The organism is Clostridium oryzae (assembly GCF_002029235.1).
GTDB lineage: Bacteria > Bacillota > Clostridia > Clostridiales > Clostridiaceae > Clostridium_AE > Clostridium_AE oryzae.
This window is the reverse complement of record NZ_MZGV01000016.1, coordinates 1-57,671: the sequence shown is the minus strand read 5'-3', so window position 1 is coordinate 57,671 and position 57,671 is coordinate 1. Positions and strand designations below refer to the sequence as shown.

The following is a 57,671-nucleotide window of genomic DNA, read 5'->3' as shown; positions in this document are numbered from 1 at the left end:
AAATACATGCTCTTTTCTTTCAGAATCCTTTCCACTTCCTGTATAGTATCCTCTATATTTACAAAAATAACTATATTTGCGGAAGGATACATTCCTTGAAGATAACAATATTCACAGTTATAAATACAGTTCATCACAGAGGATGTATAATAGAAATTATCATTTCCAAAGTCGTCGCACATAGGAGAACCTTCATATATATAGTTGTCCTTTTTAGCCGCAAGTATAAGCTTGGGCGCATTCTTCTGAAGAGCAAAATTCTGATGACTTCTGCAAAACATATCTTTATAATGATTTATCTCAATTATACTGCTGCTGTTAAACATCGATATTATTCGCTTAGCTGTTTTATGGTTAATAACTTCTCTCTCTACATAAATATGTGAAAAACTAGAGTTCCATAAGCCTTTTTCTAATCTCTCCAAAATACCTTTTCCCTTCCTTCCTGGATGAACACTTAAGTTGTAAATAACTATCCAGCTCATTATTAATTTCTAACTTTCTTATTTTATAGTTTAGTGCTAGCTTGTATAATTCTATTTTCATAGTCTCAGAAAGATTAAGGTTGTGTTCAATCAACTTTATCTTTTCTAGCTCTTCTTTTGAAAGAAGCTCTTGCTCATTTTTATTCAGACTTTTTCTGCTATCTATCCAGTTCTGTATCTTGTCCAAGCTTTCATCGATAACCTTCTCTATATATTCTGCAGAAACACTTGAAGGCTCCATATTATCCGATACTATCTTTATTATATGTATGTTATGCTGATACAAAAAAATAGAAGCTGCTCCGTAAATATAAGCCCCTTCCATGTCAATAATATCGCCTTGCACGTTTCCTGCTCCATTCTTTTCCACAACCTTTGGAAAAGTTTCTAACACAGCTTCTCTAAATGGAGAATTAAAAATCAAATCTGGATAATATTCAAATTTAGTGCTGCTATCTATTATCTTTGAACAAAGCAGTATTTCGTTTTTATGATATTTATTCTTCACAGAACCGCATATTCCTATATTTATGAGTATGTCTTCCAGACTACAACCGTAATAGGCAAATATAAAGGCAGTTGCTGCTGCTGCCTTTACAGGACCTACTCCGCTTACAATAAGTACTAAACTATCATTCTTAAATACCTGAAAATGTCTGATTTCAGTTACCTTTTTCAAAGTAAATCTTTTAATTATTGGTGCTGCTTCACAATACATAGCTGTAATAACATAAACCATATAGGACACTCCTTTCAAGCCTATACTTCTTCTATTATTGGAAGTCATCATATTCTGGAGATTCTTCAGTGACTATCTTATCCAAACACCATATGTATCCGTTATTTTCATCATACTTTAAATAAACCTTAGCCGCAGCCTTTTCCTCTATTGGTTCACTATCATTGTTTATGGTTATCTTGCCGGTTACATATTGTTCATTCAAACTTCCACTCACATATCCTACTTTTTCTATTTTAAATGTATTAGCTTCATCTTCTGATATTTCATGTGTATCATTCCACCACAAGAATTTTCTTTTACCATCTAGTTCTGCATCTATAATTAATTGTCTAAGTTTGCTTTCGTTTATTTTATTGACACTAACAGAAGATATAACTGCCTTCTGATCATCATCTATTCTATCTATACTGTCAAAAGAAAGCTGATACGCATAGCCTCCAGTAAAAGTTACAGATAATTCTCCAACCTTGACATTTCTCTCGACATCTACTTTCAGTTGCCTTGCTTCATTGTCATAGGTTTTATCTTTTACTTTAATATTTTCATCAAACCCTGCTGGAACATAAAAAGGTTCTTTATTAAATACAGTATTATACACATAATTACCTTCCAGTGATGTTTCTTTTATATCATTTATTATAGTAGTATACGAAAAATTATTAGATAGAGTGGATTTAAACTCTGAAGGCTGATCTACAGAAACTATTTTCCACTTAAAATTGCTAAATGCTGCTTTTACATCAAGCTGTCCCTCTGAATTTTGAATCCCGTTATCCAGTACTACCTTTACTTTTAACTTTTCCTTCTTATCCTTTTGATTAAGCTCACTTCTTACAATCTGAATAGTCTTCAAGTATTTATTTTCTAAGCTGATGTCTCCATCATCTATATTTACCGTCTGCTGACGCATTTGCCCAATTACCTCATTTTCTTTCATACCTGAAGCAGGCAATACAGAATAGGTTTTAAATTTTATTTTTTTATATAAAGACCATTTATGAGCTCCCTTATATACATAATGCAGTGTTGCTCTTCCCTCTACATCCAATTGTTCATTGCTTAATTTCAATATTAAGAGCACATTTTTTGCCATTTTACCCTTTTCTTTTTTACTGCTTATTATTTTCATATCCTTTATGTAGTTTTCCTTAATTAGAAAGGGATGATGTTTAGCTAAGACTATAGTTTTTCCTTTTAAATCTCCTTTTAGTTTATCACTATCCACTGCTCCATAAAAATAATATCTGTAAGCCCAAACTGATAGAATAACTATAGCCAATGCAGTTATAATTGTAGCTCCAATTTTAGGATTCATAATTATAGATTTTATGGTGTTTAGCTTTTTGCTAGCTTTTTGCTTTTTCTTCCTATTAATAATATCACTATCCGTGACAGGCGGCATATTTAATGTATTTCCCAAATTAACTTTTTTCTCAATGTTTATTTCACAACCGCAAAATGGACAAAATTTTAATTCTGCATAATAGTCGAAATTTTTTTGGCAAGTATGACATTTCATGAAAAAACCCCTATCTTTATAATGTGTTCTTCAGTGAATACCATCTATAGGTTTCTAACTTAACTTTTAATTTATACATGCATCATATTCTTCTTAAGCTAAAGTTTGATACACATATAAACTATGTATACATTATATTATTTAAGCATCAGTTTCTCCAGCCTTTTTAAGTCAAAAAATTAAGACTTGAACTTCATCCGTCCAGGCCTTAATTTAATTATTGATTTTAATTAGAATTTTTAATATATTTTCTTTCTGATCTTTATCGCTTTTAGGCAGCTTCATGCTTGCAGTAAGCTAAAACTGTAAGTGTCATAAATAGTGGAATAGCTATAGCGGCTGCTCCAATTATTACATATGGCGACCATATAAAATGTGAACCAAATTTGAGAAATGTTAAGTTCTGCAGCTCATAGTCAAAACCATTACCAACTCCAACTCCCCCAGCCGGTAATATCAAGCGTATCCAATTCATTATATTGTTATCAACAGATTTAGAAATTAAAGAAGGCAAAAAGCAAAAAATTATGCTTATCACTAAAGAAACAGTTGTACTTTTACAATATGAGGATATAAATAGTGTAAAACTCACAACTGCAAATAGCGATAACATTCCAGCTGCAACTGTAAGCATTTGAGCCTCACCCACACTGAGAGACGGCAGCGATACAGCCGAGCTTACCATTTGGAGCGACGTCTCCAAGCTGTCCCAGCCAAATATGCTGTCTTCAATGACTATATAAGTAGAAATACAGATCGAAAAGGAAATACTTGAAATCAAAATAGCAGAAATAATCTTTGTTATAGCAAACCTTACTCTTCCATGCTTAGTACACCTCAATATGTTATCTGAACCAGTTTGATATTCTGAAGAAAATATAGGTGCAGTTATTATAGTACAGATAATTATCAGTATAAAAATTAAAAACAGAAGATAATCTGCTGCATCACTGCTTCCATAACCATATATAAATTCAAACGGCATATTAACCTTCTTATACATATTAAATGCCTGTTGCTTGATATTTTTATTCTTATCTGATGTCTGTTTTTTCAAATGTTCTGTACACTTTTTATAGAAATTTTTTGCTGCATAATCAGCAGAAATTTTGTCTATATATGAACCTCTTTTATAGAAATGTTCCGCTGCATAATGAGCAGAAATTTTATCTGTATATGAACCTCTTCCTGTTTTCATTTCTGACCCATATACTTCATTTATACGATCCAATATATTTATAAACAAGAATACCTTCTCTTCATACACCTTTTGTGGAAAATCACCTCTATAAATACTTCCATATTTCTTAGTTACCTTTTGATATTCATTAACTGCAGTATGTATTTTGCTCTCAGTAAGCTTTCCTTGCAGAACCAGCCTCTTTTTTTCTTGTATTGCTTTTATGCCTGAAACTGTAATTGCTTTATGGTTACTATCCATATAACTATAATGAACATATGAAATTGGAAGATATGCAATAATACCCGATATTATGAATGCTGTTATCAATAATTTCAAAGTCACTGGAGTTCTTAACACTCGCCTCAATTCCAGATAAAGAATTCGCATATCAAACTTCCTCCTTTGCAAAGTCCTTCTGTGGAAAGAGCCATAAATACAAGTCTTCAAGATTAGGCTTAACTTGCATAGAATTTGATATTTCTTCCGTATTTGACAAATACCGTATAGAAACTTTTCCATCTGTCTCATTTCTCATATTAACAATATTTACACGTGCTTCACAATACAGAAGCTGATCTGCTTTTACTAGAGCTTCCCATACCTTGCCCTCAATAGTCTTTAAAAGTTCTTCAGTGCTTCCTGTAGAGATAATCTGTCCAACTTTCATAACAGCATTACATGTTGCAATATACTCTATATCTGAAACAATATGTGTAGAAATTAATACTATTCTGTCACGTGCAGCTTCTGAAATAAGATTACGGAATTTTATACGTTCACCTGGATCAAGACTAATAGTAGGTTCGTCTAAGATTAAAACTTCAGGGTCGTTCAGAAGGGCCTGTGCAATACCCACACGTCTCTGTATACCTCCAGACAGTTTACAAATTTTCTTTTTCCGTACTTCCGTAAGAGAAAATTTTTGAAGCAACTCATCAAGCTTAGTTTTTGTATCATGTTTAGTAAGCCCTTTTAGCGCAGCAACATATTTTAAATAATCTATAACTGTAAATTCAGGATAAAATCCAAAATTCTGAGGCATATAACCTAAAACATCTCGATATGCTTCTCTAATCTGTCCAATTTCTATACCATCATATCTAACTTTTCCGGAAGTAGGTTTCACAATACCTGCAAGCATCTGTATAAGTGTTGTCTTTCCTGCACCATTGGCACCAAGCAGTCCCCACACTCCAGCTGTAATATTTAAATTAATCTCATTTACAACAATTTTATCTTCATATTGTTTAGTCAAATTACATATTTCAAGTTTCATGGTTATACCACTTCCAATCTGATTGCTGTAGTCCTATTTATCAATCTCCATATTTGTATAACAAGTGTTATTGCAAAAACAAATACAAATATGCTCAAAGCTATTAAAGCAGTCTCAGAATAAGCATTAGGCATTAATGTAAAGACCTTGATTTGCAACAATAATAAGAATACGCAGAAAACCTCACTGTTAAAAACACTATGCTGTTTCTGCCTGCTTAGAATAAAAATACAGCCACAGCTCGACATTAATAAAGGCAGCAACAAATACAATATTGTAAATGGGACTGATATGCTCATTCTATTCACAACAATAAAAGCAACCGCAAACAAGAATACAAAATCTCCAACAGCTATAATAATCAACTTGCTGCAAATTAATCTAGAAATTGACATACGTGTTGCTAATTCTACTTCATACATTCTATGCTGCTGTGATCTTTCTAGAAATGGTATAACAGCCATTGTAATTATAACTGCATACAAGCATAGAAATTCTGGAATATGACGGGTTACAATATATTCAAAATCATCTCCGAACACTACATTAATCAGCCAGCACATAAAAAACAACACTATCCCCTGACACAACCATATCTTTCTTCCTACAAATTGAATCTGGCGAAGCAGAAACTCCAAATAACCAATTCGTTCTTTTCGTTTGTAGCTTTTATATTTATAGCTCACCATGCTTATAGTCTCTTTAATATGCTTATCCGAGCATATCGGAGATACATTAAGAGCTTTTTTCAAATCCGAACACAATTTTTTATTCACGCTTTTTACCTCCCGCATTAATACTTTTTTTAATCTGCTTAAGTGCCGCCCTGAGCCTTGACTGTGCTGTTCTAAGTGGTATGTTTTCAACCTCCGCAATTTCCCTTATAGATAAATCCTGAGCAAATCTCAATAATATAATTTCCCTTTGCTCCTTGGGCAGTTTTTGTACCAGCCTTATCATATCAACATCAAATTCCGTCTGCTCAAACCCTGCTTCTATGTACAAAAGATCCTCCGGCAATGCTTCTGCTTCTTTTTTTCTCCATAGATCAACACATACATTCGAAGCCACTTTATAGATGTAGGCTTTAAATTTTCCGTGATGAATGTATGTATCAAAGTATCGTATTATTTTTAGGAACGTTTCCTGAGTTGCGTCTTCTGCCGCCTGCCGGCTTGAAGTATGCCATAAACAGTAACGAAATATATCTGAATAATAAATAGTAACTAACTCATCTAGGCATGTCCCATCACCATTTTTATTTTTTCGTAGTAACTCATCTTCCTGTGTCATTTGCTCTCCTCCCAATAGGTCCCCTATACTATATAACGTTCTATAAGTAATAAATGATTTAAGCATGCAAAACTTATATATAATATCGAAAAAACAGGTATCCTCATAGATACCTGTTTTTGTAAATTTAATCTATTATTCATTTATATCAATTATATTCGTAAATATATCCTTATTAGCATTAATTTTATCTTTATTACCAATTACAAAAAACACATTTTGTTTAATGATTCCCTGTATTATGGAAGACATATCCCGTATATCTTTATCTTTTGTAGCCATAACCTGCTTTATTTCTCGTTCATAATCAGCTGCTGTCTTTCCTTCTACCGCATCCTCCTGATTCTGTATAGCCTGTTCCATTGGAGAATCTTCATATAACAATTCTTTGATTGCGCTTATCTTATACCTAAGCAGCACATGTTTATCTGCTTTAAAATTTTTTAAATATAAAGGTAATGCTTTAAATATAGAAAATATGCTGTCGATATCAGATACATCCCCTGCTTGTAAATAAATATTCCCATCACTTTCTGCCTTCATTCTGCCGCCGTAACCGCCTGTCTGGCGTATTTTATTGGTTAAATATTCGTTAGCTATAGCTCCCATAACATATACTTTACCATTGTATTCGTATCCTAGCTTTCTTATATTATATTCTAAAAATATACTATCTATATTTTGAGAATCATCAATAAAAGCCTCATTTTTTACATTATCTTCACAATTATAATCAATTGGTGTATATTTGTAATATTTTATACTCTTAAGAAAGTCCGGAAGCTTTAGTTTCAAACTCGAATAGCCTTCTTTGGTTCCTGCAAATCCGATAATAAGATTATTCCTATTAAAGATTCTATCATAAACATCCTGAAGATTTTTCTCAGTTTCTCCCCATTTTGAATCGAAATCCATATGGAGCTTATTAGCGAAATTATAGTAACCTAATCCTGACAAATCATCATTATATCTGTCTGTTTCAGATAAATATGAAAGGCCGTGGTTTGTTGGTGCATATTGCTTTGCTATATCGCAAGAAGCCTTAAGCTGGTCCTTTACCATTTTTTTATCGCTAAATTTTGCCTTTGTCATCATCCCTTTTAATGATTCTAATGCTTTTTCTAATTTATCATAGCTTCCTGAAAATCTAGCAACTATTTTAGGAGAAATCTTTTCAGCATCATCAAACTTTTCGAAAGCATACGGTTCAAATCCAACATTACTACTATCCTTATTTAAAATAGCACACATTAAATTAATATATGGAATTTTATCTTTCTCTATCATCGATGTATCAAAATACATGCTTAGGGATGAAGCTTTACCTGCATTTACAGGCGTAAACATCATCTTTACTCCATCACTATCCTCGCTGATATTTATATCAGGCTTTTTAGCTTTTATATCTGAAACACTAAGTACAGGCAGTGTTGAAAGAGCTTTTTCAGAACCAGCCTCGCTTTGCCACTTCTTCATATTCTTTTCATCATTAATTATTCTGCTTATTCGCTTTTTTGATAATGCATTAATATTAATAGTGCCTCTATCGTTAGGATCCTCTCCTGCCTTCGCCTTTAGTGTAACAAATGAACTAAATTTATTGTTTAAAATATACTCTTTAATCATATTTTCAATATATTTCTCTTTTAATTCCTTTTTTAATATCTTTATATATCTATCATCAAGATATGAAGTTATATTTCCATTATTAAGCCATGAGTTTATTACATCTGTATTTAAATCCATTCCACGCGAAGTCTTATACTCTCCCTCTTGCTGATTGCTGTAAGAATTCAGCAATGACTTTATATAACTTTTACTTAGACCACTTTTTACTATACTGTTCAAGGTAGTATTAATTACATTCCTAAAAGCAGCCTTTTTCTCGTAGGGTAATTTCCCACTTGCAATAGTAAAGACCTTCTGCATAGCACCACCGCCAGTAAGACCAATAGTAATCTTGCCAAGTCCCTTGTTCTTAGCCGCATTATTCAATTTAGAATATATAGCGTCATATAATAATCCATCAAAAGTCTTCTCTACATCATAATTCTTACGCATATCAATCACATAATTCATCGCAAAATATGTATTATTACTAGTAGATTTTTCTTTTCCTGCATAATAGTAATAAGTCTTTTCTTTTTGGCGCTTAAAAGGCTCTTCAATGGCTGCTTTTGCATTTACCTTCTCCTTTGTATATTTGCTTAAATAATTATTATTCAAATATTTAAGTACCTTATCAATATCTAATTTCCCATATAAATATATAATGCTGTTAGAAGGTTTATAATACTTATTATAAGCCTTTACTAAATCACTGTATTTTGCATCGGGTATGCTTTCTGTAGTCCCTCCAGCATCCCATTTATATGTCGTACGCTCAAACACTGATTCCACAGATTTTTCACAAAGCTTTTCGAAACTGCTGCCCATCTTTCCACGCACCTCGTTATAAACTATACCATTATAATTTGCCTTGTTTTTTTCTTTATTAAGTTCATAATGACCAGCTTCCTGAAGAAATATATTTCTATTTTTAAGTACTCTAGGATGAAATACCGAATCCATCATAACATCTAAGCAATTCATAAAATCCTTGTCGTTGCGGCTTGAAAAATGATAATCAGTATAATCATTCTGCGTATATGCATTAATGTCACTGCACAAGGATTGATTTGCCATATTCAAAATAAGATTGTTGACTGGATACTTTTTTGATCCATCCAAGACCGAATGTTCAAGGATATGGTTTATCCCTGTATTGTCTGACGGTAAAGTTCGAAAGCTTACGGAAAAAGTTTTATTAGAATCATCATTTTTTAAATACACTAGCTTTGCTCCACTTTTCACATGCTCATACTGCATAACAGTTGATTTTATAGCACTCACATAGTTTTTCTTAACAAGTTTAAACCCATTTCCTGTAGTATTTCTAGAAGCTTTGGCATGTACAGGCACTATATTAACACCCTGCAACACTAAAGCAGTTGTCAATACAAAAATCATTTTTCGTTTTAAAAATTTCATATGAACCTCCTTGTTATTGTAAAATAGCATAAAATTTTTACTTATTTCTTATTGGGAGAGGATTTATCTACTATCCTACTAGAGGGACCCATATTAAATAACGTTTATAATTCTAAAAATGATTAAAAGTAAAAAAGATTACATCCTACGTAGGCTAATTCCGTTCATTAAGCAATTACACCACATCTTTTAGGCAAATTTCCTAATGGCTCATAACTCGGCTTCGCCTCAAACAATTCGCCATCTTAACGAAAATTTACCTAAAAGACATGGGTAATTGCTAAATTCGCTCCAAATGCCGACTTCGGATGTAATCTTTTTTATGCCATATCTCTTAATCTTTATATAATATTTTTATTTTATTACTTCTGTTGCCTTAACATCTTAATTCACTAACTTCAAAATATATTACCGTTTCTTTTTAACTTCTTCGCAAACACGCTGTACCGTTTTTTCATTTAGTGACCACATTTTTTCCTATTTAGTGGTGTATCTTAATATTAATTAAAAGTTATCCACAATAAGCAAAAAAAATTGTTGTGAAACTAATATTTATTAATCTCACAACAATCTCTTCGACGTAAGCTGGCAATAGGAATCGAACCTACAACCTGCTGATTACAAGTCAGCTGCTCTACCGTTGAGCCATGCCAGCATGGCGACTCAGAAGGGGATCGAACCCTCGACCTCCGGCGTGACAGGCCGGCACTCTAACCAGCTGAGCTACTGAGCCGCATTATAAATTTTGAAACATGGTGGGCACAACAGGGCTCGAACCTGTGACCCTCTGCTTGTAAGGCAGATGCTCTCCCAGCTGAGCTATGCGCCCATATTTCAATGACTCCTAGGGGAATCGAACCCCTGTTACCACCGTGAAAGGGTGGTGTCTTAGACCGCTTGACCAAGGAGCCTTATTAAGTTTTAAAATGGCGACTCAGAAGGGGATCGAACCCTCGACCTCTGGCGTGACAGGCCAGCACTCTAACCAGCTGAGCTACTGAGCCGCGTTAAATTTTGAAACATGGTGGGCACAACAGGGCTCGAACCTGTGACCCTCTGCTTGTAAGGCAGATGCTCTCCCAGCTGAGCTATGCGCCCATATTCCAAATGACTCCTAGGGGAATCGAACCCCTGTTACCACCGTGAAAGGGTGGTGTCTTAGACCGCTTGACCAAGGAGCCTCACTTTAAGTGTACCGTTTCTAAAAACTATCCGGCAAACTCGACATTTAATATAATACAAGAAAAAACTATGAGTGTCAACACATTTTTTATTATTTTTCAAAATAGGTTGTAATAATAATTTGGTGTATGGCAATTTAACCACTATTCGGTATTTTTTTTGTCATTGATTAACTGACACTGATATTTTGCAATGACTGTTTCGCTATGCTAAAATAAATTAATACAATTTGAGGAATTAGTAATGAAGATAAAAATTTTGCACATCAGAATTTCATCTGTAATCCTCATTACTCATTCATAATTCATAACTATATAAGTTGTGAAAGTTCTAATACATTCTGACTTCTAAAAAATCCTAGGGTCGAACCGATTCAGCAGTGATATTTTAGAAGCCATAATGTAAGAACTTTATTGCAACTTATATAACTAAAAAACGAGGAATGATATAGTATGAAACATGATATTATCGTTGTTGGTGCCGGAGCTTCTGGAGTAATAGCAGCACTTACAGCAAAAGATTATGGTGCTGATGTAGCTTTGATAGAAAGCAATGATCGAATTGGTAAGAAGCTTCTCACTACAGGAAATGGACGCTGTAATATCTCTAACACCTTAATAGAAGATTTTCTCAGTAGTAAATCACAAGTTTCTTGTCCTTACCACAGCTCCAGTGAAAATTTTTATTTGCCTTGTCTAAATAATTTTACTGTGCAAGACACAAAAGATTTTTTTTACAGTCTTGGTCTTCCTTTCACTACTATGGACAATGGTAAAATGTATCCTCTTTCGCTTCAAGCTTCATCTGTACTTGATATACTTAGATTCGCTATTGAAGATAGAAAAATTCCAATATACAACAACACTAAGGTAGTAAACATAGACCATAAAGGCAGTTTATTTAAAATAACAACTAGTTCTGAAGGCAGGCAAGATTACTATTCGTGTAATAAAATAGTATTATGTACAGGCGGCAAATCTGCTTCAAATACTGGATCTGATGGTTCTGGTTATACCCTTGCCAAAAGCTTGGGGCATTCTATTGTAACTCCTTTACCAGCCCTAGTTCAGTTGAAGTTAGATTATAAAGGATTGAAAGCAATGTCAGGTGTAAAATTTGAAGGGGCCGTTAAAATTCTGGTTGAAAATAAAAGTTTAATGGAAGAAAAAGGAGAAATACTTTTTACAGACTATGGTATATCGGGACCTCCTATTCTGCAGCTTAGCAGAATAGCATCCGTAAATTTAAATAAGAAGAAAAAAGTTACGCTAGAAGTAAATATACTTCCGGAATATTCAGAAGAAACTCTAATTAACCTTATAGAAACGCATAAAGCATTGTTTCCATATAGAAGTATTTCTGAATCTTTTATTGGTATAGTGAATAAAAAGCTTATAATTCCTATTTTAAAGGAAGCTGGAGTAACGGATCTACACAAAACTATAGATAGCATTACCTGGGAAGAACAAGATAATATAATTGGATTGCTAAAAGGCTGGGAATTTCATGTGTCAGATACCAATGGATTTAGAAACGCTCAGGTTACCTGCGGCGGTGTAAATACTAATGAGATCAATGCAGATACCCTTGAATCAAAATTATGTCCTAATTTGTATTTGGCTGGTGAGGTATTAGATGTAGACGGAGACTGCGGAGGTTTCAATCTTCAGTGGGCTTGGAGCTCAGGGTACGCTGCCGGAAAATATGCTGCAACTAAATATAAGACGAACTAAGAAAGTGAATTAAAAGGAGATAATATTTAGTAGTTAGTGCATGCTTTAAATAGCTAAGAGGTAAGAGAAAAGAGTAAAGAGTAGAGAGAAAAGTGAAGGAAGAAATTCTGCTGTGCAGAATTTCTGAGAATTTAAATTTGATTATCGGCTATAACTTTTTAAAACTAAGACTTACCTAGTATTACAAAAGGACTATTAAAATAATTAGGATCATCTATACAATCAAAATTCAGCCCTGCTGAATTTTAACCTTCTCTTTACTCTTTTCTCTTTACTCTTAACTCTCATAACTATTTAATGCACTTTCTCTTAAATATTTCGTCTAGAGCATTTAGTTCGTCTTATATTTATAATATGTAACGTTAACTAAATCTACATCATATAGTAATATGTAATCTTTTATTAAGGAGCATTTTATGTATAATTATACACCTTCTTATTGTTCAAATTGTCCTTATATGCAGCTCTTGCGAAATGTCCCTGACAACGCAGTAACTGCAGATTCACGTGATATGAATTTTTCTAACGATGAGATAAAGGGTAACTTAAGAATACCTGTACTTAAAGGCAGCACTAATCCAAGGGTATTATCCTATATTAATTCTAACCTAGAAAATGATATATTGGAATTTAAACGTCAAATGGAAAATGCAGCTTCTGAAAATGCTGCGACTAAAAAAACCCAGAATAAACCGGTAATTCCATTTCAAATATCGAACACCTATTCAATCTCTTACAATAAGAATAATCTAATAAGCTTATCTCTTATATATACTGAAATAATTGACGGCATTTCATATTATATAAGAGCAAGCTATAATTATGGACTAGACTCTGGAAGATCCCTCCAACTGCAAGATTTATTTAAACCTGGCACTGACTATAAAAAAGCCATAAACACAGAGATATTAAACAGCCTTGATAAAAACACTTCATTTAAAGGTATTTCAGATAATCAGTCCTTTTATTTAGATGGAAATAACTTAGTTATATTTTTGGGTTTTAACGAAATAGGTTTTTCCCCTTCTGATATACCAGTGATAAGAATACCCTTTAGTAAATTATCAACTATGCTTAAACCAGAATTGCTACGAAATATTTAATCTTAAGTATATCATCTATTCAGGCATTCATATTCCATTGCTCTTATTTCCTTTAGTGGTGTGAGCATGCTGATAATGGCTACAAAAGCAGGCATTATTATGGCTGTACCTATGTCGTTTATATTAAAAAGCGCTACTGATTGACCATTAGGGTTCCATAAAGAGATATTCAGAAGGCTAACTACCAGCATTGTAAATAGAATGCCTGATATATACGCTGTCATACAATTCATAACATTTTCTTTTAGGAGTTTTCTGCAAAGAAAGCCTTTCCTATATCCAATCGCAGTCAAAATTGAAAACTCGTTTTTCCTATTTATAAAACTTATATAATTAAGGTTAGCCATCGAAACACACAAAACCACTATTATTACAAGGATAATAATAAATTCTAACGATCTTAAACCCATAGCTATTTGATCTATCTGTTTTTTCATAGATTTATAGTCGATTATATTAACACTTTTCCCAGCCAAGTCTTTTAACTGTTTGCTTATCCTTTTACTGTTTTTTATATTTACTTTAATGATTATACTATTTTTTAATGCTTCACTTCTTTTTATATCGCTTCTTCCTGAAGTAAATGCCGTTATCACTGGTCCATCAATAATTCCTGTCACCTTGTACGTTCCATCTAAATTTGTACCATTTTGGCTATTAGGCTTAACGCTGTCCCCTACGTTCACTTTATATTGTTTCGCAAGCTTTAGCGAAAGCAGTATTTCATTTTTCTTTCCATTAGGTACTTTCCCTCTAATCAACTTCAAATCGAATATCTTTAGTACCTTTTTCATATCCTGCGGAAATATGCGGTACACATCTATACTCATCTCACCCATTACAGAATTATATTGTATTTGCCCATTCTGATTTTGTATTGGCACTATATCACGGTTAATTTTATTTCGAATATAATCAGATATACTATTCTTACTATTAGAAGATACAAATGTACCTCTTTCAAGCATATCTACAGAAGCTTGTTTCATAGCAGAGCCAGCCCCAGATATAATTATAGAAAAAAGATAAATAATAAAGACACCTAACGAGATACATATGAATGAAGGTAGCAATTTTCTTTTATTGTTTGCAAAGTAACTTAATATAGACAGTGGCTTCATAATATTAAGCCCCCTTATTTTCAATGGAAGTAATAGCTCCATCTCTCATATTGATTATGCTGTCTGCATTCGTAAGTATAGAAGGATCATGTGTTACTACCATTATCATTCTTTCGCTTTTATATTCTTCTAGAAAATTCATCACCTCTATGGCACTATTATGATCCAAGGCTGCAGTAGGCTCATCTGCAAATATGACCTGTGGATCGCTTATCAGTGCTCTTGCTATAGCAACCTTTTGTCTCTGTCCACCTGAAAGCTGATGGGGCTTTTTCCCAGATAAATGTCCTAAATGGAACTTTTCCAGGAGCTTTATTGCTTTTTCTTTAGCAGCTTTGCTGTCATCATTTATAGGCGTCAATACATTATCAAGAACAGTCATGTAATCTATAAGAAAATGTCTTTGAAATATAAAACCGAATTCCTTTTTTCTTATATCGCATTTCTTTGATCCCGAAATAGCTCCATAGTCAATATTGTTATACTGTATCTTTCCTGAAGTAGGTATTTTAAATCCTGCCATAGCATATAACAATGAACTTTTGCCGCTTCCCGAAGGTCCCATTATTCCTATAAGCTTGTTTCCAGATAATGAAAGATTTATATTCTTAAGAGCATAGGTCTGAACTTCTTTTCCTATATCATAAATCAAATTTACATTCTCTAATTTTAATGTCATAATTTTTCCTCCTAGTTATTCTCAATTATACTTATTGGATCAAGTTTACTTATTATCACATTTATTGGCACTATCGTAAATAATATAGTAAACAAAGGAATATATAAGGACATACTAAATGCCTTTAGACTGAAGACTACTCCATAGGCACCTTTGCTTTCAAACAAGCTGCTGCTGCAAAGCTTACTTAAGATCAGTCCCAAAAGCAAACCTAAAACAAAGCCGATAAAATTTAGTAAAATAACTTCTACAGCAGATCTCGATAATATTTGATTTTTGTTGTATCCAATGGCATTCAGAGTTCCAATTTCTTCCTTTCTATTAAAAAATTGTACATATTTCGTACTTCCAACTGTTATTACCATAAGAATAATAGCTAAAAGACTTATTACATCCACAAGTTTTATAGCACTAATACTTTGTCTAAACTCCTTATTAACCGATGTAAAAGTGTCTATCTTTAACTCCTTTTTATTCATAGCATCTAATTCATTATTTAGCTGCTTCAATCTATTTGTTCTTGGAAACACTATATATTTCTTATTTACAGGTCCTTGTTTATCATTGTATCCGGGCATAGTTACATTATTTGCACTTACAAATGATATCATATCTCTCCCTTTTAGAATTCCAACCACCTTATATTCACCTTTTAAATCATCAAATTTATTTACTTTACTCCCAACTTTATCACCTATTTTTATGCCTCTGTTCATAGCAACCATATTGTTTATAGCTACTTCACTTGCACCATCCTCCGGGAGTCTCCCTTCTCTTATTTTTAGTTTGTCCATCTTCATGAAATAATTCATATCAGCATGTTTTATAGCTTCAGCCTTAGCCGAAGTAAAACTTCCTGGTATGCTATACCTTAGTCCATAACTTCTTAAAGGAATAAGTTTATCCACATCAGGATTGTTTCTAAGTTTTTGAAGAATATTGTCAGATATATTCTGTTTAGTTCCGTATGAACTTATTTTTGAATAATTATGCGAGCTTGATACATTCAATATATATAAAGATTTGTTCAGCGAACCCACAAATGCATATAGCATATATATGAATGAAACAGCTACAAATACTGAAATAACTGATGTGATAAACCTCTTTTTATTATTTTTATAATAATTCATTGAAGATAAAGGTTTCATACATTCACTCCTTTGATTGATCTGTATACTAACTCAACATTTCTACAGTCAGTTTATTATAAGATATTTTTATTTCACCTTTCATTTAGATTATATATATAAATACCCGTAATAAAATAGTTACTCCGGTCATATTAAGTTATGACCGGAGTAACTACTTATCCATGAGTTTCTTTATAGCTATAGCCGCGGCTGTCCTATCCGACGTTCCAAGCTTAGCATATATATTGCTTATATAATTTTTAACGGTTCCTTCTGATATATATAAATATGAAGATATCTGTCTGTTGTTAAAACCTTCAGCCAGCATTTTTGCTATATCTATCTCCCTATCAGTAAAATCTGTAAATTTCTTTTTTTCTTCCGATGCTGCTGTACCAGTTGAAATTTGACTTGCCAGCTTTTGTGCTATATTCACCGGCAGCATCAGGTTACCTTTAGAGACAGCATTTATGGTTTTTATCAGTTCGTCTCCTTCTATGTCCTTTAATATATATCCCGCTGCACCATAATTAAGAGCCTGAACAATGTATTCAATATCATCAAAAGTTGTAAGTATCAAGACCTTAATTTCAGCGTTTAATTTCTTTAATTTCTTTGTGCATTCCACTCCATCCATCTTCGGCATTCTTATATCCATTAACACAACATCCGGTACTCGCATTTTGCAAATAGAAAGAACCTCTTCACCATTAGCAGCAAGTCCTATTACATCTATATTGTCTTCCAACTCCAGTATAGTTTTTAATCCATCACGCATAAGCGTCTGATCGTCCGCTATTAAAACTTTTATCTTTTCCATACTTCACCTCATAATTCTATATATAACGCAAATCCTTCCTCTGGTGCAGTATCTATTCTAATTTTACCTCCCAGCTCCTCAACACGTTCCTTCATGGATTTTAGTCCAAAACCAGGAACCATTGCTGTAGCTCCATTTCCGTTATCCTCAAGAGAAAAAAGTACATGTCCCTCGCTTTTTGAAGTTAACTTGAATATAAAGGCTGTACTTTTTCCATGTCTTATACCATTTGTTAAACCTTCCGTAAGTGCTGATAGTAACATTTCCTGCTGCTTTTTTGATATCTTAGTCTCATCAATCTGATATTTAATACTGACTTCTGAATGCTTCTCAGTATCTTCAATAATTGCAATAACAGATTGTCCAAAATCCATTATATCTTCACCCTTTTCAAGAACTCGTACAGAACTTCTTATACTGTCAAGTCCTTTTCTAACCTGCTGCTGTGCAAGATTTAGTTTATTCTCAGAAAGTGCAACATCCTTCCTTAGCAGTCTTTTAGCTGCTTCAAGTTCTACCAGCACAGTAGTAAGAGTATGTCCAACCGTATCGTGGATCTCTCTGGCTATTCTATTTCTTTCTTTAAGTGCCGTTATTCCTTCAACCTTCTGATACGCCTCTTTGAGTTCAGCATACAAATTATCTTTTTCCAACTTTTCTACAGTAATCCTTCTAAGATTTTCCTGTATTGTTTCCGTCTGCTTCATCATGTATTTTAATAATGAAAAAATTATATATACCACAGCATAAACTGTAATAGTAATCAGTGCTGCTGGAATTACCTTAGTCATATTAAAATGAACAGTAAGCACAATAGAAAAACATGATATAATATATAAAAGACAAAAAGTTCCTGCACTAAATGCCCTGCTTCTATTAATAGCTGCATCACTCAAAATTAATAGATATAATGTTTGAGAAACCATAGTATTATCAAATCTATTTAGGATGAAAATAGATATTATTTCTAAAATATATCCAATAAATATAATGGTATAATATTTAAATTTATAACTATCATCTATTCGTGATGCAAAAAAGGTTCTCACCGAATATGAGAATATAATAGTGAAATTCAGAGCTACTATCGCTATACCATTGATATCACTATATATATATACTATCAGCATATTCATAACAAGTATGCAATAACTGATTACTATCATTATTACTTCAACAGTATTAATCATAAAAAATCCTCTATTATAATGCATTAGTTTCATTTAAGGTTAAAGTTCATTTTTCCAGTATATCTCAAGTCTTGTAAGCTCTTTGCCAGAAAATCCCTCAATAGAATGTATACTCATTAGTTCATCATTTGTTTCTTTTACTAAAACTTTTGATTTAATCTCTTCACCATATGTAGTTTCTTTCATATAATTTATCTTAATTCTACTAACAACGTTATTCTCAACTATGTCCACAGGAAGTGCCTCTATAGCCCAAGATACATACTTTACATTATTAACATGCCTGTTTGTATCTATGTCTTCATATCTTACATGAAACATCTTCTCGTTCTCAACCTTATCAATTGCATCTATATTATTTATTTCAATAGTATCCTTACAATCTTCATCTATGCCATAGGCTGTATACATCTCTTTTCCAACTCTAAGCGGTCTCTTTTTATCTAAGCTTAGTAAAAACCATATCGAATCAGCGTCTGCTATAAGTTCTCCTTCAGCATTACATACCTCAAACTTTCTATAGGCATAAAACTTTCTAAGACCATACGGTACAGTCTTTATTATTATTTTTTCACCGTAAACTGGATATTTATACAGTTTTATATCCCATTTGTATATTACCCATGCCATATTGTTCTCAATTAAATAGTCTATTCCTACTCCTAGTTTGTCACTTTGATATGTCGCTGTATCCTGTAAAAAGTTTATAAGACTAGTTATGTTCATTCTTTTATTATAGTCAACTTCATAGTAATGTATCTCATATTCCTTTAATTGACTTTTCTTCTCCATAAACTCGTTAAAATCCTCTAGAAGGATCTCAACTCCCCCCCTTTTCATGTTAAATTTTTTGTGTTATATATAATTGCATAAAAGACTCTAAGGGATTCCTTAGAGTCTTCTAGTATTTATAATTTATTAATGTACGTACTATTTATTTGTTCAAAGCTTCTATTAAGTCATCAACATCCAAGCCATGAACCATAGCTGCTTGCTCTATAGTCTCTGACAATGAAGCTGGACAGCCAATACATCCCATTCCAAAATCCATAAGAATATCGATTTTATCTGGAAAATTCTTTACAACATCACCTATAGTAGTATCCTTAGTGATCATGCTGTCAATCACCCTCTCTTATTTTATATTATAAGCTAACTATAATTTATAGTAAGCTATAAAAATATTATAACTGAGAATAATTATATTTACAATACAAACTTTGTATATTGCGAACCAAGATAAGAGAAAAGCGAAAAGTGAAGGAAGAAATTCTGCTATGCAGAATTTCTGAGAATTTAAATCTGATTATCGGCAATAACTTTTTAAAAACTAAGACTATACCTAGTATTACAAAAGGATTATCAAAATAATTAGGATCATCTATACAATTAAAATTCAGCTCGGCTGAATTTTAACCTTCTCTTTACTCTTTTCTCTTTACTCTCATACCTATTTAATGCACTTTCTCTAAACTATTCTGTCTAGAGCATTTAGTTCGTCTTATATTTATATTCTGCCCTTAATAACGGAATTTATATATCTGACACCACTATAGTTTGATCTCTTCTAGGTCCAACAGAAATCAAGGATATTTTTACTCCAGTAAATTTTTCAATCTTATCTAAATATTTTTTTGCATTGTCAGGAAGTTCCTCATAACTTCTAGCATCTGCTACTTTACTATCCCAACCATCAAACTCTTCGTATATAGGTTCACATTTAGCAAGATCTTCAAGACTCGCTGGAAAATAATCTATTACTTTATCTTCAAACTTATATCCAACACAGATTTTTATTTTGTCTAGCCCTGCAAGAGTGTCTATTTTAGTAACTGCAAAGCTGGTTAAACCATTTATTCTAGCAGAAGTCTTAAGAATTACAAGATCCAGCCATCCGCATCTTCTTGCTCTTCCAGTATTAACTCCAAACTCATGCCCGTTATCCCTTATCCAATCACCTGTTTCATCCTCAAGTTCAGTAGGGAAAGGTCCTTTTCCAACTCTTGTCGTATATGCCTTAGCTATTCCAACGGCCTTCTGTACCATTGTAGGCCCTATACCAGCACCTGTGCATACACCGCCAGCAACTGTATTCGATGAAGTAACATATGGATATGTTCCATAGTCAACATCCAAAAGCATACCCTGCGCACCTTCAAATAACACATCTTTATCAGCTTTTATAGCATCATATACTCTGACAGATATATCTGCTACAAAAGGTTTTAATTTTTTTGCAATCTCCATATATTCATTATATATAGCACCGAAATCAAGGGCTTCTCCGCCAAGAACCTTCGTAATATATTCATTTTTAGCTTTAACATTATATTCAAGCTTTTCCCTAAAAGTTTCTTTGTGCATAAGATCACACACTCTTATGCCAGCTCTCTCTGCTTTGTCCGTATAACAAGGCCCTATTCCTCTTCCCGTGGTTCCAATGTCATTTTTGCCTCTAGACTTTTCTTTTAGTTTATCTAAAACCTTATGATATGGCATTATTAATTGAGCTCTGTCACTTACAACAAGATTATTTGGCGTAACCTTTGCTCCCAATCCTTCAAGGTAACTAATTTCTTCAAAAAGCGCTTTGGGATCCACCACTACTCCATTGCCAATAACATTTAATTTATCCTCATATAATATTCCTGATGGGATTAAACGAAGTTTATATTCGTTTTTGCCAACTACAACAGTGTGTCCTGCATTATTACCACCCTGATATCTTACAACTACGTCTGCATTTTCAGCAAGGAAATCTGTCATTTTTCCTTTTCCTTCATCGCCCCACTGAGCACCTAAAACTATAAAAGAAGACATATAATTTACCTCCATATTAATGTTTCTATTCTTAATATACTGCAAATGTGATATTCGTAATTGATATGAACATCCATCTATACCTGAATATAAAAATATTTTAACCCAGGCTCAGGGCAATATACTCCCCTAACATATAGTATCAAAGCCATAACCTATAGTCAACAAAAAACCGAACATTTTTTCAATATCATTGTATATAATTCGCACTTGTATGTTCTATAAAGCATTAAATTCAATTTAATTTGTATATTAAATAAGTTTTAATGATTAACAACCATCTAATTTGCATAAAATACTAGATAAATTCTAACTATATTTACGACAATATATATTGTGCATCAAGAGGTAATATGAACTTTATACTCATATTGTATTAACTAGGCTTCAGTCCCTAATATATACATTTACATCTTTTTTACGTTCAAATATTATGTTATGATATAAGTATTGCACATTATTGTGCTATTTTCAGAATAAATACTGCTTACGGGAGGTGAAAGGTTTTGAAACCTCTAACAAATATAAATACTCCAAATATGTTAACTCTATTTAGACTTTTTTTAATACCGATCTTTATATTGGTGTTTTTTTCATCAGTGCCAGATAGTCTTTTTATATCTATCTGTATATTTTTGCTAGCTGGATTTACAGATATTTTAGATGGGTATATAGCTAGAAGATTTAATCTAGTTACAAAATGGGGTATGGTTTTAGATCCACTAGCGGATAAGCTTATGCTGTTAACGGTACTAACCTGCCTTTCAATAAAAGGCTATGTGCCATTCTTCATCTCTATTATAGTTATTTTAAAAGAACTTTTTATGATTATATCAGGTATGTTTTTATATAAAAAAGATACAGTGATACCTTCCAATATATTCGGAAAGTTATCAACTGTAATCTTCTATTTATCTATTTTCTGTATATATTTTTATAGAGATTTAGGAGAAATTCTACTGGGTGTAGCTGTAATAAGCGCCTTTATAGCTCTCATTAATTATCTAGTCATATATAACAGAGGCAAAGCTTAGTATTGGTTTATTATTTCCTCTACTGTCAATTTGCTTTGCTCTCCCTTCTTCATATCTTTAAATGTAAGTTTACCGGTTTCAACTTCATCACTGCCTATAAGGATGACATAAGGAATACCTAACTTATTAGCATAATTTAATTTTTTATTCAGTTTACCCTTTTCAAAATATACTTCACACTCAATACCTGCAGTCCTTAGTGTCTTGGAAACTTCAATAGAATAGCTAGTATCATCATCCATAGGTATCACAAGTATTTTAGCTGGAGTAGAATTTCCGTCTGTCTTTATCAAATTAGCTTCTCTAAGCTGATAGAAAAGTCTTGTTAGTCCAATAGATATTCCAACTCCCGGAAGCTTCTGATTTGTATAATATCCTGCTAGGTTATCGTATCTTCCTCCGGAGCATACACTTCCTATAGATGGATAGTCTTTTAAGATTGTTTCATATACAGTTCCTGTATAGTAATCAAGTCCTCTGGCTATTTTTAAATCTATAGCAAAGTTTTCCTCTGGAACACCAAAGTATTTTATGTGATTTGTTACAGCCTCAAGTTCTGCTATTCCTTCCGTGAATGCTTCATTTTCTATCTTCAGCGCTTTTAGTCCTTCAATGATGCTGTCATTATTTCCTTCTAGTGCAATAAAGCTCATTATTTTTTCAACTATGTCTGCTGAAACCCCAAGTGCTGTAATTTCTTCTTTGACCGCATCAGCACCTATTTTATCTATCTTATCAATGATTCTTAAGATTTCTGATACATCTTCTATATCTAAAGACTTAAAGAAGCCATTAAGCACCTTACGGTTATTTATTCTAATCACGAAGTCTCCGAAATTAAGTTCTTTAAATATGGAATAAATAACAGAAGGTATTTCAGCGTCATACATTATACTTAGCTTTTCATTTCCAATTATATCAATATCACATTGGTAGAATTCCCTAAATCTCCCTTTTTGGTTTCTTTCTCCTCTATATACCTTTCCTATCTGATATCGTCTGAATGGGAAAGCTATGTCATTACTGTGCTGCGATACATATCTAGCAAGCGGAACTGTAAGGTCAAATCTTAGTGATATATCGGTATCTCCCTTGCTAAATCTGTAGATTTGTTTTTCAGTCTCTCCGCCGCCTTTAGCTAAAAGCACTTCTGATTTTTCCATAACAGGAGTATCCAGCGGTATAAATCCAAACTTTTCATAGTTTTTCCTTATGGTATCCTTTACTTTATTAAATAGCATTTGATCTTCTGGAAGTAATTCCATAAATCCTGGTAAAATTGATGGTTTTATCATTTTATCTCCTCCTAATAATATATAAATTTCCGTTTTTCAGAAAATGTGATTTAGACTTCTTAAAAGTTATTAAGCCCTCAAAACACATTATTTTTAAAATAAAAAACTCTCATCCTCTGGTAATCCAAAGGACGAGAGTTATAACTCACGTGTTCCCACCTCAATTCGTCAGTACCTCACAATACTAACCTCTTCAAGTACAATATAATACTCTAGCACTATAACGGGTGCAAATAACCGGGAACATTCTACTCTCATAGCATTTGTTAACAAACCTATCCACTTGCTATATATTGATTTCGATGTCTTGCTCAAAGATGTGTTCAATGTACTGTTTTACCTCTTTCCACCAAACAGAGACTCTCTAAAAAAACTTCACACATTTACTATTTCTTATCTTCGCATTAAGTTATCTTATTATTTTCTATATTTTATTCTATAATATTTTTTTTGTCAAGCATAAAAATAGTTATTAAATCTTAATTCTCAGTTCTCACACTCTCTGTATTTCTCTTTAAGAAAAATGACAGCACAACGGCTACAATAAGAATTCCTACTGCAACAGTAAGTGATAATCTTACTCCATATGCCAATGCATTGGCTTGATTTGCAGCTCCATGACCATTGGCTATGTTATTCAAATAATTCTTCTGACCTGCTGACATAATTGCTACGAATAATGATGTACCAAACGCTCCGCCGATTTGCTGAAGCGTGTTTGTAATTGCAGTACCATGCGGGTATAACTTCGGAGTCAATTGGTTAAGACTGTTAGTCTGTGTAGGTGTATTTATCATTCCAACAGCTATCAAAGAAATACAATGTAAAATTATAATTAAAGCTATTGAAATTTTAACGGAAATAGCCCTAGAAAAAATTATAAAAACGGCAGTTGATATTAAAAAGCCTGGAAATATCAATACTTTTGGACCATGCTTATCATAGAGACTACCAGCAAGCGGAGCTATAATTCCATTTATAATTCCACCAGGCAGCATAATAAGTCCAGCTGTAAATGCACTTAATCCCATGGCGCCCTCCATAAACATTGGGAGCATTAGCATGATTGCAAAATTCACCATATGCATAATTATTATAAGTACAGTACCAATTGAAAACATAGGATATCTAAAAGCATTCATATCTAATAGAGGCTCCTTAAGCCTTAATTGACGAACAACAAATCCAGCTAATGAAATACCACTGATTATAAACGGTATTACCATCAAATAAACTGCAGAATTTCCGATATTACTAGCACCATAAATTATACATCCAAAACCCACTGTTGACAGGATAATTGATACCACATCAACTTTAGGCTTAGAAATATCTGTTACATTTGCAACAAACATACTTCCTAATATTAAGGCTATTATAGTAAATGGTAAGATGCTAAAAAACAGCCATCTCCAACTCAGATTCTGTATGATCAAGCCCGAAAGAACAGGACCTATAGCTGGAGCAAAAAACATAACAAGATTAAAAATTCCGAGAGCTCTTCCTCTTTTTTCTTCCGGATTAATGATAATGAGTGTGTTTACTATATTAGGAATTAATATTCCCGTTCCGACCGCTTGAATCAAACGTCCTGCCAAAAGAATAGGAAATGCTGGTGCTAAACCTGAAATTATTGTTCCTAAAATAAATATTATCATTGATGCTATATATAATTGTCTCGTCTTATAGGATTGAATCAAGAAAGCCGAAATAGGAATTGATATTCCCATAATAAGCATATATCCTGTGCTCAGCCATTGAGCAGTAATAGCAGTAATACCAAATTGAGACATAATACTTTTTAAAGCCATATTAAGTACTGTCTCATTAAGCATACAAAAAAAACCAGAAATCGTAAGAACCGCCGTGATGGCTCCCACATTGTAATTATTATTTTTTCTGTCTCTTAACACCAAGTTGTCTTCAAATTCTACCATATGTAATATCCCTCCAATTAAAATAGTAAATATATAATACTTATTTCCAGTAACTGTCCCTTTGTTGATATTTCACGGGAGATTCTAGCCTTTTTGTTTATTTAATAAATCTACTAAGTTTAAATCTATTCGATGAAGAACCTTCAGATAAGTTGTAATCTCTTGTTCAGAGATGCCCTCAACAATTTCTTTAAAGCGATTTTCGATATACGGAATTACTTCATCCTTTAGAGCTCTCCCTCTAGCCGTAATGTACAGCGAAGATGCTCTTCTATCACCAGCATTCTGTCTGCGCTCTATCAGTTCCTTCTTTTCTAATATGTCTAGTATTCTAAGAATAGAAGCCGGATCTTTTTCGGTCTTAACAGACAGCATCTTTTGTGTTATCTCCTCTTCTTCAGCTAACTTAGACAATACAACCCACTGCTCTAATGTAATATCATACCACTCAAGACTATGGTTAAGGAACCTAAGCATTCGCCGGTTCATGTGACTGGTTTGCAGTCCAATAGATTCATCAAATGACTCTATCACAAATATCATCCTTTCTGCTTATGTAAATTAATATATTAGTTTATTAGTTTTTCATATCAACTATTGATATTTATATAATTGATATATCAATTATAATGTAAATATTCGTAATCGTCAAATATTTACAAAAATTAGGCTTCGGAACCTTAAATTAAACAATTGTTCATTTAAGGTTTCCAAAGCCCAATTTAATATAAATATTAGATTTTAGAACGTTCTCAAACTTTTAAGCGGAAATACTCTTAATATTACATGACCTTCTATGTCCTTAATCTTTACGGGTCCAATAATTCTACTGTCCAAGCTGTTTCCCCTGTTGTCTCCCATAACAAATACATATCCCTTGGGAACTGTATATTTCTGATTGTTTGCAAGGAAATCACCTTCACCTGTGACAGTATCTTTCGAAAGGTATCCTTCATTAAGTTTCTTATCATTTACATATACTTTATTATTCTTAATTTCTACCGTTTCGCCGCTGCCAGCAATAACTCTTTTTATATAAATTTCGTTATTTTCATCATGTGAATTAAAAATAACAATTTCTCCTGTTTTGTACTTATCTAATATGCAGCTAAGCTTTTCCACAAGTACTACATCTCTGTTGTGAAGTGTTGGTCTCATTGAACTTCCTATAACATCAGCTCTTTCAATAACAAAAGTTTTAAGCAACACAGCTGAAATAATGCATATTAATACAAGAATAGAATATTCTCTTATTATTTTGAGAAAACTTCGCTTGTCATTATCATTTATTATGCTTTTCTTGTCACCTTGATGTTCCAAATCATCTTCCACCTACTTTTAAAGCTATTTATATTACAAACTATAAGTTGTATTTTAAGAAACTAGCTATTTAAAAATTTAATCTTCTAAGATAAATTTAATCAAAAATCTGTTTTCTGTCGGCTCCTATCCTGTCAAATAACTTTTCATAAGTAATTTATATTGAGAAAAGATACACTTTAGTATACAGCTAATTAATAAACTTATACATTAGGAACATTAATGCCATAGAATATCTCCGTCATTTCCTTATCTAATTTGTGAACTATTTGTTGCTTCTCACTATCAGATAAATCTTTTTCTTGTATTTCAAATAGATAATTTGAAAGATCTATGTCCTGCAGTTTCATTTTTGTATGAAAAATATTAGATTGATATATATTCATGTCTATCATATTATATCTATCTCTTGTATCCTTATTGATAAAGTTCTGTATCGAATTTATTTCATGATCAATGAAGTGTTTCTGTCCATTAACATCCCTTGTAAATCCTCTTACTCTATAATCTATTGTTATTATATCCGAGTCAAAGCTATCTATAAGATAGTTCAATGCTTTAAGAGGTGATATTCTCCCGCAGGTAGATACATCAATATCCACTCTGAAGGTGCTTATGTCATTCTGCGGATGACTCTCTGGATAAGTATGCACTGTAACGTGACTTTTATCCAAATGTGCAACAACAGTATTTCCTAAAGGAGTCAAAATTCCAGCATTGCAGGAAGGATCCAGCATATATAAAGGTACCGCATCTTCTGATATGAGTAAAGTCACACTAGCCCCTTGAGGCTCATAATCCTGCTTAGCAATATTCAAAACATGTGCTCCTATGATTTTAGTTACAGAAGTGAGTATATTGGTCAGTCTTTCAGAGTTGTATTGTTCATCTATATACTCAATATATTTCTTTCTATCCTCATCTGTTTTTGTATAACAAATGTCATAGATATTAAAACTCAGAGATTTAGTCAAATTATTGAAACCATATAGTTTTAGCTTTTCTCCCTTAACTTTTTCTGCAACGTTATCTTCCAATTTGGCATTCCTCATTTCAAATATATTCTTAGAAGATTATACATCATATTTGCAAATTTTCAATACAATAACCAGCATATATTTTAATTTTTTCTCTATATCAGCCTATTTATTGGAATTGTTTAGTTTATCTCGCAAATAATCCATTTCCTTCTGAATTGCACTACTATTTTCAGTAATTCTAAGTTTCATAATTGTGCTTACATAATGGCAGCCTAATCCTATTCCCCAGCCAAGTATAGGCCATATAGCCCAAAAATCACTCCATATAAAAGGAAACGCAGTTACTATGTTCATTCCTACTAGACATAAATTAACCACACAATATATGCCAAAATGAGTTTGAAATCCTCTTTTTATTTTGAGTCTCCTTACTGCTAAATTAGCCAATTCCTCTTCTGACAAATTATAGTTGTATCCATATTTATCTACTCGTTTTTCTCCAAACATCCCCAAACCCTCCAATATTATTTTTACAAAATAATTATATCATTATTATTCCTCCACTTGTATATCCTGCTATTAATTGTAATGCATAATCCTGCTAAATATTACTATCTATTATTATTAACCATAATATTTATTTTAATCCAAATGAGAAAAAAGATAGTGGCATTTGGCGACTAATCCCACTCATTAAGAAATTACTCCTTGTCACCTATTGCCACTATTTTTATGCCTATCCCTTAATCTTTGATAATTATTTCTATTTAAATCACTCATTTAGTTTATTTCTTAAGTAATCTATTTCTCTCTTCAGGGCGTTCTTGTTCCCTGTCATCCTAAGTTTTGAAACAGTATTTACATAATGACAGCCAAGTCCGATACCCCATCCTAATGCTGGCCACAAAAACCATGGATAGCGCAGAGATGTCAAAACATTCATACCAAAAAAGCACGCATTTACAACCAAATATACTCCAAGGTGAGTAGTAAAACCCCTTTTAATTTTCAATCTTTGTAAAGCTAACTGTTCAAGCTCTTGTTCAGATAATTTTTTTTCTTGCCCAAATTGATCAACCTCATTATTTTCAGACATGTACTATATCCCCCTAAACCTAATTAATAACATTATTATAACATTTTATACTATCAGCATTAATATTCTCGAAAATAATTGTATTAAGTTTGCGATAAGGATAATAAAAATTTAATGATAATAATTTAAGCCCGTATTTGGTTCAGATATTGAGTTCCGCTACCTTTTCTATATACTTTCTTATTAGTGCAGCAGATTCCTTGAACCGCGTTAATTCATTTCCAGTCATATGTATCTCCAATACGTCTGCTGCACCATTTCTATTAAGGATTGCAGGTACTCCTGCAAAAACACCTTTTTCTCCGTATTCGCCCTCAAGCAACGTAGAAACTGGTATTATTTTATTTTCATCCTGAAAAATAGTCTTAATTATTCCAGCACAAGTAGAAGCTATTCCATAACAGGTGGTTCCTTTACGGTTATATATCTCCCAACCACCTTTTACTGTCTTGCTAACAAGTTCATCTAAATCAACATCACCTACCAGGTTCTTATTGTCCTGAATAACATCATAGAATTGTTTTCCTTCAATAGTTACTGTCGACCATGGTACCATCTGAGAGTCACCGTGTTCCCCCATGGAATACGCATGCACACTTCTAGGATCTACATGTACCATCTCTGCTATAAAATTCTTAAGTCTAGCTGAATCAAGAGCTGTTCCTGTTCCAATAACTTGATTTTTAGGAAGACCAGATATTTTGTATACATAATGAGCAATGATATCAACTGGATTAGATATAACAATAAATATACCATCAAAACCTCTTTCCATAATAGGGTCAACTATGGACTTACATATCCTCACACTGGCTTCCAGCGTATCCAGTCTGTTTTCTCCTTTTTTAGGAGGTGCTCCTGCAGTTATCACTATAATATCAGCATCTCCGCAGTCATCATAGGTTCCAACCTTCACTTTAACATTCTGCGCTAAATATTGTATGCTGTCCCTTAAATCGAGTACTTCGCCCAAAGCCTTCTCCTTGTTAATGTCTATCATCAAAACTTCATCACAGATGCCTTGAGTAACAAGACTAAAAGCTGTCGATGAACCTACAAGTCCACACCCTACAATTACAACCTTTCTTTTGCTAATTCTCATTTTCGTCCCTCCAAACACAAAAATATCTATTCATTTATATATTATTCTACTATATGAATAAATAAAATATATATGTAAAATGTATAGAGTATATATATTGTAACTTTATTAATATACTTTAAAAATCATAATTAAATACTAGTATTTTAAACTTAGTTATTCTTCAAATTAGCATCAAAAACTGGAGTGATATTTTAATAACACTCCAGTTTTTGATGTATGGTACCGGCATTATAAGTAACAATGCCGATACAAAACCTTATTTTAATTTCAACTTAGCTAATGCATCTGCTAACGCTGAATTCATAGGTTCATTGTTTTGCTTCTTCTGATTTTTCATATATTGAGCTACTTCCCGCTTGCCAACATTCTTACCCTCATTCTTTTTTCTTGCAGTAAAGGTTGAAAGCTTTTCTCTAAAGCCGCATTTGCAGACAAATATCTGACCTTCACCTTCTCCGTGAAGTTCAAGTTTTTTATGACATTGAGGACATCTAGCATTTGTAACTCTAGCTACCATTTTTCTATACCCGCATTCCCTATCCTGGCACACAAGCATTTTCCCATTTTTACTGTTGACTTCAAGCATAAATTTACCACAGTTAGGACACTTAGTTCCTGTGATATTATCATGTCTAAACTTGCTATCGCTATTCTTTATTTTATCTACTATTTGCTTGGAGTAATTTCTCATGTCAGTAATAAACAGCTGATTCTTTAAACTTCCCTTAGATATCTGCGATAACTGCTGCTCCCACTTTGCTGTCAGTACAGGAGATTTAAGATCCTCCGGTACTAGCTCCAGCAGCTGTCTTCCTTTTGAAGTAGTTAATATATCCTTACCTTTCTTCTCAATTAAAAATGTATTAAATAACTTTTCTATTATATCTGCCCTGGTAGCAACAGTACCTATACCCCCTGTTTCTCCTATTGTTTTTATAAGATCTTTGCTGGCATTAGCCATATATTTAACTGGGTTCTCCATAGCAGATAACAGCGTTGCTTCATTGAAATATGCAGGCGGTTTTGTCTTATCCTTATTTTCCAAAACTTTGTCTGCAGCTAATGTGTCACCTTTATTTATTAATGGAAGCTTTTGATTTTCTATATCATTTTCTTCTTCTTCATCCTCATAGCTTCCATATACTTCTTTCCATCCCTCTGAGATAACTCTTTTTCCCTTTGCAACAAATTCTTCGCCGTCTATCTCTGCTATGATGGTGGTCTGTTCATATAAAAATGGCGGATACATAACTGCAAGAAATCTCTTCACAACCAAATCATATATTTTTCTTTCCTCACTACTTAGGTTTGATAGATTCACGCTTTCCTCTGTAGGAATTATGGCATGATGGTCAGAAACCTTGCTGTCATCTACAAAACTCTTACTGCCCTTAATATTTTCTTTTAATAGTTTCATTGCTATCTTAGAATAGTTTCCAACTCCACAGGCTTTAATCCTATCCTTCAATGTTTCTACTACATCTTGAGATATATATCTTGAATCCGTCCTTGGGTAAGTCAATACTTTATGATTCTCATACAGTCTCTGCATTAGTGAAAGTGTTTCTTTTGCCGAAAATCCGAATATCTTATTTGCATCTCGCTGAAGTTCTGTAAGATCATAAAGCTGAGGAGCATATTTTTTCTTATCAACCTTTGCGACCTCTTTCACCTTAAGCTTTTTTCCTCTGATCTTTGAAGCAATCTGATCACATCTATCTTTATCATAAATCCTTGTATCATTGTTCTTACTATTGTGCCAGGTGAATTTAAGGCTATTTGCAACTATAGTAACTCCATAATAATCCTTAGGCACAAATTCCTTTATTTCTTTTTCTCGCTGAGCTATCATCGCTACTGTTGGAGTCTGCACCCTTCCGCAGGATAGCTGTGCATTATATTTGCATGTTAACGCACGAGTAGCATTTATGCCTACAATCCAATCTGCCTCAGCCCTTGCCACTGCTGATGCATAAAGATTCTCATATTCCTTACCATTTCTAAGCTTATTAAACCCTTCTCTAATAGCTTTATCTGTAACAGAGGATATCCATAGTCTCTTAATTGGCTTTCTCAGATGTATTTTTTCTATAATCCATCTAGCTACCAGTTCACCTTCTCTTCCGGCATCTGTAGCTATAACTATATCAGTTACATCTTTTCTATTCATCTGCTCTTTTACAACATTAAATTGCTTTCCTGTCTGTTTTATTACTACCAGCTTCATATCCTTAGGCAGTATAGGCAAATCCTCAAGTTTCCAGCTCTTAAATTGTTCACCGTATGCTTCTGGATCTGCTAAGGTAACAAGATGTCCCAAAGCCCAAGTAACAACATACTTCTCATTTTCCATGTAGCCATTGCCCTTTTTATTGCATTTTAAAACTCTAGCTATATCCCTTCCTACGGAAGGTTTTTCTGCTAATACGCATGTTTTCATAATTTATTGTCAATCCCTTTCATAAATGTATTAGAACTTTCTCAACTTATCTATTTATATTATATCATAAGAGAAAAGACTGCCGCACTTAGTGCAGCAGTCTCTCGCTATTGAAGTATAAATTCTTATTTTGAAGCTGTATTATATTGAACTGTAAAGTTAGCTTTTGGACTACCTAAAAATACAATCATTCCATCTTTAGGTAAAACAACTGTATTACTACCTGTAATTAATGAATCCTCTACCAAGGTTTTGTCGCTGTTATATACTACAAACGCAGCTTTATCTGGTAAAGCTATAGTGACTTCCTTATTGGCTACCTCTTTACCAATCTTATACCATTTAGCATATCCATCTTCACCAATATTGCATGTGAATTTGCTATCTGTTGGCAGATTTCCAATTGCATTTTCTTCTATATAGATACCACTATTTGTACTTAAGTACTCCACATTGTCTTTTTTATAGAAATCATAATCACTTTGATCACGTGACATTTGGCCTGGTCCATCTAAAATAGCTATAGCTGAATTATCATTTACTATCTTATCCCCGCCTAAATATCCCTCAAGTCCTTTTGTAAAACCAACTCGTGCATAAGGACACATACGCATGTATTGAGCAGAGGAATATTTTTCATTTAACATATAGTAATTCTTCCCATCACGCTTTGCCCAAGCATTAGCAACACTCTTCTTCAATTTATTTATCTTTTCCTTTTGAGCAAAATATTCATCGGATACTACTTGTCCTAAAGATGGTACGTTAATGTAGTCAGTTTCTTCGAGATAAGTTTTACCATTCTTCTCATTTACAAATTTAATTCTTGATTTCCCATCCTTAGACACAAACACGCCTTTCTTAGTATAAACAAGAGTCTGTTTACCATAGTTTGGCATTTGGTAATTTGTTATGTTTAATGTACCAGTTTTCTTAATTTTTACGTTAATAAATCCATAAACTGATATATATGAGCCTTCATACTTTTTAATCTTTACTGGAACTTTTACCTTCTTTGGTGCTGAGAATGTCTTGTCAGGTTTTATTTTACTAATTATACCCTTCTCCTTCAGCGCAGCAAGGAGTACTTTGTTAGCCATCAATTCGTCAGTCGTACTATCTCCGCCTGAACTTACTACTGCAACAGCCATATTCTGATCTGGCAAAACCGTTAAATTACTATGATAAAGATAAGTATCTCCAGCTTTCGATAATGCTTTAATATTATATTGATTGAAAGGATAAGTATTTACAGTATCCCATCCTAATCCATACCCGGATTCACTTTCAGCATCCTTTGGCCAAATACCTCTTAAATATTCCTTATTCTGCATCGCCTTTATGGAATTTTTTGAAAGTATTTCATTAGAATTATTAGTGAAAGTTGTTCCAAAAGTGCATAAATCTTCAGCACTGGAATAAATTCCTCCAGCACCGATAAAGTTTGCATTCTCTGCTGGTAAAGCATTAGGTATTCCACTGTAGTATGTTTTAGCTAGTCTTGTCCTATCAAATTCGCTAACCGGTGTCTTAGTATCCTCCATTTTCAAAGGATTCGTAATATTTTTAGCTATGTAATCTGTAAAGCTGGTTCCCGTTACTCGTTCTACTAAGATTTCTGCAAGAGTAAAGCCATCATTGCAATACACTGAATACTCGCCTGGGTCAGCCTTTAGCCGCTGTGTCTTCAGCTGTTTTAAAAGAGTATCATGTACATAAGTATCGTTATCACCAAAGAGAATTATATTAGTCATACATGTTCCCATTAAACCTGACGAATGGTTTAACAGCATTCTGACTGTAATCTTTTTATATCTTTTATCTGCCATTGTAAAATCGTTAATATAGTGTGTAACCGGCGTATCAAGATTAACTTTACCCTCATCTACCAATTTCATCACAGCTGTCGTCGTAAACATCTTGCTAACCGAACCTATACCATACATATTGTCTGCAGTTAAGAGTGTATTATTTTCTTTTGAATAAACTCCTGCATTACCAGATAATACAATTTTTCCATTATCAATTAAGGCATATTGTACGCTTGTATCTCTATTGATGTTAATTAAAGCCGAAGCTTTTTCCTCTGCAACCTTTTTAGTATTAGAAAAACCATCTGCCGAAAAACTTTTAACGTTGCTGTTTTCTTTCTTTAAATTAAAATTTTTCTTAGGTATTTGTACCTTTTGTCCATCAACTGTCGTAAGCGGAAAATTTGATGTAATTTCGTTAGGCAAAGTTTTCGTTGAAAGTACATTTTGACCATAAACTGTTATTGATGAAGATAAACACATTGACCCCACCAATAAAGACGCAGCTATACATCTTTTTATTCTCATTTTATTCCATCCCCTTTTTTATCTCTCAACAATAATGATATAATTGTTGGCTAATATTATATTACTATACAATAACGGAAAATGATAGTAAAATTGCTTTAAATAAATTATCGTATTCTTGTGCGTTAAATTTATCAGTGAAAGCCTGGTCTTTTTAGCATTCCATACATAAATAAAAGGGTGGTCGCATTAGCAAATAAAAATTGCTAATACGACCACCCCTTTGATAAATCTATTATTCGTTTGAAGATGTACTGTACTGAACAGTAAAATCAGCATTTGCATCACCTAAAAATACGATTCTTCCGTCCTTAGGCAGGGTTACCTTATTATCGCCTGAGATCACTGTATCATTCACTAAGCTGCCATTGCTGTTATAAACTGCAAAACCCGCATTCTTTGGCATATCTACAGTAATTTCTTTACCCGCTGAAGCGTCACTGATTTTATACCATTGAGCATAACCATCATTGTTAATTTTACAGTTAAATTTATCGTCTGTAGGCAAAGTCCCTATTGCAGCTTCCTCTACGAAAATACTGCCATCTGAGCTCAAATATTCAACATTGTCTTTTTTATAAAACTTATAATCATATTGATCTCTTGCTAACATACCTGGACCATCCAAAAATGCAGTTGCTGTATTTTGACCTGTGATTTTATCCATTCCATAATATCCTTTAAAACCTTTGGAAAAAGCAACCTGTGCATATGGACATGCGTACATGTATGACATAGATGAATATCTTTCATTTAGTGCATAGTATTTCTTTCCTTCTCGATTTTTCCATGCATCAGAAACAGCTTTGGATAACTTCTTTACTTTGTCTTTTTGAGCTATGAATTCATCATCAACAGTTTGTCCTAAATATTGTGCACTTACATATGATTCTTCTTCTAAATAGGTCTTTTTATTCTTAGCTTTAACAAACTTCAAACTGTCAGTGCCATCGTTTGATACAAAAGATCCTTTCTTAGTGTACACATAAGTTTGTGTACCATACTGAGGAATCTGTGGATATGACTCTTTTAATATACCTGATTTACTAATTTCTATATTTATAAAGTTAGAATGAGCAGCATAAGTACCCTCAAATTTCTTTATCTTATCCGGAACAACTGTTTTTTTGGGTTTAGCAAAGGTTTTATCAGCTTTGATCTTGCTTATAGCCCCTTTTTCTTTTAACGCTGACAGAAGTACCCCTTCAGCCATAAGCTCATCTAAACTGCTAGAGCCACCTGAACTTACTACTGCCATAGCAACATTCTCTTTAGGCAAAACAATCAAACTACTATGATAAAACTTAGTATCTCCGCCCTTTTCCAAGGCCTTGATATTATACCTGTTAAAAGGATAAAGATTTACACTATCCCAGCCTAAGCCGTATGAAAAGATACTATCAGTGGCTGACGGCCAAATTCCTCTTGAATACTCCTTACTTTGCATAGCTTTTATAGCTTTATCTGAAAGTACTCCATTTGAATTTTTAGTAAATGTAGTTGCAAAGTTACATAAATCTTCTGCGCTGGAATAAATACCACCGCATCCTATGGCATTAAAATCTTCTACAGGTAAAGCTTTATCTATGCCAGTATAATAGGTTTTAGCTAGTTTGTTTCTATCAAAGTCACTAAGCGGTGTTTTGGTATCTTTCATCTTCAAAGGACCAGTAATGTTCTTAGCTATATAGTTTGTGTAGCTAGTCCCTGTAACCCGCTCCACTAAAATTTCAGCTAAATCAAAACCATCATTGCAATACACTGAATATTCTCCCGGAGCTGCCTTTAAACGTTGAGTTCTCAATTGTTTTAAAAGACTGTCATGAGCATAGGTACTATTGTCATTGAAAAGTATTGCATTAGAGAAAGAAGAGCCCATCAAACCGGAAGAATGATTTAAAAGCATTCTCACTGTAATCTTTTTATATCGCTTATCTGCCATCTTAAAATTTTTAATGTAGTGTGTAACCGGTGTATCAAGGTTAACCTTGCCTTCATCTGCCAGCTTCATTACAGCTGTGGTTACAAACACTTTGCTGATTGAACCTATACCATACATATTGTCAGCTGTTAGACTGGTATTACTTCCTTTTTCATATGTACCAGCATTGCCTGATAACACCATTTTGCCATTATCTATCAATGCATACTGGACACTTGTACACCCATAAGCAGAAACTAAAGCAGAAGCCTTTTCATCAGCAACCTTTTTTGTATCAATATAACTCTTTGCAACAAAGCTTTTAGCCTTAACATTTTGCTTATCAGGCTGTAGAAAGTTATTTTTCGGCTTTAATTCTTTAATAGACTTAGGTCCAAAATCCTGTGTGATTTGAGTATATGGAATTTTATTCAGCGGTACACCCGCTTCAGCTCCATTTGCTCCATAGGTTGTTACAGTTGAAGTTGCAATCATAGATGTCATTGCAAGAGCTGTAATTAAGTGTTTTTTAATCTTCATATTATCTCCCACCCTTTTTTACTTCTCAGCAATTATATTACATATTATTGCTGGTAAATACTATGTACTAATAAAAACTGGTATATATAGTAACTATTAAATAAGCCTATTATATAATGCTAATATTTCCAATGCAATATGAAGTGCATAACATACAGATTTGATGTAATAACAGACAGAAAAAGAACATGATTCCTACACTCAACTATTTATCAAAAAACATAACAAAACCCTATAAGACTAATCTTATAGGGTGGTTTTTCCAAAGAATATTATCTTCTGAAACCTCTGTTGTTCTGTTTTCTAGCTTTTCTGCACTCAGGACATCTCTGAGGTTCATTTTCAAATCCTTTTTCTTTGTAGAAAGCCTGTTCTCCTTCTGTGAAGATGAACTCTTTTCCACAGTCTTTACAAGTAATAGTCTTATCTGCCATTTCAACATTCCTCCTTTTCCATATAATTAGATTTAAAAACTGAATTAAACTACGTTCCTGAAAAAAGGGAATGTTGTTAACCGTATTAAATCCCGATAAAAGATCAAGATCATTTATCTTATTATATTGTAACACAGCCGTATCCATTTGGCAATCAAATACTTTTATTTGTAATGCATTAGATTTACTCAATGTAATCGTTCGCGGATATCTTTTCTATTTCTGTGTCGATTCCACCTAAGAGAAAAGAAAAAAGTGAAGGACACTCCTTCACTTTTAACTCATGAATTATACAAGAAGTTTTTCTACAAATAAATCTTTCTCATTTCTCAGATCTAAGAAACCATTGTCATCAAGTAAAAGCGGTCTAGTTAAATCGTTCATCTGAACCTGTATTACCTTACAGGTTCTTTTATCGTTCAAAAGTACCATCTCGCCCATAAAATAATTCACTATATGATTTATAAACATATCACAATAAGTTGGATCGAGTTTTCCAAGACTTTCTTCATGCAATATCTGTAATGTATCAAACGGCCCTTTGCACTCTTTTTCAGATCTTCCTGAACTAAGCTCATCAAACATATCAGCAATAGCTAATATCTTAGCAAACTTGTGAATTTTATCTTCTTTAATACCAAGCGGATATCCTGAGCCATCTCCTCGCTCATGATGCATAAGCACACCATAACTAACAGATGGATCCAAGTAAGGTATTTGTTTTACTATATTGTACGCAATAACCGGATGCTGTTTAAAAATTGCAAATTCATCTGAAGTCAGTCTTCCCTCATTAGCTATTATTCTGTCACTAAGCTCAGTTTTTCCCATATCATGCAGTATAGCTGAATAAGTTAATAAATTCAAATCTCTCTCATTCAAGCCAAGCCACTTACCAAGTATAAAACCTATAGCTGAAACATTTACACTGTGTCGATATATACTGTCATTTCCACTTCCATTCAATACTATATCACGGATAACTAATCCAGTAGCTTTAAACTCGTCTTGAATTTTTCTTGTAAATGCTCTTACATCATCCATACCTGTTGACTTAAGTTTATCTATGTTAGTAAATATATCCTTAAGATTTGAAGCAAATTCATTAAAATTATTGTGTATCTCCTCTACTGTGTTTTTTTTCACAGCCATAGCTTCTTCTATTTCTTCATCAACATATATATCTATTTTGTCAACTATATAGCTCTGTTTCAGCCTTTCAATAGCGCTTTCTGTAATAGCTACTCCTTTTGCTACCAATACTTTATCTTGAACATTTATGTCACTTGCAGATATCATTCCAGGTTCCAATTTGTCAATTGCTACAGTTTTTTTATTTGCTAACATACCGTTTCACCTCATAAAAAATTAATAAATCAGGATGTACTAGGTATATTATCGTTAGCTTTTTAGATTTCTAAATGGTTTTTTGCATATAAATTTACTTTTCGCTTAAATTATACTTAATTTAATATTTAACTTGCCTTTTAGACAAAGTTTTTTATACTTTTGCTTGTTTTTATCTTAAACATACTCAAAAGAAATAATGCTACGGCAAAACCTAATATAATCATCATACAAGGAAAAGCTTTCGCATAGTTTCCAGACTGCTGCACCCTTCTTACACCCTCAATAAGCCATCTTTGAGGGAAAAAATAAGATAACTTCTGCATAAAATCAGGCATCACATCTACCGGCCAAAAACATCCTGAAAGCATACTTGAAGGCGTTACTATAAATGTAGATATATAACCTGCCTGACTGGTGTTTTGAGCAAAAGCAACAATCGTTGATCCCAGCGCTGAACTTACAAGACTAAACACAGCCAGCATAAAAAATAATTCTACACTGTTCATTTTTACATCCATGCCTAGTATTCCGGTTATAAAAAATGATATTAAAGCTGCCTGTGTCAACAGCACAAACATACCTGCTAAAAAGTTTCCTATAAGATAAGTTCTTTCACTAGTTGGTGTTGAAAAAATTCTAAAATAAGTTCTCTTACGTTTCTCCTTCAATATAAAGCCTGAAACTGTGGACGATCCCAGTAACATAAACATTGTTACAAACCCGATACTCATTTCAGATAATGTATTATTCCTATATTGCCCTTTCAGTTTTATTTCCTTTACTTTTAGTTGATCGCTGTCTTTATATATATTATCAAAAACCTCTCTATTCCCATTACTAGCTCGGCTTATTTTCATAAGATTACTTATATAGAAATCTATATATTTTTTTATCCACGCCGTAGCATCCTGTCCTTTTATACTTTTTATATCGATTTTATTAATTCTTCCAGCATAAACCTTCTCGTCGAATGCACGTGGTATCATTACTATACAGTCTACTTTCTGATTTACAAGAACCTTCTTAATATCAGCTTTATTAACATATTTAACCCTATATCTAGATTGATTCTTAATAGAACGAACAAAGTCATCAGATAAAGTTCCACTTTTACCTTGATTATATATACCCACATTAATTTTGCTATCTCCAAATGATAATAAGTTTACTAAAGCAACTACAATAACTACAGGCAGTAATATATAGATAAATATATTTATCTTCTTCTTAAATACTATCTTAAGAGTGTTTTTTGCAATGATAAATGCATTACTCATATTATGCTGCCTCCTTTCTAAACATAATCGAAGAAATGATAATCAAAACAGCAGCTATAGCCATGTTTATAAACACTGCCGGCAGAACTTTTGATGTGTCTCCTCCATACACCGTACCGAATATAGCCTTATTAGTCCAGTTTACAGGAGATATATTTCTTATTGTCTGAAAAATTTGACCACCCATATTATCTACTTGTATATATCCGCCTGCTAGGAATACCATTATAGGCGTCCCCACATCGATAACGCTTCGCGCAGCATTTTGGTTTTTAAACACAAAACCCAAACTAATTCCTAAACTGACGACCATTACGATCTGCGAAAAAAGTACTAGGAGAACCAGTGGTATAGCATTTCCCCAATAAACTCCCATAATATATTTAGTAACTAAGAATTCTATAATTATCTGAAGCATAATGCTAAGCATAATACCCAGCATTTTTCCTGCAAGAAACTCGTATTTTCTAATAGGCGCCGCTAGAATTCTATTTTGTGTTCTTTCCTGTCTTTCACTTGTAATTCCTAATAAGCCATATACTGCACCATACATTATAATAAGAGTCGTCATCGTAACTGCATAATATCCTAAAGATGTTGGAGTTTTTAAAGCTCCGATGGATGTAATTTTAGTATATTCTGAGTCCCCATCGCCAGAAGTTAATACCTGTTTTAATTTTGCAGGATTTTCCTTAGCGATATTAGCTATTGTGTTGTATTCTTGGGCAAATGATCTTACTATAGTGCTTGACAACCCTGAAAGCAAACCGCTGTCACTGCTTCTATAGATTTTTATTTTATTATCATCAGACATAACTATAAGTGAATCATATTTCGTAATTTTCCCAAGTTCTTCCTTACTTTTTTCTATATCTTTTGTTTTTTTAAAGTTTATATTGTATTCTTTACCTTTTTCTATAATGTTAGTTTTAAAACTTCTCGCTGCCTCCGAATTGCTGGTTATACTATAAAGTACTTCTGCTTTTCCAATGTTGTTGTTAAAACCGCTCTTCAATGCTGCTCCTAAAACAGCTATTAATAATATAGGAAATAATATCATCATTGCCATAGACCTTTTATCTCTTAGGGTCTGCTTTATCTCTTTAATAATAATAATTGCTATATTCATCACTTCACCTCTAGTCTCTAAGCTTTCGACCTGTAAGTGTCAGAAATACAGTCTCTAAATCCGGCACTTTGTTCTCTAAATTATTTATGCGTATGTTATTTTCAGTAAAATAAAGTACCAATTTATCAAAGTTGTTTATGTCCTTTTGAGAATCTATCTTTACTGTATTTTCATTTATATCTACACCGATAACTCCAGATATCTTCAGAATGTCTTCTTCATTTACATCTTCAACATTACTTGCAGTGATAAATACAGTATTTTTATCTGTAACTATAGATTTAAGTTCTTCTTTACTGCCTTCGGCTATGAGTTTTCCATGATCAATAATCCCTATTCTAGTGCAAATATGCTCTATCTCCTCCATATAATGGCTTGTATATATGATAGTACATCCGTCCTCATTTAGTTTTTTCACAGCCTGTAATATATGATTTCTCGATTGAGGATCTATTCCAACTGTCGGCTCGTCCATAATAATGAGTTTAGGTGTATGCGCAATAGCACAAGCTATATTAAGCCTTCTCTTCATGCCTCCGGAAAAGCTGTCAGGCAAAGCCTTTGCCTTATCTAATAATCCTACAAATTCAAGAGCTTCCTTTGCACTTTTTTCTAGTACACTGCCCCTTAACCCATAAAGACTTGCAAAGAATTTCACATTTTCAATACATGTCAAATCCTCATAAATAGCTATATCCTGAGGCACAACTCCTATATTTTTCTTCGTAAAATTTGCTTCTTTTACCGAGTTCTTACCAAGTATAGCTATTTCGCCTTTAGTAATCGAAATAAGGCCGCAAATCATATTTATTGTGGTGCTCTTTCCTGCACCATTTGGACCTAGCAATCCATATATTTCTCCTTCTTTAATATTTAAACTGATGTTATCCAATGCAATAAAATCCTTATATTTCTTTGTCAAGTTATTTATCTTAACTATTTCCAATATTCTCACCCCTTAATAAGATTATAAAATAAGAGGCTGCTTTTCGTTAGTTAGAAAAGTAACCTCTTAAGCATGACAAAAGTCATAAAAAAGGGTAGAAAGTGATTTCCGTCGGCTGGAAAATGCCTCCTCCAACCACTTTCTACCCTATGCCAACTCTATGCATTTACAAAGTATTATTTTCTATATTACTTCTCACAAATAGTTTTTCTTGTTCAATTATTTGATAGTATTTTCTTAAGAGTTATCTTCATATTACTTCGCATATTATATAGTTATATCCTTTTAACAGCATACACAATTTATTCAAACACAGTTGAATTTTATATAACTTTCTTATAATTAAAAAAATCGGCTACCACCGATTTTTCACCTTCACTTTTCTCTTTACTCTATACTCTTTTCTCTTTTTAAACCTTTCCTTTAATGTAATATATAGCTATCTGTGTCCTGTGATCCAATCCGGTCTTGTCTAGTATAGTGCTTATATAATTTTTTACTGTACCTTCAGATATAAATAGCTTGGCCGCAATCTCTTTATTAGATAGTCCTTCGCTTATAGCTTCCATTATATCCAATTCTCTTTCTGTAAATTTAGTCACATCTATTTTTACCTTATTAAACCCGCTTTTGACCTTTTCCATAACCACGTCCTGCATAACACTGCTGCCGTTGTAGACAACTCTTATGGCATCTTTTATTTTATCCGGAGTGTTATTTTTGAGAATATATCCCTTAGCTCCGTAGCTTATAGCATCCTTAATATACTCATCTTCATCAAAGGTTGTTAGTATAAGGCACTTGGTTTGTGTGGATTTATTAATCTCTCTGATCGCTTCTACTCCATTCATAATAGGCATTCTGACATCCAGTATAGCTACATCCACATCGTGGCTTTCACAAAACTCTACTGCTTGTTTCCCATTTTCAACTGCTGCAAGTATGTCGAATTCTTTATCCATTCCAATGATAATCTTTAAACTTTCTCTTATTAACGAATCGTCATCTGCTATAAGTAATCTAATCACTAATAAATTCACTCCCTTACTATCGGCAAAAGCGTTATCACTGAAAATCCATCTGAACCATCTACTATCAATTTTCCATTAACACCCGCCGTTCTTTCATCCATACCCATCAAACCTAGTCCTTTTGAGTAGACATCGCATCCTTTTCCGTCATCTTTAACTTCTACCTTTATAAATTTGTTAAGTATCTGTATTTTTACCGATAAACTCTTTGCTGCAGAATATTTAATAGCATTAGTAAGGCTCTCATTCACATTATCATAAATTACTTTCCACTGCTTAAAAGATATTACATCCAGATTTCCTTCACAAAATAAATTGGACTTTATACCTGAACTCTTGGAAAATTTACTTAATGATAAATCCAGATTATTTATTCCCATTTGTTCAATCGCAGGTTTAATACTTCTTAACGTACTCCTTATATTTTCCATTCCATCTCTTAATACATCTATCGTAATTTGGATTAATGTTTTAGCCTTTTCTTGATCCACTTCTAAGAGCATCTTAGCAGCTTCTAGCTGCATAGTGCTTCCTGAAATAGTATGTCCTATCTTATCATGTATCTCTTGAGCAACTTTATTTCGCTCCTCCAGTTTAGATGTATATACCATCTGCTGTTCCAATTTCTCACTGCTTTCAAGATTTATCATAAGCATTTCATTCTTGCTTCTTAGCTTTTCATTATCTATCAAAATGTTACTTATCCTGTTAAAACTTTTCTGCAAAAGATCATAAAAGAAGAAACTCAAACATGAAAATAGTATGAATTGATTAATATATGAGCTATGAAAAATAAATATACCTTGAAGAACAAATATTACACCGATGATAACCTTACTAATTTTAGCATATAATAGTTCGATGAAGCTTAGTGACCAAAATATTATAAATAGCTTAATGCCATAGTAATATCCTATAGCAATAATTACCATAGCTAAACCTATAAGGACATTCTTAACGCTCTCTGGTTCAATTATTTCTTTAAGTACATTAATTATAATATAGATGAGCAGCACTGCCACTATGATTTCTACTTGTGAAAACTTATATTGAGGATTTTGTAAACAAGTTATGATAAAGTAAACAGTTATAATAGCTTTATATATAACAATAAATACTTCCAATATCTCACATCCTATATCAGCTTTTATAGAAAGCTTATTCATATATAATTTTATAATATGCCTGTCCTTAATTATACTATAATATAAGATCAATTATCATCCTATCTGTACCAGTTCATACTTTTACTAACGATTGACATAAAATAGTTAAAGTTATAATATTTATATAAAAACATTAAACGCTTTTATATTTTTATATTTTCGGAAAGGTCGATGACATTATGGATTTAGGTATCCTGACTTTGATATTAGTATATGTCGTCTTTCCCAACCTGCGTTATAGGCTTTTTTCTAGTAAGGTTATCAAAAAATTTCATCCTGAAAGCAATACTGTTGTTCTTACTTTCGATGACGGTCCTGATCCACGTTATACTCCAGAGCTTTTGGATGTACTAAAGAAAAATAACGTTAAGTGCACTTTTTTTGTACTAGCTAGTCAAGCTCAAAAATATCCTTATTTGATAAAAAGAATTGTTTCAGAGGGTCACTGCATCGGTCTTCATTCTTTAAAACATACTAATGCCATATTTACAAGCCCAATGAAAACAAAAAAAGATTTAGAGAAATCCATCAAAATATTAGGTGAACTTGGGGTTGACGTTAAAGTTTTCAGACCTCCTTGGGGAATGTTCAATCCAGTTACATGTCACTACGCTAAAATTCATAATTTCAAAATCATATTATGGTCTCTTCATGCAATGGACTGGAGCCGTTGGGTTAACTCAGATTATATAAAGCACAAAATTATAAAAAAAGTAAAACCTGGTGATATCATCTTGCTTCATGATGGTAGGGGTGCAAATCATGCACCTAAGCGAACTATAAGTGCGCTGAAAACTATTTTGCCCATTCTTAAAAAGGAAGGGTTTAATTTTGCTATGGCAAAGGATTTATAGTTCTGTCATAAATATATTTTAAGCTTGACGGAGGATAATTTAGAATGAACAATGTATTTAAGCCGTTAATTTCAGGTATAGATAATCTTATTGTAAGACTATGTGGTTGGACTCATATACCTTACACTACTACAAATTTCCTATATATAAGTAAGCATAGATACAAAGGAAAAACACTGCAGCTTAAAAATTCTACTATAATTAACAAGGGTGATATTGTAATCGAAATACATATAGATAATAAAAATTTGAAAAACATAAACACCACTAGTTACGTAAATTTAGTAAGAAGCTTTAAGTCTGAAATAAATGTTTTGAAAAAATGTTTTACTGAGCAGCAAAATTTCAAGAATGTAAAAGCTGTTTATGGTATTTCAGCATTCTTTCATATAACCTCGAGATGCGGTTTTGAAACTATGGAAATACAGAATCCGATAAGAAGAATTTTCACTTCCATATGGGAAAACCTCTTAAGACATGTACTTAAAACCAGTAAGAATAAACTTAGAAAGAATTTTGTGATTTCTAAAGAATGCTGGATTTCTAAAGATGACTTATTACATTTATAAAAAAGAGATAGGCTGTGCACAACTCTGTTGTGCAGCCTATCTCTTTTTATTTATCTTAGTATTGAGAAATATAATAAACTCCGTCTATATCCTCAGTACGAGTTACCTTATCTGTAGAAACTCTTATATTAGTCTTCCCATCAGCTGTAGCATAATAAAGATAATTATTATCTCCTGCATTTATGTAGAATAATCCTGCTACTGCAGTATTGTCATCATACCAATCATACCAACATTCATCCCATTCAATTCCAGTAAGTTTTTTAGGTTTCATTTGAGAATTAACACTGTAAATCCCATATTCTGAAAATAAGGTAGCATTGCTTTTATCATCTTGTCCACCAAGGTTTCTAACATGATAAGTTAGTTTTACACTTATCTTCTTTGCTGCAGACACTTTATTTCCTTTTACCGTTACTGCATATGAATTACCACTTGCATCATTAAATACTATTTTGTTAGATCCTAAATTAGCTACTTCATATGCTGATTTTTTATATATTTTTATAGTCTTTCCACTAGTGCTTAATGCATATGCCTTCCCTGAGTTGTAATTAAAATTGCTCGATCCATTTTTTATTCCGCTATTATATACATAATATCCATTTATCCATCTTCCTGACGAAACTGCATTATGATCAATAGGCTTCTTTGAATTAATTGCTTTTGCACTTCCAGTAGATAACTTTATAGAATACATTACCATACATTTTGTAGAGTATCGAGTTTCCTGTGGTTTTGTATTTACCATTAAATAAGCACTTTTACTATCTTTTTTCAAATAATAATTACTCGAAACTATACCTTTAGCTAAATACTTCTTACCTGTACCATCAGCTGAAACTGATGTAACATAATCTATTCTACCGCTTTTTAGTGAATTATAGTACACTCTGCCATTCATTGCAGCAAGCCAAGTATTTCCGTTCTTAACATCTGCCATATCAGCTATTTCTTTAGCATCTGAAGCACTCGCACAGTCAGATGCGGCGGCATATATCTTGCCTTCATCAGTCATATAATATATGTTATTATCATCTGCATATACATTAACTACATCTTCTGCGAATCGTTTTCCCTGTTTTTCAGAGCCATCATTAGCTACTCTTAAAAGTGTTGTTGAATTTTGACCAGCATAATAATATACATATTTCTTGGCAGGTATTATTCTTTTAGAATCATAATTTGGTACTATCTCTATACTACCGCTTCCATCAGCCGCTGCCTTAAATAGGTTACCATTACTCCTATAATAAATATACCCAGGATTGCTACTTGTCCCTCCATCCTTCGCACTTACGACTACGCCAGAACATAACATTAAGCAGCCCAACGTAATACCAATAATTTTTTTAATAAATCTGTTTTTCATGATACATCTCCCTTCATTTTGTTACCCAACAAATTTCTTATACCATAGTACTAGTCTTAAGCTCTTTAAAGACATGCTATAAAAAACTCGTTTGTTACATTATATATTTCGTAAATGGAAATATATTCTTTATGTAATTATAACCTATGTACCTATTATTTTCCACATAGTTAGAAATTTATTAAGCTCATTATTAATTCATATTAAATATATATCTTTCACATAAATTCCTAAAGATTAAAAAAATCGGCAATAGCCGATTCTTCAATTATCTCATATCATTTTTAGTATAATATGCTATTCCTATAGCCCCCGGTCCTACATGCACTCCTATTACAGGACCTATATCAACTATAGTCACTGGAATGCCATAGCTGTTCTGTATCCTTTCAGCTAAATCCTTAGCCTCATCTATACAGTTTATGTGATGTACTACAACTTCTCCGAGGCCGTAATCACTTATGTCAGATTCCATTCTTTGAACCATCGTATCTACTGCGCTCTTCTTCGTTCTAACCTTTGTAAGAATGGATGTAACGCCATCCTCAACTGTTAAAACAGGAATTATTTTAAGAAAATTTCCTATAAGAGCACTGGCTCTACCAATTCGTCCACCTTTTTGTAAATATTTAAGGTTATGTGGTATAAACAAAAATCTGCTTCTTTTCACGTTAAGCTTAGCTTCTTCAGTGACTTCCTGAAGAGATTTTCCAATCTTCGCGGCTCTAGCAGCAATTACTGCTGCAAAACCTAACTGCATACAATTTGAACGTGAATCTAGTATATTAATTTCAGCTTGAGGATTTTTATCTAATATCATATTTTTTGCTAGATGCGCTGTGGAATACGTTCCACTCATTTCTGAAGATATAAATATACATAATAATTTGTTTCCGGCTGATACTATTTTATCCATTGCATCATAGATTTCTCCCACAGGCGGTTGAGAAGATATGGGAATTCCTTTCTCCTCCATCAAATCATAGAAATCCTCATTTTTTATTTCTGTTTCTTTGAAACTTTCATCTGGAAACTTTACACTAAGCGATACTACAGTTATATCCAATTCTTTCTTTAAAGCTCCATTAATATAGCTAGTGCTATCAGTTAATATTTTTACAGCCATACTTTTTTCTCCTAAATATATTATTTTTATATATTGCGAACTAAGAAAGTACGTTAAATGAAGATAATATTTAGTAGTTAGTTTATGCTTTAAACATTGGTAAGAGAAAAGAGTAAAGAGTAGAGAGAAAAGTGAAGGAAGAAATTCTGCTATGCAGAATTTCTAAGAATTTAAATCTGATTATCGGCAGATAACTTTCTAAAAACTAAGATTATACCTAGTATTACAAAAGAACTATTAAAATAATTAAGATTATCTATACAATCAAAATTCAGCCCGGCTGAATTTTAACCTTCACTTTTCTCTTTTCTCTTTACTCTTAACTCTCATACCTATTTAATGCACCTTCTCTTAACTATTCCGTCTAGAGCATTTAGTTCGTCTTATATTTAATTTTAGCACTATTTTCTATATATAATCAAATCTTTAATCTTAACGATATGATGAACATTTTGCTTGTGAACAAACTTCTTTTACGATATAATAAACTGCATCTATTATTTCTAATGAAAAGGATGGTATTTAAGTGATAACTGTAACTAATGTAAGTTTAAGATATGGTGGCAGGAAACTTTTTGAGGATGTAAATTTAAAATTTACACCTGGAAACTGTTACGGCGTAATAGGAGCTAACGGAGCTGGAAAAAGTACATTTTTAAAAATACTTTCCGGTGAAGTGGAACCTAATACCGGTGAAGTTTCAATTGATGCAAATACTAGAATGTCTGTTTTAAAACAAGATCACTATCAATATGATGAATATAAAGTTCTTGATACTGTAATCATGGGTAATGAACGACTCTATTCAATAATGCAAGAAAAAGATGCCCTTTATGCAAAGCCTGATTTCAACGATGAAGACGGAATCAAAGCTTCTGAACTTGAAGGTGAATTTGCAGAGCTTAACGGCTGGGAAGCTGAGGCCGAAGCATCATCACTGCTCCAAGGTCTAGGAATAGGAACCGAACTGCATGACAAGATGGTTTCAGAGCTTACTGGTTCTGAGAAGATAAAAGTTCTTCTTGCTCAAGCTCTCTTCGGAAAACCTGGTATTTTAGTACTTGATGAGCCTACTAACCATTTAGATATAAACGCTATAAATTGGCTTGAGGAATTTTTAATTAATTTTGAAGGTACTGTTATAGTTGTATCCCATGATAGACATTTCTTGAATAAGGTTTGTACTCATATGGCAGATGTAGACTTTGGAAAAATTAAATTATATGTAGGTAACTATGATTTTTGGTATGAATCCAGCCAATTAGCACTTCAACTTATGAAGGACCAGAACAAGAAAAAAGAAGAAAAGATAAAAGAACTTCAGGAATTTATCGCCCGCTTCAGTGCTAATGCTTCCAAATCTAAACAAGCAACTTCACGTAAAAAACTTTTAGATAAGATAAACATAGAAGATATTCAGCCTTCCAGCAGAAGGTATCCTTATGTTGCCTTTAAACCTGAAAGAGAAGTTGGAAATGATATACTTAGAGTTGAGGGACTGACAAAAACTATCGCAGGTGAAAAAGTTTTAGACAATGTAAGCTTCACAGTTTCAAAAGATGATAAAATAGCTTTCGTTGGTCATAATGAAATAGGTATAACTACTCTATTTAGAATATTGACAGGAGAATTAAAACCTGATGCAGGTAGTTTTAAATGGGGTATAACAATAACCACTTCATATTTTCCTAAAGATAACTCCGACTTCTTTAACGACATAGATTTATCATTAGTTGACTGGCTGAGACAGTACTCGGAGGAGAAATCAGAAAGTTATCTTAGAGGCTTTCTGGGAAGAATGCTGTTTTCAGGTGAAGAAGCGCTAAAACAGGCAAAAGTTCTTTCTGGAGGAGAGAAGGTAAGATGTATGCTGGCTAAGATGATGCTTAGCTCTGCTAATGTGGTACTTTTAGATCAACCTACTAACCATCTCGATTTGGAATCTATAACCGCCGTAAATAACGGTTTAAGAGATTTTAAAGGAATTGTACTCTTTACTTCTCATGACCATCAATTCATTCAAACAATTGCAAACAGAATAATTGATATAAAACCTAATGGAAGTATATTTGATAAGCAAACAACTTACGACGAATATCTAGAAATAAAATAGGAATTCAGCTATGCTGAATTCCCACTTGCTCTTTTTCTCTCTACTCTTTTCTCTTTTCTCTTCCATAATTGATATAATGCGCTGAAATTGTGTTATACTAATGCTATGATAGTTAATACTAACTATCATAGAGAACATACTAGGTATAAACAAGGAGCAAATTAAATGAAATTTCTTATTAAATCAAATACTTTAGCCTCAGACCTTAACAATGAATTTTATTCCTGCATAGAGGATTTACTTGAGGATGATTTAGTACAGCAAATGCGGCTTTTTAAACAACACTGCAATACAAACTGTTTAGATCATTGTATATATGTAGCATATTTCAGTTATGTCATATGCAAGACCTTTGGATTTGATTTTTCATCTGCTGCCAGGGGTGGTCTGCTTCATGATTTATTTCTATATGATTGGCGCACAACTAAATTAAACAGAGGAAAACATGCCTTTAGACATCCCCAGATAGCCCTAGATAATGCTAAAACCATATTAGATCTCAACCTTATAGAACAGGATATAATAAAGAAACATATGTGGCCTCTTACAATAATACCACCGCGATATAAAGAAGCTTTTATAATATGTATGGTAGATAAGTATTGTGCCATTTTAGAGATACTTGACTATTACATAAATAAGTAAAAAATGGTTACACCCTATGTCGGCTAGTTCCGCTGCGTTAAGCAATTACACCCTTGCTTTTATGCGGATTTTCGGATTCCTTACGAGGACGCTTACGCTCTGACGTCGGAATCTAATCGAAAATCCTGTAAAGCCAAGGAGTAATTGCTAAACTCGCTCCAATGCCTCGTCGGGTGTAACCATTTTTAATGCCCTAACTCTTAATTTTTACATAATACTTTTATTTTATTAATGCTATTACCTTTCTATCTTAGTTCACTAATTTCAAATTATATTACTGTTTCTTTTTAACTTCTTCGTAAACCACGCTGTATCGTTTTTTTTATTTAATGCCCATCTTTCTTACTCTTTAGGGGTACAGCCTGATTCTAATGAAAAGTTATCCACAATTGGCAAAATACATAAATTCCTAACGAGTAAAAAAAGACTACATCCTACGTAGGCTAATTCCGTTCATTAAGTAATTACACCACATCTTTGAGGCAAATTTCCTAATGGCTCATAACTCGGCTGCGCCTCAAACAATTCGCCATCTTAACGGAAATTCCCCTCAAAGACATGGGTAATTACTAAACTCACTCCAAATGCCTACTTCTGATGTAATCTTTTTTATGCCCTGACTCTTAATCTTCACAAATTACTGTTATTATATATCTATATCTTTTTAACACACTATTTACTTAATATTGAAAGTTGTCTGTTGATACTCAGATTTAAATTCTCAGAAATTCTGCCTATCAGAATTTCTTCCTTCACTTTTCTCTTTACTCTTAACTCTTTTTATATTTATTCCTTTTTATCAAACAAACTTAATTGAATAGAATTCAGTTTATTTTCATAGGATGGCATTTTTGTAGAGATGCCGTATTTATAGCAGGCCTCTTTAAACGTCTCTGATATTTTCTTATAATTATTAGCCCCGCAATAATAATTTTCTCCGAATCTTTTCTGATATTTTTGTGATAGCCCCGGAAATTTCTTATCCAGTTCCTTATAATAATAATCCCTTTGAACATCTCTTAACGTAACTCCAAAGGTTGGGTAAATAAATTTACCGCCATATTCCTTGGTCTGCTTTACTATGTTGATTATATTTTTCTCATTATCCTCAATAAACGGAAGTATAGGCATCATTGTCACTCCAGTATCAATACCCAAAACCGACAATACTCCCATTGCTTTTAATCTGTCAGACGGAATCGGAGCAAAAGGTTCTACTTTTCTAGCTAGAACATCATCTGTAGTTGTGAGTGTAAATGCAACTACTGCGTATATTTTGCTTATTTCTTCTAATATGTCAATGTCTCTCATCACCATATTGCTCTTTGTCGTCATGTGAAGTGGATAGCCATAATCTGCAATTATCTTGAGAGTTTTTTCAGTAAGCTTATACTTCTTCTCCGAAAATGTATATGGATCACTCATAGCACCCGTTCCAATAGTCGCTTTTTTTCTTTTCCCGCTGAGTTCTTTTTTTAGAAGTTCAGCTGCATTAACTTTGACCAGCACATCATCAAAATTATCTATACCATAACACTTGCTTCTAGAATCACAATATATGCAGCGATGTTCGCAGCCTCTGTATATATTCATTATATATTTTATTCCAAACCAAGAACTTGGATTTTTATTAATACCTAGAATATGCTTGGCATTTATTTCTTTTATCATATTACTTAACCTCTATATATTATTTTCGCTTCAATAAGCTATTGCTAATTAGCTTACAGTTTTATACTTTTTATTAGATTATATCTAGCTAAATCATTCATTTAGTTCATAATATATTTATTATATCAAAATAACTTACATAAAAACAAAATAAAGTTTATCTAGAGTGGCCCCGCTTATGCCAACTGTCTTATTTTATTCCATTTTACGTTTATGGTATAATATACTAGTTAATTACCTAGTAAAAGAAGGAGAATTCGCATGACCATGGAAAAAATTTATGAAATAGCAAACGATGTATTCGAAGCAGAAGCCAATGCCGAGAGACTTAGCTGGGTATTATATACTGCAGGCTATGATTTTGGTGTTGAAGAAGCCTATAACAAAATAAATGAAAAATTATCTTCAGAAAGATCATTTGAATCGATAGAAAAATTGTATGAGAATGATTCTGATCTTACTGAAAAGCAAAAAAGGGAAATAGAAATTCTATATAATAAATTCAAGCCATTTCATCTTTCAAAAGAAGTTAATGAGCTGTCTCTAGAGATAGATAAGCTTACAAATGAGCTGTCAAAGGTTCTCAATAGTCACAGGAGCAAGATAAATGGTAAAGAAATATCGTCAGTAGATATAGCACAGATTCTAAGTACAGAAGATAATCGCGAGAAGAGAAAGGAAGCTTTTCTTGCAAGAACTCAAGTAAACAGACCTTTAGTTGAGCAAGGTTTTGTTAAACTTATAGAGCTTAGAAAAGAATATGCAAAACTCAGAGGTTTTAATGATTTTGTAGAACTTAAACTTGATGATGAAGAACTGAATACGGAATTATTTGCAGATTGGAAGTCTCAGCTTAAAGGTGTGCTTCCTAAGATGAAGGAAGCTAGGACAAAAGTCGCACAGAAATATTTAAAGATCGATAAGCTGATGCCTTGGGACCAAACCTATGTTGTGTCAAAAATAGCCCCTGCTATGAATAAAACTGTAGATATGTCAAACTTCTATTCAGTATTAAGAAAATTCTTTCTTAAATTTGGATTAGATTTATCAAAATATAATATAACCTATGATGTATTTCCTCGAGCAAACAAATCAGAATGGGGATATAATTTTCCTATAGAGGTAGCCAAAGACTCCAGAATATTGGCTAATGTTAAAAATCTCTATAATGAATATAACGTGTTGCTGCATGAAAGTGGTCACGGAATTCATTCATTCTTAATGAATCCTTGTGAAACTGTATTAAATGCCGGCGTAAGCGGAATAATTTCTGAAGGAATAGCAAATTTATTTGCAAGTTTTATCTATGAAGAGATATTTTACAGGGACTTTTTGGGTAATGATCCGGAGGTTAAAGAGCAATTTGCTGCGCTTAAAGAATACAGTAAAATCAATTCACTTAGAGCGATAAATGATATTATGTTTGACCAAGACCTTTACAGAAATGAAATAACAAGCCTAGATGACATAAATAAACTTGCGTTTAAAACTCAAAAAGAACTTCTCGGCGAAGAAGCTTACGCAGATGAATATCCATGGGGATACAGAATTCACCATACTACTCATCCTATATATCTTCATAATTATTTTATGGGAGATGTTACCTGCGAAATGCTTAAAAAAGTATTCTGCAAAACTTATAACTGTAGTTCAATCTTAGAGAAACCATTACAATTTAGTGAATTTCTGATAACAAATGTAATAAGTCCATCAGGAATGTATGCATACCCTGACTTATTTAAGAGAATCAGCGGTGAAAAATTTTCACTAAAATATATGCTATAGGAAGTGCATTATGTTAAATAGTATTCATAGAATCGCAATACCATCAATTTTGGATGTAGGTAAAAACAATTTAAAAAACATAGGATATTTAGTAAATAAGAATGGCTTTACTAAAGTTGGTGTTTTTTTTGGCAGTGGTCTTTTTGAGCTGTTTGGAAAGCAAGTTATATCTTCTCTTACTGATAACTCAGTAGATATTGTGTATCAGCAGGAGATTGATACGATAAGTATGGATGATATTGTTAAGCAAGCCTTTGCTCTATCAAAAGATATAGAAGTAATTATAGGTATAGGTGGAGGTAAGGTACTGGACGCCTCCAAATATATGGCCTTTCTAAGGAAAATTCCATTTATAAGTGTACCAACGTCCACTTCAAATGATGGATTCTCAAGTTCAAACGCTTCTCTTATAATTGGTGGTAAACGTACATCTGTCAACGCTGTAATGCCTTATGGAATAATAGTGGATGTTGATGTAATAAGAAATGCACCTGAAAAGTTTCTGTTTTCAGGCATAGGCGACCTTGTCTCAAAGATAACTGCGTTATATGACTGGCAATTTGAAGAAAAGATGGGTAAAGCCATAATGGATGACTTTGCCGTGATGATATCTAAAAAAGCTGTAAACAGCTTTGTAAGGACTCAATTCAGCACAATTAAAGATGACTTTTTCCTCAAAGAATTGGTAGATTCACTAACAATGAGCGGAATAGCTATGGAAATTGCCGGAGACAGTGCTCCATCAAGCGGCAGCGAACATCTTATATCACATGCATTGGACAGTTTCTGCGAAAAAACTCAGCTGCACGGAATACAAGTTGGAGTTGCAACATACCTTATGAGTAAGGTTCAAAAACACAGATATGAGAGAATCACGAAAGTTTTTATTTCTACTGGTTTCTTTGAACATGTAAAAACGCTTAGTATGAAGAAATCTGATTTTGAGAAGGCTATATTGATGGCTCCATCTATAAAACCAAACAGGTACACTTTCTTGCATGTACAAAAATATAGGGATTTAGCTATAAAGCTTTTATATGAAGATGCTATTCTAAAAAATATACTTGTTTAAATTGAAAAAGAATTCAGCTCCAGCTGAATTCTTTTTCATACCCTTCTCATTTACCTATTAAACAATCTTTAATTCCCAATACCCTGTATTACCATAGTGAAAGACTTTTATTCGATCGATATCTCAACTATATCTCCTTTAGAACTTTTTATTTCAACAATCTTGCCTACAGTGCCTGATTCAATAGCATCCTGGATTATTTTCATATCTACATCTCCAACATCATGTACATCCATAGGAATCTTTCCAAACATCTTAAGCATTCCGCTTACAAATTTAATTGGAAATTGCAGATTTACTGTTTCACCCTTTTCAGCTGTAATCACTTTTATTCTCAATACTCTATCTTCATTGACATGTTGATTAAATAAAGGTGTTTCTGGAAGCCTTTTACTATTTAAAGCTTCTATTAATTCAGATGCTTTTTCAGAACTTATCTTTCCCTCTTCTACCATCTTTAAGATTTTCATTATTTCTTCTTGCATTTTTACTCCTCCAAAACCCATTAAACTACTTATTCTTTTAACATTTCAACTGCCTGATCAGCAGTTATCTCACCTTTTTCAAGCATATCAATTACAGATTTCTCATTATTCTCTTGTTTTCTTACTACCTCATAACCCATAGCTGAAATTACATCATCCAGTTTTGCTCTAACAGTAGGATAAGAAATACCCAATTCCTTTTCCACGTCTTTTATGTTCCCTCTGCACTTAACAAAAATTTCTATGAATTTCTGTTGTTCATTAGAAAGATACTCAAATTTTGACATCTTAAAATTATTTTCCACTATAGTTCCGCACTTCAAACACTTAAGTTTCACTATTCTAAGTCGGGAAGAACATACAGGACATCTGCTTAAGACCTTATAATCCATAAAGTCACTTCCTTTCTTAGGCTAATTATATTATATGTGGTAAATAAAATCAATACCAAAATTAAATATTTTAATATTACAATTAAAATATTTAATTTATAGAATAAATAGGTTAATCAAATTGAATTAGAATCTTATATGTATTGATATTTTCATTAACTATATGCTAAAGAAAAAATCGGCTAACAGCCGATTTCCAAAACATAAAAGATTGAGAAAATATTGAATTAACTTAATATATTAAAACTCTCAGCATAGCTGAATTTCTTCCTCATTTTCTCTTCTATTTCATCTGTAATCCTTCGTTTAGCTCTGACCAGTTACTAACAACCCATTTATTTTTTTCATAAGTAAGTACAACTGTAGTAGTTGCTTCCTTACCCTCGTCACCTTTTCCTTCTAATGTTACAGTTACATTTTTACCATTATATTTCTTGCTTTTAACCTTTGCACTAGCTAAGTCATATACACCAATTTCAGGATCACCTACAACCATATAATAGTTACTCTCATATATTACAGTTAAAAACTTAACTATCTTATTTTCATATTTTTTTGAATAGTATTTTCCCATACTAGTTTTCTTTTCGATGTAAGCAAAGAATGCTTTATCGCTCTTAATTTTTGAACTGATTTTTCCATATTCCCTGCCCTCTACGTCTATTGATTTTCCATTAACTCCAAGTCCAAACAGTTTATCAAATGCATAAAATGCTTTGAAACTTATTTCTACAGCCTGCTTATCTGTAATCTTTTTACTGCTTTTTGCAAAAACATTACATCCTAATGTAGATATAAGTATTGCTAACACAGTAATAATACTAATTAAATTTTTTTTACTTTTTAATAATTTCATTGTACTCCCCCCGTAGAAAAAAATGATATTTATTTAATTTTCTACTATCATATACGTGACAAATTATAGGAAAGTTTAGCTG

The 57,671-nt window shown here is 32.8% G+C and carries 49 protein-coding genes, 7 tRNA genes and 1 other annotated feature (1 of these 57 running past the window's edge); of the genes, 9 read left to right on the top strand and 47 right to left on the bottom strand.

Annotation, left to right across the window (positions count from 1 at the left end):
• From CLORY_RS09470 to CLORY_RS09400, 15 genes are all read right to left on the bottom strand, one after another.
• Positions 1-425, bottom strand: partial view of an SPL family radical SAM protein gene (locus CLORY_RS09470; RefSeq protein WP_079423625.1) — the 5' end (the start) only. The gene continues 586 nt to the left of window position 1, outside the view; the window shows 425 of its 1,011 coding nt (coding positions 1-425); it begins with the start codon at positions 423-425; the stop codon falls past the left edge of the window.
• A complete protein-coding gene (locus tag CLORY_RS09465; RefSeq protein ID WP_079423623.1) occupies positions 391-1,224 on the bottom strand; it encodes a 5'-methylthioadenosine/S-adenosylhomocysteine nucleosidase family protein in 834 nt (277 codons plus the stop codon). The genes CLORY_RS09470 and CLORY_RS09465 overlap by 35 nt, the downstream gene beginning before the upstream one ends.
• Positions 1,225-1,258: 34 nt before the next feature.
• Positions 1,259-2,746 carry a hypothetical protein gene (locus CLORY_RS09460; RefSeq protein WP_079423621.1) on the bottom strand — a complete coding sequence of 496 codons (1,488 nt, stop codon included), beginning with the start codon at positions 2,744-2,746 and terminating at the stop codon, positions 1,259-1,261.
• Positions 2,747-3,017: 271 nt separating this feature from the next.
• Positions 3,018-4,316: an ABC transporter permease gene (locus CLORY_RS09455; protein WP_079423619.1), complete on the bottom strand. Its 1,299-nt coding sequence runs from the start codon at positions 4,314-4,316 to the stop codon at positions 3,018-3,020.
• Between the two features lies 1 nt (position 4,317).
• Complete coding sequence (locus CLORY_RS09450; RefSeq protein ID WP_079423617.1) at positions 4,318-5,205, bottom strand: ABC transporter ATP-binding protein; 888 nt, start codon at positions 5,203-5,205, stop codon at positions 4,318-4,320.
• Between the two features lie 2 nt (positions 5,206-5,207).
• Positions 5,208-5,981, bottom strand: a complete 774-nt coding sequence (locus CLORY_RS09445; RefSeq protein WP_079423615.1) for a hypothetical protein — start codon at positions 5,979-5,981, stop codon at positions 5,208-5,210.
• The gene (locus CLORY_RS09440; protein WP_079423613.1) at positions 5,974-6,498 is read right to left on the bottom strand and encodes an RNA polymerase sigma factor; all 525 of its coding nucleotides are present in this window, start codon (positions 6,496-6,498) and stop codon (positions 5,974-5,976) included. The genes CLORY_RS09445 and CLORY_RS09440 overlap by 8 nt, the downstream gene beginning before the upstream one ends.
• A gap of 135 nt (positions 6,499-6,633) precedes the next feature.
• The gene (locus CLORY_RS09435; RefSeq protein WP_169911578.1) at positions 6,634-9,528 is read right to left on the bottom strand and encodes an insulinase family protein; all 2,895 of its coding nucleotides are present in this window, start codon (positions 9,526-9,528) and stop codon (positions 6,634-6,636) included.
• 583 nt (positions 9,529-10,111) lie between these two features.
• Positions 10,112-10,183 (bottom strand) — tRNA-Thr (locus CLORY_RS09430).
• A gap of 1 nt (position 10,184) precedes the next feature.
• A tRNA-Asp gene (locus tag CLORY_RS09425) sits at positions 10,185-10,261 on the bottom strand.
• A gap of 20 nt (positions 10,262-10,281) precedes the next feature.
• Positions 10,282-10,357 (bottom strand) — tRNA-Val (locus CLORY_RS09420).
• 9 nt (positions 10,358-10,366) lie between these two features.
• Positions 10,367-10,439 (bottom strand) — tRNA-Glu (locus CLORY_RS09415).
• Positions 10,440-10,455: 16 nt separating this feature from the next.
• Positions 10,456-10,532, bottom strand: a tRNA-Asp gene (locus tag CLORY_RS09410).
• Between the two features lie 18 nt (positions 10,533-10,550).
• A tRNA-Val gene (locus tag CLORY_RS09405) sits at positions 10,551-10,626 on the bottom strand.
• A 10-nt stretch (positions 10,627-10,636) separates the two neighbouring features.
• A tRNA-Glu gene (locus CLORY_RS09400) sits at positions 10,637-10,709 on the bottom strand.
• 453 nt (positions 10,710-11,162) lie between these two features.
• Here CLORY_RS09400 and CLORY_RS09395 point away from each other — a divergent pair.
• Both CLORY_RS09395 and CLORY_RS09390 read left to right on the top strand, forming a co-directional pair.
• A complete protein-coding gene (locus tag CLORY_RS09395; RefSeq protein ID WP_079423609.1) occupies positions 11,163-12,443 on the top strand; it encodes a BaiN/RdsA family NAD(P)/FAD-dependent oxidoreductase in 1,281 nt (426 codons plus the stop codon).
• Between the two features lie 416 nt (positions 12,444-12,859).
• A complete protein-coding gene (locus CLORY_RS09390) occupies positions 12,860-13,546 on the top strand; it encodes a DUF4163 domain-containing protein (protein ID WP_079423607.1) in 687 nt (228 codons plus the stop codon).
• Between the two features lie 11 nt (positions 13,547-13,557).
• Here CLORY_RS09390 and CLORY_RS09385 read toward each other — a convergent pair whose 3' ends face one another.
• The 8 genes from CLORY_RS09385 to CLORY_RS09350 form a co-directional block, all read right to left on the bottom strand.
• The gene (locus tag CLORY_RS09385; RefSeq protein WP_169911577.1) at positions 13,558-14,667 is read right to left on the bottom strand and encodes an ABC transporter permease; all 1,110 of its coding nucleotides are present in this window, start codon (positions 14,665-14,667) and stop codon (positions 13,558-13,560) included.
• Positions 14,668-14,671: 4 nt separating this feature from the next.
• A complete protein-coding gene (locus tag CLORY_RS09380) occupies positions 14,672-15,346 on the bottom strand; it encodes an ABC transporter ATP-binding protein (RefSeq protein ID WP_079423603.1) in 675 nt (224 codons plus the stop codon).
• Positions 15,347-15,357: 11 nt separating this feature from the next.
• The gene (locus tag CLORY_RS09375) at positions 15,358-16,497 is read right to left on the bottom strand and encodes an ABC transporter permease (RefSeq protein ID WP_079423596.1); all 1,140 of its coding nucleotides are present in this window, start codon (positions 16,495-16,497) and stop codon (positions 15,358-15,360) included.
• 154 nt (positions 16,498-16,651) lie between these two features.
• Entirely contained in the window at positions 16,652-17,299 is a 648-nt protein-coding gene (locus CLORY_RS09370; RefSeq protein ID WP_079423594.1) for a response regulator transcription factor, read from the bottom strand.
• An 8-nt stretch (positions 17,300-17,307) separates the two neighbouring features.
• The gene (locus tag CLORY_RS09365) at positions 17,308-18,489 is read right to left on the bottom strand and encodes a sensor histidine kinase (protein WP_242954384.1); all 1,182 of its coding nucleotides are present in this window, start codon (positions 18,487-18,489) and stop codon (positions 17,308-17,310) included.
• 39 nt (positions 18,490-18,528) lie between these two features.
• Positions 18,529-19,281, bottom strand: a complete 753-nt coding sequence (locus CLORY_RS09360) for an acyl-[acyl-carrier-protein] thioesterase (RefSeq protein WP_079423592.1) — start codon at positions 19,279-19,281, stop codon at positions 18,529-18,531.
• Positions 19,282-19,423: 142 nt separating this feature from the next.
• Complete coding sequence (locus tag CLORY_RS09355; protein WP_079423590.1) at positions 19,424-19,606, bottom strand: DUF1858 domain-containing protein; 183 nt, start codon at positions 19,604-19,606, stop codon at positions 19,424-19,426.
• Positions 19,607-20,022: 416 nt separating this feature from the next.
• Positions 20,023-21,309 (bottom strand): adenylosuccinate synthase, encoded by a 1,287-nt coding sequence (locus CLORY_RS09350; protein ID WP_079423588.1) that lies wholly within the window; start codon positions 21,307-21,309, stop codon positions 20,023-20,025.
• Between the two features lie 506 nt (positions 21,310-21,815).
• Here CLORY_RS09350 and pgsA point away from each other — a divergent pair.
• Positions 21,816-22,343, top strand: coding sequence for a CDP-diacylglycerol--glycerol-3-phosphate 3-phosphatidyltransferase (pgsA, locus tag CLORY_RS09345; RefSeq protein WP_242954383.1), 528 nt, complete (start codon positions 21,816-21,818; stop codon positions 22,341-22,343).
• Here the strand turns inward: pgsA and hisS are convergent.
• The 18 genes from hisS to CLORY_RS09255 form a co-directional block, all read right to left on the bottom strand.
• The gene (hisS, locus tag CLORY_RS09340; RefSeq protein WP_079423586.1) at positions 22,340-23,638 is read right to left on the bottom strand and encodes a histidine--tRNA ligase; all 1,299 of its coding nucleotides are present in this window, start codon (positions 23,636-23,638) and stop codon (positions 22,340-22,342) included. The two genes, pgsA and hisS, sit on opposite strands and share 4 nt — an antisense overlap.
• A gap of 124 nt (positions 23,639-23,762) precedes the next feature.
• Positions 23,763-24,047: a binding site (T-box leader), on the bottom strand.
• A gap of 70 nt (positions 24,048-24,117) precedes the next feature.
• Positions 24,118-25,575 carry an MDR family MFS transporter gene (locus CLORY_RS09335; RefSeq protein WP_079423584.1) on the bottom strand — a complete coding sequence of 486 codons (1,458 nt, stop codon included), beginning with the start codon at positions 25,573-25,575 and terminating at the stop codon, positions 24,118-24,120.
• A gap of 84 nt (positions 25,576-25,659) precedes the next feature.
• Entirely contained in the window at positions 25,660-26,109 is a 450-nt protein-coding gene (locus tag CLORY_RS09330) for a MarR family winged helix-turn-helix transcriptional regulator (protein ID WP_242954382.1), read from the bottom strand.
• A 207-nt stretch (positions 26,110-26,316) separates the two neighbouring features.
• Positions 26,317-26,895 carry a signal peptidase I gene (lepB, locus tag CLORY_RS09325; protein ID WP_242954381.1) on the bottom strand — a complete coding sequence of 193 codons (579 nt, stop codon included), beginning with the start codon at positions 26,893-26,895 and terminating at the stop codon, positions 26,317-26,319.
• Positions 26,896-27,098: 203 nt separating this feature from the next.
• Positions 27,099-27,932 carry an adenosylmethionine decarboxylase gene (speD, locus tag CLORY_RS09320; RefSeq protein WP_242954380.1) on the bottom strand — a complete coding sequence of 278 codons (834 nt, stop codon included), beginning with the start codon at positions 27,930-27,932 and terminating at the stop codon, positions 27,099-27,101.
• A 105-nt stretch (positions 27,933-28,037) separates the two neighbouring features.
• A complete protein-coding gene (locus CLORY_RS09315; RefSeq protein WP_079423578.1) occupies positions 28,038-28,382 on the bottom strand; it encodes a 2TM domain-containing protein in 345 nt (114 codons plus the stop codon).
• A 265-nt stretch (positions 28,383-28,647) separates the two neighbouring features.
• Entirely contained in the window at positions 28,648-28,971 is a 324-nt protein-coding gene (locus tag CLORY_RS09310; RefSeq protein WP_079423575.1) for a 2TM domain-containing protein, read from the bottom strand.
• A gap of 142 nt (positions 28,972-29,113) precedes the next feature.
• Entirely contained in the window at positions 29,114-30,073 is a 960-nt protein-coding gene (locus CLORY_RS09305; RefSeq protein WP_079423573.1) for an L-lactate dehydrogenase, read from the bottom strand.
• 259 nt (positions 30,074-30,332) lie between these two features.
• Positions 30,333-32,519, bottom strand: a complete 2,187-nt coding sequence (locus CLORY_RS09300) for a DNA topoisomerase III (protein WP_079423571.1) — start codon at positions 32,517-32,519, stop codon at positions 30,333-30,335.
• A 122-nt stretch (positions 32,520-32,641) separates the two neighbouring features.
• Positions 32,642-34,855, bottom strand: coding sequence for a serine hydrolase domain-containing protein (locus tag CLORY_RS09295; protein WP_079423568.1), 2,214 nt, complete (start codon positions 34,853-34,855; stop codon positions 32,642-32,644).
• A gap of 235 nt (positions 34,856-35,090) precedes the next feature.
• Entirely contained in the window at positions 35,091-37,316 is a 2,226-nt protein-coding gene (locus tag CLORY_RS09290; RefSeq protein ID WP_079423566.1) for a serine hydrolase domain-containing protein, read from the bottom strand.
• A gap of 272 nt (positions 37,317-37,588) precedes the next feature.
• Complete coding sequence (locus CLORY_RS09285) at positions 37,589-37,750, bottom strand: zinc-ribbon domain-containing protein (protein ID WP_079423564.1); 162 nt, start codon at positions 37,748-37,750, stop codon at positions 37,589-37,591.
• 288 nt (positions 37,751-38,038) lie between these two features.
• Positions 38,039-39,097 (bottom strand): HD-GYP domain-containing protein, encoded by a 1,059-nt coding sequence (locus CLORY_RS09280; protein WP_079423562.1) that lies wholly within the window; start codon positions 39,095-39,097, stop codon positions 38,039-38,041.
• Between the two features lie 140 nt (positions 39,098-39,237).
• Positions 39,238-40,377, bottom strand: coding sequence for an ABC transporter permease (locus CLORY_RS09275; protein ID WP_079423560.1), 1,140 nt, complete (start codon positions 40,375-40,377; stop codon positions 39,238-39,240).
• 1 nt (position 40,378) lies between these two features.
• Positions 40,379-41,506, bottom strand: coding sequence for an ABC transporter permease (locus CLORY_RS09270; RefSeq protein WP_079423558.1), 1,128 nt, complete (start codon positions 41,504-41,506; stop codon positions 40,379-40,381).
• A 10-nt stretch (positions 41,507-41,516) separates the two neighbouring features.
• Positions 41,517-42,452 carry an ABC transporter ATP-binding protein gene (locus CLORY_RS09265; protein ID WP_079423556.1) on the bottom strand — a complete coding sequence of 312 codons (936 nt, stop codon included), beginning with the start codon at positions 42,450-42,452 and terminating at the stop codon, positions 41,517-41,519.
• A 410-nt stretch (positions 42,453-42,862) separates the two neighbouring features.
• Complete coding sequence (locus CLORY_RS09260; RefSeq protein WP_079423554.1) at positions 42,863-43,480, bottom strand: response regulator transcription factor; 618 nt, start codon at positions 43,478-43,480, stop codon at positions 42,863-42,865.
• An 8-nt stretch (positions 43,481-43,488) separates the two neighbouring features.
• On the bottom strand, positions 43,489-44,607 hold the full coding sequence (locus tag CLORY_RS09255; RefSeq protein WP_169911576.1) for a sensor histidine kinase: 1,119 nt from the start codon (positions 44,605-44,607) through the stop codon (positions 43,489-43,491).
• Positions 44,608-44,828: 221 nt separating this feature from the next.
• On the opposite strand from CLORY_RS09255, the gene CLORY_RS09250 reads away from it, so the two are divergent.
• Positions 44,829-45,503: a polysaccharide deacetylase family protein gene (locus CLORY_RS09250; RefSeq protein ID WP_079423551.1), complete on the top strand. Its 675-nt coding sequence runs from the start codon at positions 44,829-44,831 to the stop codon at positions 45,501-45,503.
• Between the two features lie 44 nt (positions 45,504-45,547).
• The gene (locus tag CLORY_RS09245; RefSeq protein WP_079423549.1) at positions 45,548-46,072 is read left to right on the top strand and encodes a YkoP family protein; all 525 of its coding nucleotides are present in this window, start codon (positions 45,548-45,550) and stop codon (positions 46,070-46,072) included.
• A gap of 55 nt (positions 46,073-46,127) precedes the next feature.
• Here the strand turns inward: CLORY_RS09245 and CLORY_RS09240 are convergent, their stop codons facing one another.
• Both CLORY_RS09240 and CLORY_RS09235 read right to left on the bottom strand, forming a co-directional pair.
• Positions 46,128-47,444, bottom strand: a complete 1,317-nt coding sequence (locus CLORY_RS09240) for a hypothetical protein (RefSeq protein ID WP_079423547.1) — start codon at positions 47,442-47,444, stop codon at positions 46,128-46,130.
• A 268-nt stretch (positions 47,445-47,712) separates the two neighbouring features.
• On the bottom strand, positions 47,713-48,570 hold the full coding sequence (locus tag CLORY_RS09235) for a DegV family protein (RefSeq protein ID WP_079423545.1): 858 nt from the start codon (positions 48,568-48,570) through the stop codon (positions 47,713-47,715).
• Between the two features lie 526 nt (positions 48,571-49,096).
• Between CLORY_RS09235 and CLORY_RS09230 the strand changes: the two genes are divergently transcribed.
• Together CLORY_RS09230 and CLORY_RS09225 are read left to right on the top strand one after the other, a co-directional pair.
• Positions 49,097-50,683, top strand: coding sequence for an ABC-F family ATP-binding cassette domain-containing protein (locus CLORY_RS09230; RefSeq protein WP_079423544.1), 1,587 nt, complete (start codon positions 49,097-49,099; stop codon positions 50,681-50,683).
• Positions 50,684-50,848: 165 nt separating this feature from the next.
• Positions 50,849-51,328 (top strand): HD domain-containing protein, encoded by a 480-nt coding sequence (locus CLORY_RS09225; RefSeq protein ID WP_079423542.1) that lies wholly within the window; start codon positions 50,849-50,851, stop codon positions 51,326-51,328.
• Between the two features lie 786 nt (positions 51,329-52,114).
• Here the strand turns inward: CLORY_RS09225 and CLORY_RS09220 are convergent.
• Positions 52,115-52,999 carry an SPL family radical SAM protein gene (locus tag CLORY_RS09220; RefSeq protein ID WP_079423540.1) on the bottom strand — a complete coding sequence of 295 codons (885 nt, stop codon included), beginning with the start codon at positions 52,997-52,999 and terminating at the stop codon, positions 52,115-52,117.
• A 261-nt stretch (positions 53,000-53,260) separates the two neighbouring features.
• Between CLORY_RS09220 and CLORY_RS09215 the strand changes: the two genes are divergently transcribed.
• The gene (locus CLORY_RS09215; protein ID WP_207652188.1) at positions 53,261-54,784 is read left to right on the top strand and encodes a M3 family metallopeptidase; all 1,524 of its coding nucleotides are present in this window, start codon (positions 53,261-53,263) and stop codon (positions 54,782-54,784) included.
• Positions 54,785-54,794: 10 nt separating this feature from the next.
• Positions 54,795-55,856, top strand: a complete 1,062-nt coding sequence (locus tag CLORY_RS09210; RefSeq protein ID WP_079423538.1) for an iron-containing alcohol dehydrogenase family protein — start codon at positions 54,795-54,797, stop codon at positions 55,854-55,856.
• A 107-nt stretch (positions 55,857-55,963) separates the two neighbouring features.
• Here CLORY_RS09210 and CLORY_RS09205 read toward each other — a convergent pair whose 3' ends face one another.
• From CLORY_RS09205 to CLORY_RS09195, 3 genes are all read right to left on the bottom strand, one after another.
• Positions 55,964-56,341: an SHOCT-like domain-containing protein gene (locus CLORY_RS09205; protein WP_079423536.1), complete on the bottom strand. Its 378-nt coding sequence runs from the start codon at positions 56,339-56,341 to the stop codon at positions 55,964-55,966.
• Positions 56,342-56,370: 29 nt separating this feature from the next.
• Positions 56,371-56,733 (bottom strand): DUF2089 domain-containing protein, encoded by a 363-nt coding sequence (locus tag CLORY_RS09200; protein ID WP_079423534.1) that lies wholly within the window; start codon positions 56,731-56,733, stop codon positions 56,371-56,373.
• Positions 56,734-57,016: 283 nt separating this feature from the next.
• Positions 57,017-57,589, bottom strand: coding sequence for a DL-endopeptidase inhibitor IseA family protein (locus CLORY_RS09195; RefSeq protein ID WP_079423532.1), 573 nt, complete (start codon positions 57,587-57,589; stop codon positions 57,017-57,019).
• Positions 57,590-57,671 lie beyond the last annotated feature (82 nt).

Coding starts and splice junctions, on each gene's coding strand:
- CLORY_RS09465 (WP_079423623.1), bottom strand. CDS start 1,224: ATGGTTTATGTTATTACAGCTATGTATTGTGAAGCAGCACCAATAATT.
- CLORY_RS09460 (WP_079423621.1), bottom strand. CDS start 2,746: ATGAAATGTCATACTTGCCAAAAAAATTTCGACTATTATGCAGAATTA.
- CLORY_RS09455 (WP_079423619.1), bottom strand. CDS start 4,316: ATGCGAATTCTTTATCTGGAATTGAGGCGAGTGTTAAGAACTCCAGTG.
- CLORY_RS09450 (WP_079423617.1), bottom strand. CDS start 5,205: ATGAAACTTGAAATATGTAATTTGACTAAACAATATGAAGATAAAATT.
- CLORY_RS09440 (WP_079423613.1), bottom strand. CDS start 6,498: ATGACACAGGAAGATGAGTTACTACGAAAAAATAAAAATGGTGATGGG.
- CLORY_RS09435 (WP_169911578.1), bottom strand. CDS start 9,528: ATGAAATTTTTAAAACGAAAAATGATTTTTGTATTGACAACTGCTTTA.
- CLORY_RS09395 (WP_079423609.1), top strand. CDS start 11,163: ATGAAACATGATATTATCGTTGTTGGTGCCGGAGCTTCTGGAGTAATA.
- CLORY_RS09390 (WP_079423607.1), top strand. CDS start 12,860: ATGTATAATTATACACCTTCTTATTGTTCAAATTGTCCTTATATGCAG.
- CLORY_RS09385 (WP_169911577.1), bottom strand. CDS start 14,667: ATGAAGCCACTGTCTATATTAAGTTACTTTGCAAACAATAAAAGAAAA.
- CLORY_RS09380 (WP_079423603.1), bottom strand. CDS start 15,346: ATGACATTAAAATTAGAGAATGTAAATTTGATTTATGATATAGGAAAA.
- CLORY_RS09375 (WP_079423596.1), bottom strand. CDS start 16,497: ATGAAACCTTTATCTTCAATGAATTATTATAAAAATAATAAAAAGAGG.
- CLORY_RS09370 (WP_079423594.1), bottom strand. CDS start 17,299: ATGGAAAAGATAAAAGTTTTAATAGCGGACGATCAGACGCTTATGCGT.
- CLORY_RS09365 (WP_242954384.1), bottom strand. CDS start 18,489: ATGATTAATACTGTTGAAGTAATAATGATAGTAATCAGTTATTGCATA.
- CLORY_RS09360 (WP_079423592.1), bottom strand. CDS start 19,281: ATGGAGAAGAAAAGTCAATTAAAGGAATATGAGATACATTACTATGAA.
- CLORY_RS09355 (WP_079423590.1), bottom strand. CDS start 19,606: ATGATCACTAAGGATACTACTATAGGTGATGTTGTAAAGAATTTTCCA.
- CLORY_RS09350 (WP_079423588.1), bottom strand. CDS start 21,309: ATGTCTTCTTTTATAGTTTTAGGTGCTCAGTGGGGCGATGAAGGAAAA.
- hisS (WP_079423586.1), bottom strand. CDS start 23,638: ATGATAAAACCATCAATTTTACCAGGATTTATGGAATTACTTCCAGAA.
- CLORY_RS09335 (WP_079423584.1), bottom strand. CDS start 25,575: ATGGTAGAATTTGAAGACAACTTGGTGTTAAGAGACAGAAAAAATAAT.
- CLORY_RS09315 (WP_079423578.1), bottom strand. CDS start 28,382: ATGTTTGGAGAAAAACGAGTAGATAAATATGGATACAACTATAATTTG.
- CLORY_RS09310 (WP_079423575.1), bottom strand. CDS start 28,971: ATGTCTGAAAATAATGAGGTTGATCAATTTGGGCAAGAAAAAAAATTA.
- CLORY_RS09305 (WP_079423573.1), bottom strand. CDS start 30,073: ATGAGAATTAGCAAAAGAAAGGTTGTAATTGTAGGGTGTGGACTTGTA.
- CLORY_RS09295 (WP_079423568.1), bottom strand. CDS start 34,855: ATGAGAATAAAAAGATGTATAGCTGCGTCTTTATTGGTGGGGTCAATG.
- CLORY_RS09290 (WP_079423566.1), bottom strand. CDS start 37,316: ATGAAGATTAAAAAACACTTAATTACAGCTCTTGCAATGACATCTATG.
- CLORY_RS09285 (WP_079423564.1), bottom strand. CDS start 37,750: ATGGCAGATAAGACTATTACTTGTAAAGACTGTGGAAAAGAGTTCATC.
- CLORY_RS09280 (WP_079423562.1), bottom strand. CDS start 39,097: ATGTTAGCAAATAAAAAAACTGTAGCAATTGACAAATTGGAACCTGGA.
- CLORY_RS09275 (WP_079423560.1), bottom strand. CDS start 40,377: ATGAGTAATGCATTTATCATTGCAAAAAACACTCTTAAGATAGTATTT.
- CLORY_RS09270 (WP_079423558.1), bottom strand. CDS start 41,506: ATGAATATAGCAATTATTATTATTAAAGAGATAAAGCAGACCCTAAGA.
- CLORY_RS09250 (WP_079423551.1), top strand. CDS start 44,829: ATGGATTTAGGTATCCTGACTTTGATATTAGTATATGTCGTCTTTCCC.
- CLORY_RS09245 (WP_079423549.1), top strand. CDS start 45,548: ATGAACAATGTATTTAAGCCGTTAATTTCAGGTATAGATAATCTTATT.
- CLORY_RS09240 (WP_079423547.1), bottom strand. CDS start 47,444: ATGAAAAACAGATTTATTAAAAAAATTATTGGTATTACGTTGGGCTGC.
- CLORY_RS09235 (WP_079423545.1), bottom strand. CDS start 48,570: ATGGCTGTAAAAATATTAACTGATAGCACTAGCTATATTAATGGAGCT.
- CLORY_RS09225 (WP_079423542.1), top strand. CDS start 50,849: ATGAAATTTCTTATTAAATCAAATACTTTAGCCTCAGACCTTAACAAT.
- CLORY_RS09220 (WP_079423540.1), bottom strand. CDS start 52,999: ATGATAAAAGAAATAAATGCCAAGCATATTCTAGGTATTAATAAAAAT.
- CLORY_RS09215 (WP_207652188.1), top strand. CDS start 53,261: ATGACCATGGAAAAAATTTATGAAATAGCAAACGATGTATTCGAAGCA.
- CLORY_RS09210 (WP_079423538.1), top strand. CDS start 54,795: ATGTTAAATAGTATTCATAGAATCGCAATACCATCAATTTTGGATGTA.
- CLORY_RS09205 (WP_079423536.1), bottom strand. CDS start 56,341: ATGCAAGAAGAAATAATGAAAATCTTAAAGATGGTAGAAGAGGGAAAG.
- CLORY_RS09200 (WP_079423534.1), bottom strand. CDS start 56,733: ATGGATTATAAGGTCTTAAGCAGATGTCCTGTATGTTCTTCCCGACTT.
- CLORY_RS09195 (WP_079423532.1), bottom strand. CDS start 57,589: ATGAAATTATTAAAAAGTAAAAAAAATTTAATTAGTATTATTACTGTG.